This window comes from Lactococcus cremoris subsp. cremoris NBRC 100676, assembly GCF_001591705.1.
Lineage (GTDB): Bacteria > Bacillota > Bacilli > Lactobacillales > Streptococcaceae > Lactococcus > Lactococcus cremoris.
In genome coordinates this window covers 1-44,803 of record NZ_BCVK01000011.1, presented here as the reverse complement: position 1 = coordinate 44,803, position 44,803 = coordinate 1, and the positions used below count along the sequence as shown (strand labels likewise).

The window sequence follows — 44,803 nt, the reverse complement described above, 5'->3', positions numbered from 1 at the left end:
CTTATAAAAATTTTACTGACAAAGATTTTAGACTATAAAATGACAATTCTGTCAGTAAAAGCTGAAGATAAACAACATAATGTCAAAGAACTTTGTCACATTTGACGGTTTAAATTTGGCAAGAAATCCTGTAAAATAAAGAAACAAAGAAGTTTTGGCTCGCAAATTTACTGACAATAGATTTGACTAAGAATTTTTCTTTTTGGAGCCTTTTCAAAATACTTACAATCTTGAAAATTGGAGAATTGAAACATGTCAATTACAAAAACACGTCCAGAGGTTCTTGCACCAGCAGGAACGCTCGAAAAACTAAAAGTCGCTATTGATTATGGCGCAGACGCAGTATATATTGGTGGACAAGCCTACGGCTTACGTTCACGCGCAGGTAACTTTACTTTTGAAGAAATGGCTGAAGGGGTCGCTTATGCAAGTGCCCACAATGCTAAAGTTTATGTGGCAGCCAATATGGTGACACATGAAGGAAATGAAAAAGGGGCGGGCGAATGGTTCCGCACATTACGTGACTTAGGAATTTCAGCAGTCATTGTTTCTGACCCTGCTTTGATTGCCATCTGTGCTGCTGAAGCACCAGGTTTGGCTATTCACTTGTCAACGCAAGCGTCTGCTACTAACTATGAAACCTTAGAATTCTGGAAAAATCTTGGGCTTGAACGAGTCGTTTTGGCGCGTGAAGTCTCTGTAGAAGAATTAAGAGAAATCCGTCAACATACAGATGTTGAAATTGAAGCTTTTGTTCATGGAGCTATGTGTATTTCATACTCAGGACGCTGTGTCCTGTCAAATTATATGAGTATGCGTGATGCCAACCGCGGGGGATGTTCACAATCTTGCCGTTGGAAATATGATTTATATGATATGCCATTTGCTGGCGAGCGCAAATCGATTACTGGTGAAGTCACTGAAGAATTTTCAATGTCAGCCGTTGATATGTCTATGATTGAACATATCCCTGATATGATTGAAAATGGAGTTAATTCGCTCAAAATCGAAGGAAGAATGAAATCAATTCACTATGTTTCAACAGTTTCTAATGTTTATAAAGCAGCTATTGACGCCTATTTGGAATCACCAGAACGTTTTGAAGAAATAAAACCAGCCTTAGTTGATGAATTATGGAAAGTAGCTCAACGTGAATTAGACACTGGCTTTTATTATGGGACACCTGATGAAAATAAACAACTCTTTGGGGCCCGTCGTAAAATTCCTGAGTACAAATTCGTCGGAGAAGTTGTTGACTTTGATGCTGAAACAATGGTAGCTACGATTCGCCAAAGAAATGTTATCACCGAAGGAGACCAAATTGAATTTTATGGTCCAGGATTCCGCCATGTTGAAACAATGGTCAAAAATCTTCGTTTAGCAGAAACTGACGAACATATTGACCGTGCCCCAAATCCAATGACCCTTTTGCATATTGATGTTCCTTTTGCAGTTAAAGCTGGAGATATGATTCGAAAAAATGGGTCAGGGTTGATTAACCTTTATGATAAAAAAACAGGTCTTGCTAAAACAGTGAGAGCTTAATAAAAATTAAAAGAGAATTTTTGCTAAAATTCTCTTTTATATCTTTTTAAGACTGATAATTTCAGAATTGTCAAACTTCTATTTTTTATAAAATTAAGGCAAAGTGCTATAATCAAGGAAAGAAGATAAAGAAAACAAGGCTTGACTTTATTTTCTTTAAGTAGTCTTTAAAATTCATTTTATACAAAGGAGTCCCGATGATAAAAGCAATTGCCTTAGAAAATGTTTGGTTAAATTTTTCAGATGAAACAAAAGCAGCTTTCAAGAAAAATAAAGCTTACCAGTTTCAATTTAAAAAAGAAGAAGAGCTGACAGAATCAGATTTTCTAGAAACAGAAGTCTTAGTTGGTCTGCCAAAGCCTGATTTATTAGCAAAATATAAAAATTTAAAATGGCTCCAACTTTTATCAGCTGGAACCAATGGTTATACTCAAGGAGCAAATTTTCCTCAAGAGGTAGTTTTGACAAATGCAACAGGAACTTATGGACTTACGATTTCTGAGCATTTACTGACAATGGCTTTGATACTTCTAAGAAAATTTGACCTTTATGAAAAACAACAAGAAAAAGAAATCTGGGAAAATATTGGTCAGATTCAATCTATTTATGGCTCAACAGTGTTGGTTCATGGTTTAGGTGATATTGGAAGTCATTTTGCACAGAAAATTCAAGCTTTGGGAGGTCATGTCATTGCAGTCAAACGAACTGTTTATGGTGATGAAGAATTTGCTGATGAAGTCTATGCTGAGTCTGACCTAGACAAAGTTTTACCAAGAGCTGATATTATTGCTTCAAGTGTTCCTGGGACTCATGAAACTTATAAATTATTTAATCAAGAAAAATTTGATTTAATGAAAGAAAATGCTATTTTCCTAAACGTTGGTCGAGGAACAAATGTTGATTTAGAAGCCTTATGTGATGCACTTGAGGCGAAAAAAATTGCGGGTGCGGGAATTGATGTGACTGATCCAGAACCTTTACCTAAAGGTCACCGAGCTTGGCAGACCCCAAGACTATTAATCACTCCTCATGCTTCTGGTGGCTATACACTCCCTGAAACATGGCGTCGCTTTATGAAAATTTTAGAAAAAAATCTTGAAGCCTATGCAAATGGGAAAGATTTAACAAATATTGTTGATATGAAAACAGGATATAAACGAAATGCTCACAAATAATATTTCAAAATCAAAATTAAGTGGAAAAAATATTGGTATTTATTTTGGAACTTTTGCTCCCTTACATACGGGGCATCAGCAACAAATCTATAAATGTGCAAGTTTGAATGACGGAGTCTTGCTTGTCGTTTCCGGTTATGATAATGACCGTGGTGCCCAAATTGGTTTGCCCCTTGAAAAACGTTTTCGTTACTTGCGTGAAGCTTTTAATGATGAAGAAAATATTAAAGTTTCGATGCTTAATGAAAATGATTTACCAGAAATGCCTAATGGTTGGGACGAATGGGCAAATCGTTTATTTGAATTGATTCATCATAATACATTGGAAAAAGATTTATCAGTCACTTTTTATGTTGGCGAATTAGAATACGCCGCAGAATTGAAGAAACGATTTCCAGCTGACGGTAATCAATATGCTGTTGAAATTGCTGACAGACAGGATATTTCACTGTCAGCCACGCAAATCAGAGAAAATCCACAAGAACATTGGACTCACATTAATCGTGTCTTTAGACGACATTTTTCCAAAGTTGTGACTGTCATGGGTTCTGCTTCAACGGGAAAAACAACTCTTGTTAGACGGTTAGCTCGTTCCATTAATGCCCCATTTTCAGAAGAATATGCAAGAGAATACGAAGAAGCTTTCAATATTGACGATGATGAATTGAAAATGGATGATTATGCTCGAATGATTACTGGTCAATACGATGCCAATTCTCGCGAAGTCAATTCTCCTGCCAATCAAGGAATTGTCTTTTTAGATACTGACGCCATTGTGACCAGAGTTTACGCTAAATTATACTTACCTAAAGAAGATTTTGAACAACTTGAACCTTTGTTTAGAAAAACAATTGCAGATGAACGAATGGATTTAATTTTAGTTATTCCACCAATTACCGAATATATTGATGACGGTTTTCGCCATATGGAGTGGGAAGAGTCGCGTCATGAATTCCATGAAGAATTGATGAGTCAATTAGCTGAGTTTGGCCTGTTGGACAAAGTGGTAATTTTAGATGACGAAGGAGACCATCGAGACCAAGAGGGTTACTTAACACGTTATCATCATGCGATTGATGCTGTTCACGAATATACCGGTGTAAAAATTGAACGATTGAGTTATTAATTTTACTGACAGCTTTATTTAGAAAATAAAAAGTTACTGACCAATCTATCAGTAACTTTTTTAGTTTTTATAAGAGATTTTCAATATTAATTAATTCTTCGTCAGTAAATTCCAGACGTTCTAAAGCTGCAACATTTTCAATGATTTGTTGCGGACGACTTGCCCCAATCAAAGCTGATGTAACAGCTTGAACTTTGCTAGCTCTTTCCCGTAAAACCCAAGCTAATGCCATTTGAGCTAGAGATTGTCCACGACTTTGAGCTAAATCATTAAGGGCTTGAAGTTGTTCCAATCTTTCTGTGGTAAGACTGTCATCATGCAAAGTCGCATAATGAGGATCACGCATTCGCGAATTTTCAGGAATTCCATGCAAATATTTTCCTGTTAAGAGTCCTTGATACAAAGGCTTAAAGGCAATTGTTCCTATCCCCGCCTCTGTCAAAGTTTCTTGTAAATCATCTTCAATCCATCGATCTAACATTGAATAACGAGGCTGATGAATCAAGAGTTTAAAGCCTAACTTTTCAGCCGCTAAGACCGCAGCTTCGGTTTCTTTGGCAGAATAATTAGACAAACCCACATAAAGTGCTTTTCCACTATCCAGAGCAGTTTTCAAAGCGCCCATGGTTTCTTCAATAGGGGTATTTGGGTCAGGACGATGTGAATAAAAAATATCAACGTAGTCAAGTCCTAAACGTTCAAGCGATTGGTCAAGACTTGCAAGTAAACTTTTTCGACTCCCCCAATTTTCATAAGGACCAGGCCACATCACATAACCTGCCTTAGTTGAGATAATTAACTCATCACGTAATCCTTGAAAGTCCTCTTTCAAAATTCGCCCGAAATTACGCTCTGCCGAACCGGGTTCTGGACCATAGTTATTTGCTAAATCAAAATGCGTAATCCCCAAATCAAAAGCAATATGAATCATAGCACGCGCGTTTTCAAAATCATCAACTGAGCCAAAATTATGCCATAAACCAAGTGAGAGGGCTGGTAGTAGTAAACCAGAATTTCCAGCTGGCCGATAAATCATTTGGTCATAACGAGAGGGGTTAGGAATATAAGTCATTATTTTCTCCTTAAGAACTTTTAATTATGAAGCGATTTCATAGCTATTATAGCAAATGTAAGCGCCAAATGTTATAATTTTATAATAGATAACCCGAATTGCTAGTTAATTTCATTGGAAAATAAATAAGTCGTGCTATCCTAATCTTAAACCACTAAGCATTAGAAAGCGCACGACTTATATGACTTATAATAGCACACTTCCAAAAGTTTTTGTTTATTTACTGACAACCATTGAGACGCTTTATCAAACGAGGGTTCCCCTTGAGGTTCAAAACCGAAAGAACGTCCATCTCGCAACATCAGATTGCTTAGTTATCGCTTGTTACCTATGGGGCGTACTGCATTTTAGTGAAACGCTTAAAGCTAAGCATCAACTTGCTCAAAGTTTATTTCCTAATTTCCTAGAATATTCTCGCTTTGTCCGCCGTTGTAATGCCCTCTTACCGAGTATCCAAGTCATTCGCCAAGCACTCGTCTTTAAAGAGGTTGAAGGAATGAGTGTATCCATTATTGACAGCTTCCCCATTCCTTTGTGTCAGCCTATTCGTAATTTCAGAAGCAAAGTTCTTGGAGATTATGCAAATGTTGGCTACAATGCTACAAAGGGACAGTACTTCTATGGATGTAAATGTCATGCTTTAGTCAGTGAATCGGGCTATGTCATAGACTACACAATTACTCCTGCTTCAATGGCTGATAGTTCAATGACCGAGGAAGTGTTGAGTCAATTTGGGACACCAACAGTCCTTGGAGATATGGGATATTTAGGTCAGTCACTGCATGATAGGCTGGAATTAAAAGGAATTGATCTAATGACACCTGTCAGGAAGAACATGAAGCAAAAGAAAATCCTTTTCCCTAATTTTTCAAAACGTAGAAAAGTGATTGAGCGAGTTTTCTCTTTTTTGACAAATCTAGGAGCTGAGCGTTGTAAAAGTCGTTCGCCTCAAGGTTTTCAATTGAAATTAGAGATGATACTTTTAGCGTATTCTTTATTGTTAAAATCAGCTAAATCACTGGAACCAGAGACTTTAAGATATTCTATCGGGTATCAAGTCATGGCTAAATAATCAACTAGCAATTCGGGTAATAGATAACATTTTTTGATAACAAAAAAGAAATCAATGGAGTAAAAAAACATGTCCAATTTAACCAATGCAGAATCCTATACTTGGCAAATTATTCAGGAAAATTATGAAAAAATCCCTCAATTATCGATATCAGAGTTGGCGGAACTGGCTCATGTTTCTTTATCAACTGTAAATCGAACCGTCAGAAAAAAAGGCTTTGAAGGTTATGGGGAGTTTAGATATTCAATTCGTGAGAAAAAGCTCCCTGAAATTAATGGATTTTCAAAAGAAGTTTTAGGAGCGATCGCTAAAAATCAAGAAGAACTTTTAAAAACCATTGAAAATATCTCGGCTGAAGAAATTGAAAAAGCTGTTGAATTAATTCAAGAATCAGAAGAAATATTAATATTTTCTCGAGGTTTGTCTACGAACGTTGCTGACGAACTAATGAAAAAATTACAACTTTTTCGTAAAAGAGTTAGCTTACACGATGATTCAAAATACATGGCTTACTATGCTCAATTTGTTAATGAAAAAAGTTTGATTATTGTTTTATCTCTTTCGGGAGAAACGGTGGAAATTTTAAATGCTTTAAGAATTGCCAAAGCTCAGAATCCCAAAATCTTATCCTTGACTGTCAATGCCAATACTAATCTGACCAATCTTTCTGATATTAGTTTGATAGGTTATAAAAGCAGTCTTGAAGTCAATTGTTTTGATTTAGATGTTCACAGTCGACTCTCATTATCAATTTTATCGCGGGTATTAATTGATGCCTATTCTATTTATACTTTAAAACAAGGTCGCTCTGATATTAGATAATGTCAGAGTTTTTCTTTCACTAAATAAAAATAGAAAGTGTTTCCAAAAGATAAGCCAAAATTGGAAACCCTTTCTTAAACCAAAGTGTTATACTCTAAATGTGAGCGATTTCAAAATGAAATATACTACTGTTTCGCTTTTGAAAATTATCAAAAATAAAGTTTTACAATCACAGTATTTCTTCATACCAGACTACTAAATGGGTGATAGAAATGAGTGATGTAAATCACTTCGTACTCAAAAACAAGGCAGTATCTCTGCAGTTTTACTCAAAAATGAGTAGATCTAGTATAAAGGAGGATTCCCATGAAAGAGGGAAAAATGAAACAACGTTTATCGTACGCTTTTGGTGCACTAGGACATGATGTTTACTACTATTCAATTAGTACATTCTTCATTGCCTTTGTAACGGCACAAATGTTTGCCGGTTCACCTCATGAGGATGCAATGATTGCTTTAGTGACAGGCTTGGTTGTTATTATTCGTTTGGTTGAAATTATTTTTGACCCAATTATTGGTTCGATTATTGATAATACACACACAAGATGGGGTAAATTTAAACCTTGGTTGGTCGTTGGTGGGATTATGTCATCTTTGATGATTATGCTCATGTTTTCAGACTTCTTCGGATTAGCCAAAAGTGGAAATCGGACATTGTTTGCCATCGTATTCGTTATTGCATTTATTATTCTTGATGCTTTCTACTCATTCAAGGATATTGCTTTCTGGTCAATGATTCCAGCTTTATCAGAAAAAAATTCTGAACGGGAAACACTTGGAACATTCGCTCGTTTTGGTTCAGCAATTGGGGCACAAGGTGCAACAATTTTAGCAATACCAATTACAATTTTCTTCACTAAAGGTGGACATGCACAAGGTGCAAGAGGTTTCTTCGCTTTCGGTGTCATTGCCGCGTTGGTTCAAGGGATTTCTGCCCTAGTGACTGCATGGGGAACTAAAGAACAAAAATCAGTGATTCGTCAAGAAGGAACGAAAACAAATACCTTAGATGTTTTCAAAGCCCTTCTCAAAAATGACCAATTGATGTGGTTGTCACTCTCATATATTTTATTTGCCATTGCTTATGTAGCAACAACAGCAACCTTAATCCTGAACTTTACTTTCGTTATTGGTAATGCTAGTCTTTATTCAATCACAGGGATTGTCGGATTTATTGGTTCAATCATTTTAGTGCCAATGTTCCCAACCTTGGCTAAAAAATTTGGACGCCGTAAAGTTTTGACAGGGGCCATTATTTCAATGCTTGTCGGTTATGTCCTCTTTGTTTTAGGAAATTCAGTACCAATGACAGTGGGCGGATTAATCTTTTTGACAGCACCTTATCAACTCGTTTTCTTGTCAGTTTTGATGACCATCACCGACTCTGTAGAATACGGTCAATGGAAAAATGGAGTTCGTAATGAAGCAGTAACGCTTGCGATGCGTCCATTACTTGATAAGATTGCGGGTGCCTTTTCAAATGGTATTTATGGATTTGTAGCGATTGCGGCAGGAATGACCGGTTCAAAATATATCTCTGGGCACACTTATGGTGTTGCAACTTTCAAACTTTATTCCTTTGTAGTCCCAGCGGTCTTAATGATTATCGCTCTGGCTGTTTATTTACTCAAAGTTAAATTAACTGAAAAATGTCATGAAGAAATCGTTGCAGAACTTGAAGAACGTTTGAAATAATTAAAACAATTTACTGACAGTACATAGATTTATTATTAAACTTTAAAATACAATAATTTTTGTACTGATCAAGCTGTCAGTTGGGCTATAAAATACTGACAGCTTGATTATTGGAATGGATAACTTTTTATAGATATACTAAATTTTCATTAGTAAAACTTTTAAGAAAAAGTTGACCTCAGGTTAGCCCTAGTTAGGAAATCACATGGAAACTACAACAAAAGATTTTGGTTTAGGAAGTAGCCTAATTAGTCTAACGAACAAAAATGATGTTACAATTGCTTTTACAAACTTAGGAGCTCGCATTGTTGATTGGCAAAAAGACGGGAAACATTTTGTTTTAGGATTTGATTCCGCCCAAGAATACTTAGAAAAAGATGCTTATCCAGGGGCCACAGTTGGACGTACAGCTGGCAGAATCAAAGATGGTTTGGTTGATATTTCTGGAAAAACATATCATTTAAATCAAAATGAAGCTCCCCAAACCTTACATGGTGGAGAAGATAGCATTCATACCAAACTTTGGACTTATGAAATTAATGATTTAGGAGATGAAGTCCAAGTAAAATTTAGCTTAGTTTCCAATGATGGAGAAAATGGATATCCTGGTAAAATAGAGATGTCGGTGACTCATTCTTTTGATGAAGAGAACAATTGGAAAATTAAGTATGAAGCAATTTCTGACAAAGATACGGTATTTAATCCCACAGGACATGTCTATTTCAACTTAAATGGGGATGCTAGCAAGTCTGTTGAAAATCATCAACTCAAGCTTGCTGCTTCAAGATTTGTACCTTTAAAAGATCAAACAGAAATTGTCCGTGGCGATATCGTTGATATAAAAAATACTGACTTAGACTTCCGTCAGGAAAAACAATTATCAAAAGCCTTAGAGTCTAGCATGGAACAAGTTCAACTGGTTGGTGGAATTGACCACCCCTTCTTATTAGATGAACAGAGCCTTGAGAAAGAACAAGCGCGTTTATCTTTAAATGACTTGTCAGTTTCCGTTTATACTGACCAACCAAGTATTGTAATTTTTACAGCAAACTTTGGAGATTTGGGGACCGTTTATCACGGGAAAAATCAAGTTCATCATGGTGGTATTACCTTTGAATGTCAAGTTTCACCCGGGTCACAACAGATTCCAGAACTTGGAGACATTAGTTTAAAGGCGGGAGATGAATATCAAGCCACCACCATTTATAGTTTACATACAAATTAAGGAAATGAATTTAGAGGAGAGAAGAAATGTCAATAGTTGTCGAAAATAGTACTGTATTATCAGCGTTAACAGAAAAATTTGCAGAAGTTTTTGGAGATACAAAAGAAGTTGAATACTTTTTCAGTCCAGGACGGATTAATCTAATTGGTGAACATACTGATTACAATGGGGGATATGTTTTCCCAGCATCAATCACAATCGGAACGACAGGACTAGCTCGTCTGAGAGAAGATAAAAAAGTCAAACTTTACTCAGAAAATTTTCCTAAATTGGGCGTCATCGAATTTGACTTAGATGATGTTGAAAATAAGGATGGTGAACTTTGGTCTAACTATGTCAAAGGAATGATTGTCATGCTCAAAGGAGCAGGATATGAAATTGACAAAGGTTTTGAACTGTTGATTAAAGGAGAAATTCCTACAGCATCAGGCCTTTCGTCATCAGCTTCACTTGAGCTTTTAGTGGGTGTTGTTTTGGATGATTTATTTAAGCTAAGTGTTCCTCGTCTTGAACTGGTTCAATTGGGACAAAAAACAGAAAATGATTATATTGGTATCAACTCCGGAATTTTGGACCAATTCGCCATTGGTTTTGGTGAAGTCAAAAAGGCAATCTTGTTGGATTGCAACACTTTAAAATATGAAATGGTTCCTGTTGAACTTCGTGATTATGACATTGTCATCATGAACACTAACAAACCGCGGGCATTGACTGAATCAAAATACAACGAACGTTTTGCTGAAACACGTGAAGCACTCAAAAGAATGCAAACTAAATTGGACATTCAATCACTTGGAGAACTATCAAATGAAGAATTTGATGCCAATACCGATTTGATAGGTGATGAAACATTAATTAAACGTGCACGTCATGCTGTTTATGAAAATAATCGGACGAAAATTGCCCAAAAGGCATTTGTTGCTGGAAATCTAACAAAATTTGGAGAACTTCTAAATGCTTCACACGCTTCTTTGAAAAATGATTACGAAGTCACTGGACTTGAACTTGATACCTTAGCAGAAACTGCTAAAAAACAAGCCGGCGTATTAGGGGCTCGAATGACTGGAGCTGGATTTGGTGGTTGTGCAATCGCTCTTGTTGCTCATGACAATGTTTCAGCCTTTGAAAAAGCTGTCGGTGAAGTTTACGAAGAAGTTGTCGGTTATCCAGCAAGCTTCTATGTTGCTCAAATTGGTTCTGGCTCAACAAAGCTAGATGTTGAATAACACCAAATAATATTTAAAACTTTAATGAGTGATTTAAGTGAGTTAACATTAAATTAGTGATAGCAAATTCAAGCACTCAAAATTAAGTGCTTGAATTTTGTATTCATTCCCAAAACTCATTAATAAAGAAAAGCAAGAACTTTACTTACAGAAGTAAATTAGAAAGTATTTTATGTCAATTTATCAATCAATTCAAGATTTCATTAGTCTTGCTTTACAAAATGGAACGATTGAGCCACTTGATGAGCTCTATCATAGAAATCAACTTCTTCATTTTCTTGGTCTAAATGATTGGGCAGAAGTTGATAAAGAGGTTCATGAAACTAATTCATTAATTTTGATGGACCAACTTCTGGCGATTGCAAATGAAAATAATGTGATTGCGAAAGGGCAAGATGAATTTTATGAAGCCGCTCTGATGAATTTTATGACACCACGTCCAAGTAAAATTAATCATGATTTCTGGGAAAAATATCAGGCTTCTCCAGATGCTGCAACTCAATATTTTTATGAATTAGCACAGCAAGTGAATCAAGTAAAAACTCGGGATATTGCACGCAATATAGCTTTTAGTCATTTGACAAAATATGGAAAACTTGAAATAACAATTAATCTCTCAAAACCAGAAAAAGACCCCAAAGCGATTGCAGCAGCCAAATTAGTAAAGGCTTCCTCTTATCCGGCTTGTCAACTTTGCTTGGAAAATGAAGGATTTTATGGCCTAGGAAATAAGCCTGCTCGTTCCAATCATCGAATTATTCAAGTTTCAATTAACGGCGAGGACTGGGGCTTTCAATATTCTCCATACGCCTATTTTAATGAACACTCTATTTTATTAAATGCTAAACATCAACCAATGGAGATTAATAAACGAGCTTTTGATAATCTTCTAGGATTCTTGGATAAATTTCCTAACTATATGATTGGTTCAAATGCAGATTTACCAATTGTGGGTGGTTCAATTTTGACACATGATCATTATCAAGCAGGTCGTCATGATTTTCCAATGGCAAAGGCTGAACTTCGTGAAACTATTGAACTTGCTCATTTTCCAGAAGTTTCTTGTGGAATAGTCAATTGGCCAATGTCAGTTCTAAGATTAGCAAGTGAAAATCAAGTAGAACTTTCAAAAGCTGCGGATGACTTTTTAAAAAAATGGCAAGTTTATAGTGATGAAAGTCTTCAGATTAAAGCAAAAAGTACAGATGGAACACCTCATCATACCATTACGCCGATTGCTCGAATTCGAGATGGAAAATATGAATTAGATTTGGTCTTACGCGATAATAATACTAATGAAAAATATCCAGATGGTATTTTTCATCCACATCCAGCCCTACACCATATTAAAAAAGAAAATATTGGTTTAATTGAAGTGATGGGACTTGCAATTTTGCCTGCTCGTTTGGAAACGGAACTTTTGGAGGTTGAAAGGTATCTTCTTAATCAGGACAACCAAATGAACGAAATTCATAAAGCTTGGGCTGAACAGCTTAAAAATGAGGAACATTTTACTAGAGAAACGGTTCATGCCACTGTTCAAGGGGCAGTAGGAGAAGTGTTTGAAGAAGTCCTAAAAGACGCAGGTGTATTTAAGGATACTCAAGAAGGACATGAAGGTTTTCGTAAATTTATTGATTTTGTGAATCAATAAGAGATATTATGAAGCATTATTTAGTGGAGAAATTCTCTGATTATGAAATAAGAATGATTAGAAGTTGATACAAACTTAAAAAAATCTGATATAATAAATAGAAAATGGAGGATCTTATGACAGTTTTAGTACTTGGTGGAGCAGGATATGTAGGAAGCCATGCGGTAGATATGCTTGTTAATCGTGGTTACGATGTGGCAGTTGTTGATAATTTAGTAACAGGTCATCGCGAGGCTGTGTCAGAAAAAGTACGTTTTTATGAGGGAGATGTACGGGACCATGCTTTCTTAGCTAGTGTTTTTGAAAAGGAAAATATTGAAGGAATTATGCATTTTTGCGCTTATTCATTAGTGGGTGAGTCAATGCAAAAACCATTGATGTATTTCAATAACAATGTCGGCGGAGCTCAGGTGATTCTAGAAACAATGGAAGAATTTGGTGTTAAGCATATTGTTTTCTCAAGTACCGCAGCTACTTTTGGTATTCCTGAGGAAAGTCCAATTTCTGAAAAAACACCACAAAAACCAATTAATCCTTACGGCGAAAGTAAATTAATCATGGAAAAAATGATGAAATGGCAATCGCAAGCCACAGATATGACTTATGTTGCTCTGCGCTATTTCAATGTTGCTGGTGCCAAAGATGATGGGTCAATTGGTGAAGCCCATAAAAATGAAACACATTTAATTCCAATTATCCTACAAACTGCACTTGGACAAAGAGAATTTATTACCATTTATGGTGATGATTATCAGACTCCTGATGGAACATGTATCCGTGATTATATTGATATGGAAGATTTGATTGAAGCACATATCAAAGCACTTGAATATCTTAAATCTGGTGGGAAATCTGACCAATTTAATCTTGGCTCAAGTAAAGGTTATTCAAATCTTGAAGTGCTTGAAACAGCACGAAAAGTAACAGGAAAAGAAATTCCAAGTCAAATGGGTGAACGTCGTTCTGGCGATCCAGATGAACTTGTAGCGGACTCAACAAAAGCCGGCGAAATTTTAGGATGGAAAGTAAAAAATGATTTGGAACACATCATTACAAATGCTTGGAAATGGCATCAAAGTCATCCAAAAGGCTACTGATTAATTATCTAAAATTCGAAAAAAAGCTCAATTTTTTGAGCTTTTTTTGTATGAAATCGTCATGAAAATGTAAATAAAATTGTGATAATTATTAATAAAAAAATTGATATAATGAAGTGGATGAAAAAAAGACAGTTAAGAAGAAATAAAAATAATTTTAGAAGGCTTTCTCTGACTTTTATTGCTTTAGTTATCGTTCTTTCTGGAACAATTTTCTTCCTATCTTGGTCGAAAGCTCAGCATTCACATGCTAAAAGTGATAATGGAACGAGTTTGTCAACGACAGCGGGTGTTAAGGAGAGTACTTCCTCAACTTCGAATTCAAATAAGCAAGTAATCTATCCTACAATTTATATTGCAGGTTCAAGTGGAAGTGTTACACCAGTGGATTGGTTAGTTCAACGGCTACTTCCGATTGAAAATGTACCCGCTCATAAATCTTTGGCAATTACTGCAGATACCAAAAAAAATAATTTATTAAAAATTGAAGGACAAATTTCACAAGATAACCAGTATCCGATGATTGAATTTGGGACAGTAAAAGGAACAGACTCTGGCTCAATATATTCTGCTGGATTACAAAAAGTAGTCTCTTATTTGATGCAGAATTATCAGATTCCTTGGATTAATCTCGTCGGTTATTCTTCAGGAGGGACGGGTGCTGTGTACTATATGATTGATACAGCCAATAATCCAAATTTTCCCCCTGTTAATAAATATGTATCTTTGGATGGGGAATACAATAAAGCGACTAATCTCCAATACGGAGAAAGCTTGACTAATGTCTTGCAAAATGGACCTTTAATTAAAACACAAATGTATCAATACATCGAAGAAAACTATGAAAGAATATCTCCGAAAGTTCAAATGTTATTATTGGAAGGAGATTTTAATAGTGCCAAGCAGACAGACAGTGCTATTCCGTGGGCAGATAGTTTTTCAATTTACCATCTCTTCAAGAATAACGGGAATGAAATAACTTCAACTTTATATCCAACCAAAGCGAGCCATTCACAAGCGCCCAAAAATCCAACTGTAGTAAAATATGTCAAAAATTTTCTGTATGGAACACCGTAAATAAAAAAACTCGGATTTAAGATTCCGAGTTTTTTTGTAGACTTTCATAGTAATGATGCTTTTTTTGTAAAATAAAATCTAAATGAGCTTCTAGGTCAGTGATTTGTTCGCGTAAAATTCGTTCTTGCTCAACTAAAAGCGAAATTCTTTGGATAATTGTTGAATCGCCTTGTTCTCTTAAATTTGAGTATTCTTGGATTTTTGTAAGCGGCATGCCAGTTGCCTTGGCTCTTTTGATAAATTCAATCCAAGCAAGATCAGCTTCTGTGAATTCTCGGTAATTACTGGAATTACGTTGGGGTTTTAGAAGTTCAAGTTCTTCATAATAGCGTAAAGTAGGGACTGATAGACCTGTCAGTAAAGATATTTCTGAAATTTTATAAGTTTTTTTCATTTTCTACCTCTTTTTACTTGCTCTCAAGTTAACTTGAGGGTTTATACTGATTTTACCATAGAAAGGTGGAAATAAAATGAACAAAAAAGAAATTGGTTTAGAAAACTTAGCAAAAATTGACGGGGCAGCAGCAAAACCTGTTGAAGAATCACTCAAAGATATTGCCCCTGATTTGAATGATATGATGATCGAATTTGCCTTTGGAACAATTTATAACCGAGGAGTGCTTGATTTTAAGCAGCGTGAAATGATTACAATCACAAGTTTGTTGAGTCAAGGAGGTTTAGAAAATCAATTGCGCGTGCATATTCAGGCTTCAATGAATGTTGGCTTGACACAAGAGGAAATCGTTGAAACATTTATTCATTGCATTCCCTATGTCGGCTTCCCTAAAGTTTTAAATGCCATATTTATTGCCAAAGAAATATTTACTGACGAAAAGTAAAATTTACTGACAGATACAAAAAATTACTGACAAAATTTCCATCATAGGATAGTCGTTGACGCTTAAGCTTTTACGAATATGCTAGTGGTTTCATCAGTAATTTTTTATTCTTTTTCTTTCTCAATTGTCCCATCAGTAACATGGAAAATACTCAAATTTTCCGGTAAATTTTTGAGATGGTCAAGAGTGGTTGTGGTAATAAAAGTCTGGGTTTTACCTAAACTTGTTTCAATCAAATCCAGCTGACGATGATTGTCAAGTTCACTCATGACATCGTCTAAAAGTAAAATAGGATACTCACCCGTTTCCTCAAAAATCAAATCAATTTCGGCCAATTTAATCGAAAGAGCAACGGTTCGTTGTTGTCCCTGACTACCAAAATCAGCAACATTGATCTCATTGATAAAGAACTGTAAATCATCTCGATGGGGACCGACGGTGGTCTGATGTCTAAAAATATCATGATCTTGTCGACTCAATAATTCTTTTGAAAAATCAGTTTTTACATTTTGATTATAAGTGATTTTTAATGTTTCCAAACCATGAGTTAACTGTTCATGAATTTTTTTTGCATGAATTTCAAGCTTTTCAATGAAAGTTTTACGTTCAAACATGATTTTATTGCCATGTTCAGCCAATTGTTCATCAAGAACCGTCAAAAAGTTTTTATCAATCTTTGCTTGGTCAAATTTCAAATAAGCATTTCGCTCTTTTAAAGCGCGATTATAACGCATGGAATCATAAAGATAAACAGCGTGAATTTGTCCGAGTTCAATATCCATAAATCGTCTGCGAGTGGCTGGCGAACCTTTGACCAATTCTAAATTTTCAGGCGCAAACATCAAGATTTTTAGTTGTCCGATATAATCAGCCAAGCGATTTTCCTTCAGATGATTAGCCTTAGCAATTCGTCCTTTGGAACTTAATTGAACTTCAAGAGGAACGTTTACATGAGCCTTTTCAACCAATCCTGAAACTTTCATTTCTTGCCCAGACCAACAAATTAACTCTTTGTCATGACTCGTTCTGTGACTACGAGTAAGGGCTAAAAAGTGAATAGCTTCAAGAATATTTGTCTTTCCTTGAGCATTTTGACCCAAGAAGATATTGAGATTGGGATGGAAGTCGAGTTTTAAATCTTCATAATTTCGAAAATTTTTAAGTTCAATTTGCTTGAGTTTCATTATTTTCTACCAGGAAAATGAGGGGGTGCTTTTTTAGTAGGATTCGTGCTTTTGTTTTCTGCATTCATTTTTTTAACAATGGCTTTGACACGAGCTTCCTCAGCTTTTTCAGCCTCGTGTTCGGCAATCGCTTTTGCGTCAGCTTGTTCAAAAGTAACCTTTAAGTCAAAAGTTGGGAACTCAAGTAAGTCTCCATCGCGGAGTTTTTTTCCGCGACGATTTTCAACTTCACCATTGTAGAAAATATTTCCTTCATTTTCGGCAAGGAAAATTTTTGCTTGTCCTCCTGTTGAGATTAAACCAAGTTCTTTCAAAACTTGTCCGAGTGCAATGTATTCTTCAAATAAAATGTATTTTTTCATAGTCTTATTTTAACATAAATCTGAAGTTTATTTCATTGAAAATTTAGAAATAAGCTTAATAAAATAAGATGCCTTTAAGTTAACTTTTATTCCTAATTTTTGTTGGGAAATCTCACAAAATCGCCTCAGATTTTGGTATAATAAGGGTTGCATTAAGAACTAGTAAAAGCTTGATAAAATAGGAAAGTGATAGTCAATTGACAGAAATAAAAATGACAGATGGAGTTATGCTCCATGTGATTAAAGAAACGAAATTTAAAACAGTAAGGCTGATGGTTCGTTTTCGAGAAGAATTATCAGCTGATAGACTCGGGAAACGGGTCCTCCTATCTAATATGCTTGAAAGCACAAATGCTGTCTATCAAACAGGAAAAGATTTTAGCCGTAAACTCTCAGAGATGTTTGGCGCTTCATTTACGACAGGGGTTGCCAAAAAAGGAAAGCAGCATCTACTTTCACTTAACATGAGTTTTGTAAATCCAAGATTAGTAGATTTTGATACCTTAGGAGCAGCAGTTGATTTTTTGAAAATTGCTATTTTTCAACCTGATGCAAGTCAAGGGCAATTTAATCCTGAAATTTTCAAAAGAGAGCAAAGAAATTTATTGCATTACCTAGCTTCAATGAATGATGATCGGGCTTATTATGCCAGCCGTCAATTGGCTAATTTGTTTTTTGAAAATGTCAATCAGGCTCTGCCAAGTGTTGGAACAAGTGAGCTAATCGCCAAAGAAAATCCTCAAGACCTTTTTGAGTACTATCAAAAAATGTTAGCTGAGAATGCGATTGATATTTTTGTCTTGGGTGATGTGGATGAAAAACGAGTGATTGACTTATTTTCAGACTTTAATTTTACTGACAGAGCGGTCAGTAAAGAAATTTTTTATCAACAATCACTGACAGAATTGTCAGTTCTGACCGAGGAAAAAGATGTAGCGCAATCCATTTTGCAGTTAGCTTACCAAATGCCAGTGGCTTACGGAGATGAGAATTATCTTGCGCTTCAAGTGATGAATGGACTTTTGGGTGGTTTTGCTCATTCAAAATTATTTATTAATGTCCGTGAAAAGGCAAGTTTAGCTTATTCAATTTCATCAACTTTTGATTCCTTCACAGGCTTTTTAAAAATTGCAGCTGGAATTGATGCTGAAAATTTTGAAGAAGCAAGAGGTTTAATATTTGAACAACTTGAAGCAATTAAAAGAGGGGATTTTACAGAGTTAGAAGTTGAGCAAACGAAAACAATGTTAAGAAATGCTTATTTTATAGGTCAAGATTCTCCATCAAATAATATTGAATTAGAATATGTAAAAGCGCTCATTCCAGATAAATTTTTACCGATGTCTGAATTTTTAAGCGCACTTGAATCAGTTTCAAAAGCAGATTTGATAAGAGTTGCCAAATTACTAAGTCTACAGGCAGAATATTTTATGAAAGGATTTACTGTGAATCAGGAAAATATGGAGGTCAGCCTTGAAAAGTAAGTTTTATGAAAAAACAGGGGAAAGATTATATATAGATACTTTACCCAATGGTTTGACTATTTATTATCTGCCAAAGGCAGACTATAACCGAACTTATGGCTTATTTACCACAAGTTTTGGTTCCCTCGATACAAGTTTTGTCCCCTTAGGTGAGCAAGATTTCCAAACTTTCCCAGAAGGTATTGCGCATTTTTTAGAGCACAAACTTTTTGAAAAAGAAGAGGGCGACGTTATGTATAAATTTGGAGCATTAGGGGCTCAAACTAATGCTTTCACAAGTTTTTCGCGTACTTCATATCTCTTTTCTACTCGAGAAAATTCTTACGAATGTACCGAACTTTTACTTGATTTTGTTCAAAAACCTTATTTCACTAAGGAAAATGTTGAAAAAGAACAAGGAATTATCCAACAAGAAATTCAAATGTATCAAGATGACAGTGATTGGCGTCTTTTTGCAGGACTTTTGGGAAAAATGTATCCTGATTCACCACTAGCGGCTGATATCGCTGGAACGCCAGCAACGATTAATGCGATTACGGCTGATGACTTGTATAAAAATTATGAAGTTTTTTATCATCCTAAAAACATGAATTTGTTTTTGACTGGTCCCTTTGATATTGAAATGATGGCTGATTTTGTACGCAATAATCAAGCGAAAAAAGATTTTGCTGATTTAAGGGAAATTAAAAGAAAAGAAATTATTGCGAGTGAGCCAATCACTGGGGGAACTTTAGAACTTGAAGTTGCAATGCCAAAATTCTCTTTGGGTTTAAGAGGTGAAGACGCGCTTGCACAAGATTCAAAGACATTATTTAAGTACAAACTCGCCAATCAACTTTTTCTAGATTTGCTTTTTGGCAGGACCAGTCAGCGCTATGAAGAACTTTATAACGCTGGTTTAATCGATGATTCCTTTGGATTTTCCTTTGATTTGGATAAGAGATTTCACTTTGCGGTGCTGACAGCTGACACAGAAAATCCTAAAAAATTAGGTCAAACTTTGCAAGAAGCCATAAAAAGTTATAAAATAGATAGAGATTTTAGTGAAGAGCATCTCGATTTACTTAAAAGAGAAATGCTGGGTGATTATTTTAGCTCATTAAATTCGCTTGAATATATTGCCAATCAATTTTCATCTGAAATTTATGATGATATAAATTTCTTTGATTTTCCTGAAATCTTGAAAGAATTAAGCCTATCAGAAATTGAAAAATTTGCTGACCAATTTATTTCTGAAATGAAGAAAGTAGAATTTACCATTCTACCTAAATAAAGTTATTCTGTCAGTAAGACAGAAATTGAAAAATTTACTGACAGAAATTTTAGTTGATTCGGATAAAACGAGTCAGTAAATTAAAAGCCGCTCCAAGTTTTCTATAAACTTAATCAGCGCAATACCCAAGGTGAGATGATGAAAATCTCCAAACATATTAAAGAACAGTGATAATTAACAACCGATGGGCAGTACAAAAATGAAGGGAGGATATGTTGACAATCAAAACAATCGGACAAGTCTTAAAAGAAAAGCGAACTTCGCTTGGGCTTGGTCTTTCTGAAGCAGAACAATTAACTCAAGTACAAAAATTATATATCGTCGCACTGGAGACAGACGACTACAAAGCCTTGCCGGGTGACTTTTACATCAAGGCTTATCTTAAACAGTACGCAGAAAAATTAGGGTTGAATGCAGATAGAATCATTCAAGCTTATGATGAAGGAAAGGGAATCACAGTAGAGGATAAGGAGGATATATTAGAGACTTATCATTTTGTGAAACCTAATGAGCGGGTTGAACCCGAGGAAGAAGAGCCAAAAACTTGGCGTCATTATGTCCCAATTATTTCTTTATCAGCAGCGGCATTATTAATTGTAGTAGGTGTTTTTGCGGCAGTGATTATGAATAAACCTGAAACACCTGATTTAATAACCAATGATTATTCTTATTCAAAGAGTGTAGCCAGTACCTCTAAGGCTGCAACAAGTGCTACAAAACCACCAGAAAGTAGTACACAAGCAAGTAGTAGTGTGCTTGAGCCAACGATTGCTATCACAGGTTCAAGCTCAGCAATGGTTGCAACCATCAGCAATATTTCTGACCCTGTAAAAGTTGATTTCTCAGCTGCTGCAGGACGGACAATTTGGATTGGCATGACAAATTCAAATGTTGCGGCTAATGGTCAAACCTTAACTGATGGGGCCAATACTTTGTCTGGTTTAGTGACAACAGGTGCAGAAAATTCAGTGATTACACTTGGAAGTGTTCAAGGACTTACTCTTACAGTCAATGGTAAAGCCTTAGACCTATCTTCGCTGACAACAACTGGACCGGCCAAAATTACTCTACAAATTAATCGAACAACAACAAATTCAGCTGCTCAGTAAAGAAAAACTGATGGCTTGTTTTTGGTTGTAAAAGGAGAACTATGAAACAGAAATTACCTAATCAATTAACGATGGCAAGGATTTTTATGATTCCAATCTTTGTGATTTTATTTTATTTACCACAGGGAGCTCATTTTAATGGTTTTGTTTCCCAAGATCACAGCTCGGTCATGTGGATTGTTGCAGCAATTGTTTTTGCGATAGCTTCTTTTACTGACTGGCTTGATGGCTATCTTGCTCGCAAATGGCATGTGGTCAGTAACTTTGGTAAATTTGCGGACCCGTTAGCTGATAAAATGCTTAACATGGTTGCCTTTGTTGTCCTTGTTGGATTACATGTTGTTCCAATGTGGGCCGTTGCCATTATCATTTGCCGAGAACTTGCTGTCACAGGTTTACGTCTATTGCTTGTCGAACAAGGTGGAGTCGTTATGGCGGCAGCAATGCCTGGCAAAATCAAGACAGCTACACAAATGTTAAGCGTCATCTTCCTTTTCATTGGAAATCCTTTATATATTGGAACAATCCTCTTTTATGTCTGTGTTTTCTTTACTATTTACAGTGGCTATGACTACTTTGCTAAAAATATGCAAGTTTTTAGAAATGCTGACTAATTCTTTTAGAAAAAATATGAAAATCCAAGTAGAAATACTTGTATTTTTTATTTAGAGTGCCAGATATGGCACGAATAGAAGAAGACGAAGGAACAGCTGTTATAATGATTTTAGAAAGAAGAGAGTGCTAATTTGAACCACTTGTGGTTCCCAATAGAAAGGAGATTTTGCACAAATGAATTGGAAAGATTGTTACAAGAAATATTCAGTGCCTTAAGCCTAAAAAGGAGAAAAGCAAATGAAAAAATTTAAAATTGGAAGCCTCGTCGCACTACTACTGGGATTAGTTCTGTTTACAGGATTACTTGTTAATGCTGATGAATTCACAGATATTGGAAGTCTTTATGATAAGGCAGTTAGTGAAAACATCATTAACCCTAATCTTTATCCGAAAGCAAATTGGGAAAAAGATGAAATTTCTATCATGAGACCATCTTATGAAGAATACAAAAACTATGATTCGTCAATCACTTATGAATCATGGTTAAAGCTCAATAATTACGGAGTCATGGTTGATACAAAAGAACCAGTCTTGCAGACCAAAGACCCTACCGCTTCAAATATCAGACTGAGAACAGCGCAAGATAATATTGACAAGTTTTGTAGAGACACTCAGGCAGGAGATATTTTGATTGTTGGCGGTGACTTTCCTACTGGAGTAATCGGACACGCAGCCATTTTAAATGCGGACGGTTATGTTTTAGAAATGCCGGGTGGAAACGGTTGGTGGAATGGCTTATCAGACAATAATCGTCAACTTCCAAAAAGACAATGGATTACCGAACACATTAAAGAGTGGACGTCTGTTTATAGAATGAGAAACACTGGACTAGCAAGACAAGTTGCCCAATATGCAGATACACACTTCTATTGTACATATGGGGGAGCAACCAAAAATATACACCTTGATTACAGAATTACTACCAATATCAAAGAAATAAATCCTAATTATTGTTCAAAACTTGTGTGGCAAGCTTATTATTATGGTACTGGTAATTTACCAGTTGTGTATGGGATAGGAAGTGGTGTCATTGCACCAACAGGCTTACCCACTCTATTTACCCCAGCGTACGCTCCTTATCAGGTAGGAAGGTACTAGCCTATGACAATCAAGAAAACAATCCCTGCTTTATTGCTGGTCTGGCTCTGGCTATCTGCCCCATTTTTCAGTCATATTAGCTTTATGAATGATTCTCTTCGTTTTGTTTCTGATGGGCTAAGCAAGATAATTCCGATTGATTGGCTTGTGCCTGTTCTCCTGTTATTAGGGATTCCGTGTTTTTCTCTTATCTTTTACCTTTACTTGTATATCAAAGAAAAAGATACTGATTTAAACCTGCTCTATCTTCTATTAGCGACATTCTGTTTTTTAAGTCTTCTGATTTTCGGTGTCATCACGTCAATAGGGTTGGGCTATCTTTTGTAATTCAAAATAAAAATATCAGTCAATTCTTACCGGACAAAAATAAAGAAGATAATACTAGTTTCTTAGTGGGGCGAATGAAAAAATAGAAAAGAGAATTTTAACAGATAAATTGAAAGATATGAATATGAAAAAAATATTATCTTTTATCCCCTTTATCCTATGGCTTTGGGAGTTATCTGTGATTTAAAAATCTATATGCGAGGTTTGAAAATAGAAAGAAGGTTTTACGTAGGTGATTGAAAACTAGTTTTACACACTAAAAACACAAGTATATAGACCTCATGAAATAGGAAGATACTAACTAATGAAATAAAAATATTTATTTTTAACCTTACACATTCCCTTTATATTATTAATCTGGCTCTGTGTCACTTCTCCCTTTTTCATACATAACAGTATTTTAAATTCTTCTTTTAGTTTTGTATTCAGAACGATAGAAAAAATTTCTAATAGCGTCCTCTAGCCACAATTTTATTATTATTTGTTATACCAATAGTATCTTTAGGTTCTTGCCTATTTCTTGCCATTAAAGAAAAGCAAATAAATAATAAATCCATAATTTATATCATGATGACTCTGATTTCGGCGACCGTCACTCCAATCTTCTTTGTTACCATGCAAATAGGATTAGGAAATTATCTTTGATTAAATAATCAGGTCGTGAACGCTCCTTTGATTTATAAAATCTAGTAGAAAGAAGGTATAGCCTATGACAATCAAAAAAATAATTCCCGCTTTACTAATGGTTTGGCTTTGCTTATCTGAGCCCTTCTTTAGTCATATTAGCTTTATGAATAAGTCTTTTGAGCTTCTCAGTAAGATATTAAGTGAGATAAGTCCGGTTGATTGGCTGGTGCCGGTTCTGCTCTTACTGGGAATTCCCACTTTTTCCTTTATCTTCTATCTTTACTTATATATAAAAGAAAAAAATAGCGATTTAAATCTAGTCTATCTTCTATTTGCTACGTTTTGCTTTTTAAGACCCATAGTTTTCGGCGCCATTACATCAATAGGATTAGGTTATCTTTTATGATAAGGACGAGCTAATTATGGTTATCTTAAGTCTAGTATTCCTAGTCTCAATCATCTTTGTAGCAGGAATAGTTTTTCTAATTTTAAAATTGGTATCCAAGATAAAAAAGTCGGGCTGACATTGAATCAAAAGAAAAAGACCCTCTTCAGGGTCTTTTTATATCTTAAAAAATTTTATCGGGTCTTGAAAGCGCAAACAAATAGTTATATAATAAATCTATATTATTAAAATAAGGATAATTAGACGAAACAAAAGTCACAAAAATGTGATACTTGTTTTAAAGAGTTGCGTCAGCTGGCAGGCTTTAAATATAAAGATTTGGAATCAATTATGTCTAAAAATGGAATTGTTAGGCTTGAAAACGGGACTTCAAATATTTCATTTGAGAGATTAGCTGAACTTTTAAAATTTATGGGTTATACTTTGAGTGACTTTATGTATTTATCTGGAGAAAGTCGAGTTGATGGGGGTTATGGTGAAAAGTTTCATATTATTCGCTATCAGCAAGGCTATCGTGATGATTTTTTTATTCCAGTTGGAGTAAATCCTGTTCGTTTGAAGCTATTTGAAAGTGGAAAAATTTTGCTACCTTATGATGTGATTGATGCAATGCTTGGACTCATGAACATTCCGGAACAGGATTTTTCTTATATTATCAAAGGAAGTAAGGATGATTATTTTGTTCATTATATCAACTGGTTGGATATGATACAGTTAAGAGAAGAATTTGCGGAAGCAGAAATGATTCAAAATGAAGCACACAAATATGCGAATAATCAAGAAATAAAAGTTAAGATACTTGAAGAAAAATTTGAAACTTTGAACTATAACAATGATTGGCTTGAGCTGCATTCGCAGGAAAGATTGACCAGACAATACACTGATTATCGTGTCTTAGAATTAACTGCCAAAGCTTGTTATCAAATATTAAATGAGGAAGAAGTAACAGAAATTGGTGATTTTTTATTTGGAATCGAGCTTTGGCTTGAATATAGTTTAGGAATTTTGGCTTTAAATGCTTGGCAACTGCCTTATTCCTTAGTTTATGCAATAATATCAGATATTAATTTACACGAGACAGAATATAAAGGTAAATTAATTTATCGACGTCGGATTGTACAGACTGCCGGGCGATGTGCTATGACACTCATAAGTAGAGGGGAAACCCAAAAAGCAAGTGACTTATTATCGATGGTTCATAACTATGCAGAAGCACTTGATACACATGTCCAAGGACTTTATCGCTTTGCTTGGGCTTATTTAGATTATAAGAATGGAAAAATGGAAGGTCAAAAAGAAATGCTTAGAGTGATTGCCTTATTTGACTTTTTAGAAGTTCCTATTAGTCGTGATTTTGCTCAAAAATATTATAATCGTCACGTTCTTAATTTAGAAGAATCATAGAAGTTAAAATATTTTCTAAATCATACAAAACTTGCTTGCTTTGCCTCACTTTTTGCGTTACAATAATAGAAAAGAGAGTGAGTAGTGGTGAAAGCTCATAGGGTTTGTGACAGTGATTATCGGTGATAACGTTATAATCAATTTGAGGCTCTGATTTTCTAGGAGCAAATTTAGGTGGTACCGTGCAATAATGCACCCTAGAGCGAGAGGCTTTGGGGTGCTTTCTTATGTAAACGGTATCTTATTAGATAATTATCACATATAATGATTTTTTACAAAGACTCCCACTCCCAGTGAATCGAAAGGAAAAAAATGAAACTTCAAAAACCAAAAGGAACAGCAGATTTATTACCTGCTGAAACTGCAAAATGGCAGTATATCGAAGAAATTGCTCGTGGCGTTTTTAATGATTATAATTTCAAAGAGATTCGTACCCCGATGTTTGAAAGCTATGAACTCTTTAGTCGTGCCACTGGTGAAACCAGTGATATTGTTACTAAAGAAATGTATGATTTCGAGGATAAAGGTGGACGTCATATTGCCCTTCGTCCAGAGGGAACAGCATCAGCCGTTCGTGCTTACATCGAAAATAAACTCTATGCTCCAGAAGTTGTGAAACCAGTAAAACTTTGGTATGATGCTCCAATGTTTCGTTATGAACGTCCACAATCAGGACGTTTACGTCAATTCCACCAATTTGGTGTAGAATGCTTAGGCTTGAAAAATTCAGCGGTCGATGTAGAAATTATTGCGATGGCTGATACGCTTTTCCGTCAATTAGGCATTTCTGGGGTGAAGCTTTCGCTCAACACATTAGGGGATATGGAAAGCCGTAAGGCATATCGACAAGCTTTGATTGATTATTTGACTCCGTTTGAAAATCAACTTTCAGAAGATAGCCGTCGTCGTTTAAATGAAAATCCTTTACGAGTGTTGGATAGTAAAGAAGCAGAAGATATCGCAATTGTGAAAAATGCCCCTGCTATCTTGGACTATCTCAATGAAACTTCAAAAGCTTATTTTGAAGAAGTAAAAGCCTTACTCGAAGCTTTGAACATCGAATATACCATTGACTCAAATATGGTTCGTGGTTTAGATTACTATAATGATACAATTTTTGAATTCATTGTTAATTTTGATGGTAAAGAACTAACTGTTTGTGGTGGTGGACGTTATGATGGTCTAGTAGAGTATTTTGATGGTCCAGCCACTCCAGCCTTCGGTTTTGGTTTAGGTATCGAAAGACTCCTAATGATTGCCGAAAAACAAGAAATTAACTTTATTCCTGAGGAAACTTTGGATGTTTACATTGCTGTAATGGGTGAAAAAGCTAATCTTGAAGCAACAAAATTGGCTGAGAGTTTACGCGAACAGGCCTTTAAAGTCGAACGTGATTTTTCAAATCGTAAACTTGGAGCACAATTTAAAATTGCCGAAAAATTGGGAGCAGAATTGATTATTACACTTGGAGAAGATGAAGTTCGCACAGGACAAATCAAAGTGAAACATAATCAAACACGTAAACAAGTAGAAACAACACTTAAAGCGGTTCACGAATCATTTGCCCCAATTTTTGAAGAAATTTACGCTGACGAGATAAACTAAGTCAAGAAAAGGCTCAGGTGAAGAGATGAAAGATTGTCCATTTTGTGAGGTGAAAGATAAGGTCTTTGAAAATGAATTGGCACAGGCATTTTATGATGCTTATCCTGTCAGTGAAGGTCATATTTTGATTACCCCCAAACGACATGTCGCCTCGTATTTTGAGCTGACTAAATATGAAAGAGAAGCAATCGAAGAACTTTTAGAACTTTCTAAAAGTCACTTAGATGAAAATTTTCATGCAAATGCTTATAATATTGGCATCAATGTTGGTCATGCAGCCGGACAAACTGTTTTTCATTGTCATGTTCACCTGATTCCACGATATCAGGGAGATGTAAAAAATCCGACAGGTGGCGTTCGTGGCGTGATTCCTGAAAAACAAAATTATCGATAATAAGAAGAAAGAGGGCTTAAATTTTACCTGTTTGCACTAGAGAACAGTGAAATTTACATTTATATGAAACGTACAAATTACGCGGGAAATATTACAGAAGAATATTTAAATCAAACAATCACAGTTAAAGGTTGGGTGGCTAAACGCCGTAACCTTGGAGGATTGATTTTCATTGATTTACGTGACCGAGAAGGAATTGTCCAAATTGTGGTCAATCCTGAAACAGCAGCAACCGAAGTGGCTGAAGCCGCGGATAAAGCACGTAATGAATTTGTCCTTGAAGTAACGGGTAAAGTGGTTGAGCGTGCAAGTAAGAATGACAAAATCAAAACCGGTGGTATTGAAATCGAAGCGACTGCTATCGAAATTTTGTCCACTTCTAAAACAACACCTTTTGAAATCAAAGATGATGTTGAAGTACTTGATGATACACGTTTAAAATATCGCTATCTTGATTTGCGTCGTCCAGAGATGCTTAAAAATATTACAATGCGTCATGCGACGACTCGTTCCATTCGTGAATATTTAGATGGAGCAGGCTTTATCGATGTTGAAACGCCATTTTTGAACAAATCAACACCCGAAGGAGCGCGTGATTATCTTGTCCCTTCTCGAGTTAATAAAGGCGAATTTTACGCTTTACCGCAATCACCACAATTGATGAAACAACTTTTGATGACTGCTGGCCTTGATCGTTACTATCAAATTGTGAAATGTTTCCGTGATGAAGATTTACGTGGTGACCGTCAGCCAGAATTTACACAAGTAGATTTAGAAACTTCATTTTTGGGTGAAGAAGAAATTCAAGAGTTGACTGAAGAATTGATTGCTAAAGTCATGAAAGATGTCAAAGGAATTGATGTGACTTTACCATTCCCAAGAATGAACTATGATGATGCCATGAATTTTTATGGTTCTGACAAACCTGACACACGTTTTGAATTGTTACTGACAGACTTGTCAGCACTTGCTAAAACAGTTGATTTCAAAGTTTTCCAAGAAGCTGAAGTTGTTAAAGCAATTGTTGTCAAAGGCGCTGCTGACAAATATTCTCGTAAATCAATTGATAAACTGACAGAACAAGCCAAACAAAATGGAGCTAAAGGTCTTGCTTGGGTCAAATTTGAAAAAGGTGAATTCGCTGGTGGTATTTCAAAATTCTTAGCTGAATCTACTGACAGCTTTGTTAATGAATTAAAATTGACTGACAATGACTTGGTACTTTTTGTTGCTGACAGCCTTGATGTAGCGAATTCTGCTCTTGGTGCCCTTCGTTTAACAATTGGTAAACAACAAGGTTTGATTGATTTCCGTAAGTTCAATTTCCTTTGGGTCATTGATTGGCCAATGTTTGAATGGTCAGATGAAGAAGAACGTTACATGTCTGCTCACCATCCATTTACTTTACCAACGAAAGAAACACAAGCTTTCTTATCTGCTGACGGACATCGGAAAGATTCTGATTTGAAAAAAGTTCGTGCGCATGCTTATGATATTGTCCTTAATGGTTATGAGCTTGGCGGAGGTTCTTTGAGAATTAATAGTCGTGACCTTCAAGAAGAAATGCTGAGTGCTCTTGGCTTTAAACTAGAAGATGCCAATGAACAATTTGGCTTCTTACTTGAAGCACTTGACTATGGTTTCCCACCACATGGTGGATTGGCCCTTGGCCTTGACCGTTTTGTAATGTTACTTGCCGGTAAAGATAATATCCGTGAAGTAATTGCGTTCCCTAAAAACAATAAAGCCTCTGATCCAATGACTCAGGCTCCATCTATAGTAGCTGACAAACAGCTGGAAGAATTGAGTATTAAACTTGCAAACAAAGATCAATAAAATTCTCGGTGGCCTTTTAGATAAAATTGGACTTTACCAAGTATTAAAATCTATTGGCGCTGAAAAAATGGCAAATAAATTTTCGGCAGCAGTTGTATATGCGGTTTTCTCATCATTCGCGTTGAACTTTTTCTATCAGCCAGGGCATGTCTATGCTTCTGGTGCGACTGGTGCGGCCCAAGTTGTTTCAGAGTTGGTGACAAGAATTAGTGGTCATGATATTTTACCCATTTCAGCTTCGCTGATTTTGGTAAATGCTCCACTTTTCATTCTAGCGTGGCGAGGAATTGGAAAACAGTTTACTGTCTATACAGTAATTACTGTTGTCATGAGTTCTGTTTTCATTCACTTTATTCCTGTGACTCCTTTAACTCACGAGCCAGTCATTAATGCTGTCTTCGGGGGAGCAATTATGGGATTTGGTGTTGGAAATGCAATGAAATCAGGAATTTCTTCTGGTGGGACGGATATTGTTAGTCTCTATATGCGTAAAAAGACCGGAAGAAGTGTTGGAACATTATCATTTATTGTTAATGGAGTGATTATTTTCACAGCTGGAGTTCTCTTTGGTTGGGAATATATGCTTTATAGTTTAATCGCTATTTTCGTCAATTCTCGAGTACAAGACGCAATCTTTACAAGACAAAAACGTTTGCAAGTAATGATTGTTACTAAAAATCCAGAATTACTGACAGAAAAATTAGTTAATCGCTTTAAACACGGAGTTACAATTTTACATGATGCGGAAGGTGGTTATACGCACACCAGTCAAACCGTTCTTATGACTGTGATTACCATGTATGAATATCAAGAATTCAAAGATATTATCCAAAAATACGATGAACATGCTTTTGTATCAATATCGGAAAATGTTCGAGTACTTGGAAAATTTGCAGAAGTAGAAGATTAAGAACTTGATATTCTATTGAAAAAAGTAAAATAATAAAAGGGAGAAAGCCAAAAGGAGGACTTTCTCCCCTTATTATATGTGAAAAAATAAAGGGGGAAATAAAATGAAAAAATTAGCAAAAGTACATTTTCTGTACTTACTTGCCATTGCAATTGGTACAGGAATCTATGCTTTTGGCTTTGTTGCCTTTAACATGGCAAACCACTTGGCTCAGGGAGGAGTCGCGGGGCTTTCCTTAATCTCCTATGCGCTATGGCATATTGACCCCTCTTATGTTCAACTTTTAATAAATATTCCCCTTTTAATTTTAGGATATCGTTTTTTAGGAAGAAGAACATTTATTTACACCATTTGGGGGATTGTGAGTCTGGCTGTTTGGATTTGGATTATTCAAAGAATTAGTTTCACAATCAATATTGGAAATGATACCCTTATTGCTGCTTTATTAGCCGGAGTATTTTCAGGTTCAGGAATTGGATTAGTTTTTCGATTTGGAGGAACAACGGGAGGAACAGATATCCTTGCTAAACTCTTTCAAATAAAAAAAGGAATCCCAGTTGGTCGAATGCTTTTTATCTTTGACTCTTGTATCTTGGCTCTTTCTTTAAGTTATGTTGACCTTAAACATATGATGTATACTTTGATTGCCAGCTTTATATCAATGCAAATGATTAATTTGATTCAAAATGGTGGTTATACTGTTCGTGGAATGCTTATTATCACGAACCATCATGTAGAAGTTGCTAAAACAATTATCGAAGAAATTGGTCGAAGTGCAACTTATTTGCATGGTGAGGGTGCCTATTCAGGAACTGAAAAAGAAGTCCTTTACGTTGTACTCAATCCGAGTGAGATACAAGAAGTAAAGCAAATTCTATCTATTATTGACCCGAATGCCTTTGCCTCAGTTATTAATGTCCACGAAGTTGTGGGAGATTTCGCACCAAAACGTGGTAGATTTAAAGATTTGAAAAAATAAATAGCTCAATGAGCTATTTTTTTTGAGTATTCTTAAGTTAAAAAGGGAGAAGTTTTCAAAAGTTGACTAAATTCTAAATTTAAACTACAATAGATTTAAACGTCCTTGCCTTTGGCAAGGATATTTCATCGAAATTTTTGAGGGATATTATGAAAAAATTATCTAAGATGCATTTTTTGCAACTTCTTGCTGTTACAATTGGGACAGCAATCTATGCCTTTGGTTTTGTTGAGTTCAACATGGGGAACCACTTGGCTGAAGGTGGAGTCGCTGGGCTTTCATTGATTGGTTATGCTTTATTGAATATTGACCCGTCATATACTCAGCTTATCTTAAATATTCCACTTTTAATTCTTGGCTATCGCTTTCTTGGACGACGAACTTTTGTCTATACGATTTGGGGTATCGTGAGTCTCTCAATTTGGATGTGGATTTTCCAACGGATTCCAGTAACAATCAATGTCGGTCATGATTATTTAATTGCTGCTTTATTAGCCGGTGTTTTTGCCGGAACAGGGATTGGTTTAGTTTTTCGATTTGGAGGAACGACTGGTGGAGCCGACATCATTGCCAAGCTTTTACAAATAAAAGCTGGGGTTGCTGTTGGACGAACTTTCTTCATATTTGATGCTTGTGTGATGCTGTTATCATTAAGTTATATTGATTTACGTCACATGATGTACACTTTGATTGCAAGTTTTGTAGCAGCTCAAGTAATTAATGTGGTTCAATCGGGTGGTTATACTGTTCGAGGAATGTTAATTATCACGAACAATCATGCCGAAATTGCCGAAGCAATTATTGAAGAGATTGGTCGTAGCGCGACTTACTTACATGGTGAAGGAGCCTATTCTGGAAATTCAAAAGAAATTCTCTATGTGGTTTTAAATCCCGGAGAAATTCAAGAAGTCAAACAAATTTTGTCTATTCTTGACCCGAATGCTTTCACATCCATTATAAATGTTCATGAAGTCATTGGTGACTTCACTTATCCACGCAGTCGCTATAAAGTGGCTAAAAAAGGAAAAAAATAGCTCAAAAGAGCTATTTTTTATTTTTATCAGTGAAAGAAATTATCTTGAAAGACGTGCCCCTTCGATTTCACCTGTAGATTTTACTCCTTCAACAGAAAAACTATCTGCATTGATTCCAGTTTTGATATTTTCCAACTGTTTAATTGTCTTGTCTAATTGAATTAAGTTTTGAACATTGTATTCAAAAGTATAGTTACTAATTTCTCTTTTGGCTTTCTTCAGGTGAATAATAGCTTTTTCGATTTCTTCAGTGGCTTTTGTTGTACGCATATAGAAAACCCTTTCTATTTTTGGAATTGTATGACTATTTATCTATTCCTATTATAACACAGGCTGCGAGTCAAAACAACGTTTCGACTTTTGGGTCTTTCAAAGATTACGACCTGATAAAAAGTTAAATTTATTTTTAAAGACCAGATGTTAACAATTATGATTTGATGTGTTGAAGATGAATTTTTTCACTGAAAAAGTAGAAAAGACCAACTGTTTCACGGCGAAATTGGCGTCCGCATATTACCATTTTGCGGATTAGGGACTGTGAGAATGATAAGAAAAAAATCTGGAAATATCCAGATTTCTTTTTATTTATTTAATTCCACTTACAAAATTATCAAGAATCGTGATAATTTCTGCTTGCGATTCAGCTTGATTGACTGCAACTTTTACTTTTGCTGCACGAGAAGCTCCTTTAAGATAGTAAGCTGCATGCTGACGGAATTCTCGACTAGCAAGATTGTCCCCTTTTAATTCGACGAGACGGGCCAAATGTAATTTTGCAATTTCCATCTTTTCAGCAACCGTAGGTTCAGCAAGAAGTTCCCCTGTACGCAAGTAGTGTTCTGTACGATGAAGAATCCACGGATTTCCAAGAGCAGCACGTCCCATCATGACCGCAGTCACGCCTGTTTCATCAATCATACGTTTCGCATCTTCTGGAGTCTTGACATCACCATTTCCGATGACTGGAATATTGACATTGTCAGTCAATTTTTTGAGCCAGTGCCAGTTTTCTTGGGCATTTCCTGTGTAGGCTTGAGCTTTAGTGCGTGCGTGCATGGAAACTGCTGCTCCACCACCCGCTTCAATTGCTTTAGCATTTTCAACGGCAAAAAGGTGGTCATCGTCCCAACCGATTCGGATTTTTACTGTCAATGGTCTTGAAATGGCTTTACTGACTGCGCTAACCACATCGTAAACTTTATCAGGGTCAAGCAAAAGTCGAGAACCTGCTTCATTTTTTGTTACTTTAGGTACTGGGCAACCCATGTTGATATCAATAATATCAGCAACTGTATTTGATTCAACAAATTTAGCAGCTTCAACTAAAGTATCCACTTCACCACCAAAAATTTGCATAGATAGCGGATGTGGAACGCCTTCAAAATCCATCATTTCCAAAGTTTTCTTGTTGCGATGTTCGATTCCTTTATCAGAAATCATCTCGGTTACAACAAGTCCAGCTCCGAATTCTTTGGCAGTGGTCAGAAAAGCTTTATTTGTAATTCCGGCCATTGGTGCCAGTACAATTTTATTTTTTATTTCGATATCGCCAATTTTCCACGATTCGTTGTAAATTTTGTCCATAGTCATAAAGAATATTATAGCAATTTTTTGAGATTTCACAAGGTCTTAAGGATTAGAAAATTTACTGACGAGAACTCTGTCAGTAAATTTATTGAACCTATACTACTAGATTAAAACTTACATTGATTTGTCAAAGTTATTGAATGCGAGCAGATTGAAAAGTAAACTGACAAGGGCAATGAAAATTATGCCCCAAAAGTAAACTTTTTTATAGTTTTTCCATTGAGTGATTAAGAGGTAGATGGCGCTTAGGAAAAGTATAGTTGGAGAATACATGGCGAAAATTCCTGTTAATTCTGCCCAGAAGGCCAAAAAAGAATTATTCCAAACATTTTCATCATTAGCAAATGGTCCAAACAAGTAAACGGCGCCAACGAAATTGAAAACGCCAATAATCCGTAGATAAATGACAAAAAAACGGGTTAGGTTTTCATGAGAAATAAACGTGACAAGCCAACACAAAAGCGCCAAAATAATGCTGACAATTAAAAATACAGAAGTTTCGATCATTTGACCACCTGCCCAAATTTTTGTAATTTAAAAATCAATTATTCAAGGAGTGAATGAAACAACTTTATCGTTATAAAATACAATTCCATAGACTTTTTTGGAATCGCCCAACTGAAAAATAAGGTTCAAATGATGAACTCTGTCAATATATTGGAGATAAGTTGCAGATTGCTCCGCCCCACGAATAATATAATGCTTGCCAAAGACCGCACTCACCTCAGAAACGCTTTTTCCATTAAAATTTTCGCTATTTAAGGTTAGATATTGAACGAGGTATCCATTCGTTATGGAAATAGCAGCAACTTTCTTTTGATAGCTGATAGCATTGAAAGATTGGCTATCGCTATCCGACATTCCTTTGTACCACCAGGTCTTAAAGGCGCCATGTGTGGGAATGAGATCGAGTCCGATAATACCGTATTCTGTGTTGGGGACGAGTTCTTTATGTTCTTGTTTTATCGTTTCTTCTGGCGCGTTAATTTTAAGATTTGCCAAAGTCACATGACTCAAATCAGTCGATTTTTGCAAAGGGGCGTTTTCATAAGTAAACTAGAGTGCGACAAGTAAAAACGGGAGGAGGACGATAGACCCAATGATGATTTTTTTCTTCATGATTATCTCCTTAAGCTCCGCTATTGAGAACCAATAGATTAAATAGCAAGTTATCAAGTAGAATAGAGATTATTCCAAAAAAGTATATTTTTGTCATAGAATAACCTCACTTTTTATTTCTATTTCTTGATACCAAAATGATAACAATACATGCGACAAATGGAATTCCAAAGTATAAAGTTGTCCAAAGCCAAGAAAGATTGGGAAATTTATCGTTTAAGGGATTAAAAATCAAAGTGTTGAATACTCCAAGGATAGCTGCCCACAAGAAAGACCAGAAAACTATTTTTTTCATTTGTTTTCCTTCAATTACTTTTTTGAATTCTTATCTTTGATTTTGACTCGATAGCTTACATAAATCCCAAGTATTAAAGCTGTAATTAGAGTAAATAGTAGCCATAGTTTGGGAAATAATTCTTTAAAATAAAATGTGATAAACAGAGCTACAACCATAAGCACTCTAGAGATAATGGTTTCTTTTTTCAATTTTATCTCCTTAAATTGTTTTTATGCAGAAATCACAAGATTACTTGTAGGTCTTATCGAAAAACATTGTAACAATATTCACTATCAACAAGGCAAATCCTAATATGTAAAATGATGAGTTTCTAGGAAAGCTGAAAATTAAGATAAAACCAATCAAGACTACTATCAACCTTATTATTCTATCGACCGTTTTTTTACTAAACATAAAGCCCCCTACTATTATTATTCTTACTTAAGAATTTACCGAAGTTTCCTCGCTTTTTAAACTTATATTGACCTAATTTAAATATTTTTGATAACTCTTGGCATTTGTAACATCAATTGTTTTATTTCCAATTTTAAGACGTGTGTTATCTAGCCATTTTAGCTTGATATTTTCCCAAGTTGAGCTACTTTCCGTGTCAGAGATGCTGTAAACAGTTTTTGTATTAAAAAACGGAAGCAATGCTTTTTTGTTTGTTACTTTCACAGTATATGGACCACTTCCAAAACCACCTCCATCTGCAAATTGCGCTTTTGCGACATATTGCATATTGGGAGAAGTAGCCGTAGATAATGTATCTGTTGAGCTCACAGCATTTGAAAATAATGCAGCAATCCCCCAAAGAACAAAAAATGTTACGATGACCCCTGAAAAAGTTCCGCCTAAGAACCATAAGATTTTATGTTTATTTTTCATGCTCAACCCCTTCCATAGACTAGCAAAATAAAAGCAACTCCAAGAATAGCAAACGTTATAACAACAACGACAACAAGTCCCCATGCATACCAGAAAATTGCCTTATGTTCTTTTCTCAAAATCTAATTCTCCTATTGTATAGATTGAATCCATAAGCTATCATCGCACTATCTCTTGGTTGGTCAAAAAATGAAAATGGACCGTATTTCAAACCTCCGTGTGCAAAAGAATATCCTGCCTCTCCGGCTCTTAAAACAGCTTCAGGAATTCCTAACACACGTCCCATATAGCCGTAATTTACATTGGTTACACCAGCACCAATGGTTTTTCGTCCATATACGTAGTAGGTTCCAGAGTAACTTAAGCGTCCTCCTTTTTTTGTTGTCAAGTTCCATTCACCATTTCCTTTTACTAAAGCGGTAAAAGCTCCTATTTTATAAGAATTGGCAAAAGCACCAAATGTTACATCAACTTTGTTTTTAATGAAAGGAATCGGGATATAAGATTTAAATTGATTGGATTTTGCATTTAAACTTAATGCTAGTTTATAATTATTTCTAAGAATAGCAGCAACACGTGGTGTTGTATAGTTTGCAGGTTGTTTGGAGGCAGCTAGTACTGTAATAGAACCAAATAATGAATTCTTTGCTGAACTTTCTTGCTCCATGTTTGTATCTGATACACTCGTTTTTTCTGCCTCTGAAACAGAATTATCAATCAGTTGTTGTAAATAAATCTGCGATAGGCTAAGGATAGTCATCAACTGACACTGCCCCTTTTTCTTGGGTTTCCTTTTGGATGATTTGATTTGCCTCATTACTGGAAATGCTCTTCGCTGATTTATCAGAAATATTTGCTGCCATTTGTATGTTAACATCAGGTTGGGAACTTTTATCAATTTCTTGTGTTTCAATTTGAATTTTACTAATGAGCTTCGCATCTGCTACTGAGATATTTGGGTTTGAGCCATAAACAATCTGCTCCGCCTTTGCAGGCAAATGCCCAACACTAAAGATATCAGGACAAGTAAGCCAGTCGTTACAATAAGCGAGCCTTTTATCTGCGAATTAGGTTTCATTTTATCAGGTTTACTTGGTAAAAGTGTGAATATTAGATAGACAATGGCTAGCACACCTGAAATAATCATTGCCCAAATTTGCGTAAATTCGCCGAGAATGATGCTCACAGGGAAAACAAGCCATAAAAATGGACTCAAACCTATATCACGAATTCGACGCATAGCGAGCGCTGACATTGGAACAATCGAGGCAAGTCCCCAGACGAAGAGCAAAATAAGCGCAATCCAAGTAACTGCTGAAAAATGGTCCACATCAGCCGTCAAAGCCACTGAAAGTCCTGATGACAATAAAAATGTTGTTGTCAGGACAAGATATATGATGAGATTAATCAAGAAGACCCACCAATAGGCCGACCGACTCGAACGATTTTTGAAATCAAAGGACTGGCGCGAAAAGTTTTGGTAAGCAGCGAGCATAAGAAACCTCCATATTTAGTTATTTTAGTTTTATTATACTCTTCTATCGTAAGCGTTACCATAGTGTTTTTGTTTTAATACAAAGTAGTTAATTTTAAAGAATCATGCCCTATTTTATGGCTACAAATGCCGAAAAATTAACTGTTTTAGTTAAAAATTAACTTCTTTATTTTTGTCAGTAACTTTTATCAACAAAAAAATACTGACAAATCGTCAGTATTTATTTGTTTACTAAATAATGTAATTCAACAAATTGCCCGTAAGTTCTAGTATCAATCAGTTGAAGTTTCTCTTCATAATTTCCTGACGGAAAAAGTGGGATTCCATCTCCTAGTAAAACTGGGGCAATGGTAACTTGTAATTCATCAACCCAATGATTTTCAAGAAAAAGTTTGATGACCTCCCCGCCGCCAACAACCCAGAAGTTTTTGTCATTATCCGCAAAAGTTACTGACAGCTCTGTCAGTTTTTCTTTGTCAATAAAAATGATGCTGTCAGTAGCGGAGATTTCTTGATGAGTTAAAATATAAGAAGTATTGTCAGCATAAGGCCACTGACCAGCTTGCTCTTTTTCTAACCAATCATAAGTCTTTTTCCCCATAATGATTGTATCAATACCACTATAAAAAGCACCATAGCCGTTATCTCCTTACCCTCAACATCAAAAAGCCATTGAAGACTTTCTTCTTTGGTGGCAATATAGCCGTCTAATGTAGAAGCAATAAAAAGTTTTACAGTCATTTTTCTCAATCCTATTTTACTGACAGAAGTTTTGTCAGTAAAATAAATTATTATATTAGTTAATTAGTGCTTTTAATTCTTCTTCGGAATATTCATATTTGTTTTCACAGAATTGACAAATAATTTCAGCTCCATGATCTTCAGCAATCATTTCTTCAATTGGTTCTCTTCCTAAAGATTTGATGCCCTCAAGAAAACGTTCCTTACTGCAGTCGCATTTGAATGCCAAAGGAAATTCGCCAAGATTTTTGTATTCCATATCACCATAAATATTATCCAACATGGTTTTTAATGGTTCGTCACTTGTCAGCATTGTTGCAATGGAAGGCATACTTTTGATATTGTGTTCGATTTCAGTGATTTCTTCATCGGTGGCATCAGGAAGGGCTTGTAGCATAAATCCACCAGCGATTTTAACAGTATCAGAGTCTTCATTAAGCAAGACATTGACCCCAACAGAAGAAGGAGTTTGTTCAGAACTTAAGAAGTACCAAGCTAAGTCTTCGCCGATTTCACCAGTAATTAAATCTACTTGACCACTATAAGGCTGTTTGAGGCCCATATCTTTGACAACAACTAAAAAGCCATTGCCAACGAAAGGAGCAACTAAAACCTCGCCAGTAGAGGCTTTTTTATAGTCGAGTTCCCGATTTTTCACATAGCCTTTGACATGACCTTTGCTGTCAGCAACAGCAATAATTGGGCCCATTGCGCCATCACCTAAAACCTTTACGGTGATTTTAGTATCTCCTTTTTCATTAGCCCCCAGGACTTGGGCAGCAATTAGGGTACGTCCTAAAGCAACAGTAGAAGTAGGCCAAGTTTGATGCCGTTCTTGTGCTTCTCGCACAGTTAGGGTTGAATCTAAAGCAAAAGCTCTGAAATGCCCATTTTTTGAGATTGATTTGATAATTTTATCCATATCATTATTATAACATGCCCTATCTATCGACCGCAATAGAATCTAATTAATTTTAATAAGAAGTTTTTAATAGCAAACTTAAATATTTTTATATTAAACATTTATTTAGTAAAATGAATAAAAGCTTGCTCCTCATTAGCTTTAAGAGGTTAGAAGAGGTTACTATGTTTTCAATTATCATCAATTCTACGATTATCTATTGGGCAACGGCTTTAGACTTACTGATACTATTAGCTATTTTATATGTGCGATTTGATAAGAAAAGTCATTTATCGATTACTCTGGGTCAAATTATTGGTTCAACGGCCCTTGTAGTAGTTAGTTTGTTCTTTGCTGTCATTTTAAAGCTCGTTCCAGAAGAGTGGATTTTGGGCTTGCTTGGATTAATTCCCTTGGGACTGGGGATTAAGTACTTGTTTTGGGGAGATGATGACGACGATGAAGAATTAGATGAGTTACTACAAAAGAGAAAAAATAAAAGTTTACTAGGAACTGTTATTATTATTTCTTTTGCAAGTTGCGGTGCTGATAATATTGCTTTATTTACTCCATTTTTTATGACACTTTCGCCAAGTAATTTGATATTGTCAATCTTCATTTTTATTCTAAATATTTTAATACTAGGACTACTCGGAAAAACAATTTCTAAAATCCCACATCTCCATGAAATTTTAGAAAAATATAGTCGTTGGATTTTGGCTTTTGTTTATATCGTACTTGGAATCATGGTTTTGATAGAAAGTGGAACGCTCTCTAAAATTATCAGCCTTTTGTAAGAAATCTATTGATTAAACAAAAAGTTCATTATTTCCGAACGATAAATTCATTTTAATCAAAAACATCAGGATTTCCAATGCAAATCTTGGTGTTTTTTGATAAAATAAAAAATAGTGCGATAGGAGCTTTCAGAAAAATATTCAACTTTTATTCTGATAAAATAAGTCAAAAAGTCGAAGAAAATTTTTAGAAATGCCAGCCAAGCGAACTTGGAGCGTGCAAAATATTTTAAAATGAAATTGAGTTCGCCCTCCTAACTTCTACGAAAATAGATAAAAATGGGAACCTGCCTCAGGCAGAACCACCATCTTTCCTAATTTTCTAGGAAGTTAAGCAGTCGGGCTCACATCTTAAGGAGAATATTATGCCATCAGTAGTAGTTGTCGGAACGCAATGGGGAGACGAAGGAAAAGGTAAAATTACAGATTTCCTAAGCTCAAACGCAGAAGTTATTGCCCGTTATCAAGGGGGAGACAATGCAGGTCATACCATCGTCATCGACGGCAAAAAGTTCAAACTTCACCTCATTCCATCAGGGATTTTCTTTCCTGAAAAAATTTCCGTTATCGGGAATGGTGTCGTTGTTAACCCAAAATCTCTGATTGAAGAAATCGCTTATCTAGCTGAAAATGGAGTTTCTGCAAACAGTTTACGTATTTCTGACCGTGCACACGTTATCTTGCCGTATCATAAAAAATTAGACTTCCTTCAAGAAGAAGCTAAAGGTGATAAAAAGATTGGGACAACCATTAAAGGGATTGGTCCAGCCTATATGGATAAAGCGGCTCGTGTCGGAATTCGTATTGCAGACTTACTTGACAAAGAAATCTTCGAGGAACGTTTACGTACGAACCTCGAAGTTAAAAACCGTGAATTTGTAAAAATGTATGATTCAGAACCTCTTGAATTTGAAGAAATTTTTGAAGAATACTATGAGTATGGTCAACAACTTAAAAAATACGTTACAGATACTTCGGTTATCTTGAACGATGCCCTTGATGCAGGGAAACGTGTCCTTTTTGAAGGGGCACAAGGGGTCATGCTTGATATTGACCAAGGAACTTATCCATTTGTCACTTCATCAAATCCAGTAGCAGGTGGGGTAACAATCGGTTCTGGTGTTGGTCCATCAAAAATTTCAAAAGTTGTTGGTGTATGTAAAGCCTATACTTCACGTGTAGGTGACGGTCCATTCCCAACAGAACTTTTTGATGAAGTGGGACATCAAATTCGTGAAGTTGGACATGAATATGGAACAACAACTGGACGCCCACGTCGTGTTGGTTGGTTTGATTCAGTCGTAATGCGTCACGCAAAACGTGTTTCAGGTTTAACAAATCTTAGTTTGAACTCAATTGACGTTCTTTCAGGTCTTGAAACAGTAAAAATCTGTGTGGCTTACGAACGTAGAAATGGTGAACAAATTACCCACTATCCAGCCTCACTTAAGGAATTGGCAGATTGTAAGCCAATTTATGAAGAATTACCGGGTTGGTCAGAAGACATTACTTCATGCTGTACTTTGGAAGAATTACCAGAAGCTGCTCGCAACTATGTTCGTCGTGTTGGCGAATTAGTTGGTGTACGTATCTCAACTTTCTCTGTAGGACCTGGTCGTGAACAAACTAACGTTTTAGAATCAGTTTGGGGCGTATAAAGTCAAAATAAAAAAGTCAGAGCATGCTCTGACTTTTTTTGTTTACAAGAAGGGTCCAAAGACTTGTGGACTAGAATTTTTATTATTGACGTTGACATCAATTACATTGTAAAAGGCATTAGAAGTGTCAGCAACATCCCAGACGGCCAAAACGATGTGGTAACCTGAACGATCATTTGGAATATTGATTGTATGTGAGAGATTGTTCGTTGCAGGAGAACCATCGTGGTTGATTGTCACTATAAGTTCCAATTCTGAACGTTTTAAGGGTGCATTTTGATCCCAACCTGTCTTGGTCATATAGTAGTGCCACTTCGTTGTTTTATGAGGGGCAGTATATTTCCAAGTGAAAATGTTAGAACCGGTACTAATAGATGTTTTTTTCCAGCGTGAACTAGTTTGGTTGTCTAGAACAAAGTCGCCTATTTGCCCCAAACCTCCATTTGCAGAAGCAATTCGACCATCAGCGGGGCCAGACTCTGGGAAGCCTTTTGGTGCTTCTAAAGATTGTGGATTACTAATAACATTTCCATAGATATTAAAAGCATCAGTCCACCCTAAATTTTGATAATCTAATTGTCCTTGGTAGCCTCTGGCTGGTGGAGATTGAACATATCCGTGAGCAGAAACAGAATCTGTTTTAATGAAAAGTGAGACGCTGAGTAGACCAGCAGTAACTAATAAACCAGTAAGTAGTTTTTTCATAAATTTTATCCTTTTCTATTTTAGAGTTTTTTCCATGGACCAAAATCTCCTGATTGATCAGGCTGTTGACCAGTATTCCACCATTTTGCTTCATAATCTACTCCATTAAAAGTAACACGATCCCCTTGAACATAAATTTTATCTTTTTGCCAAATATTATTTTCCTCTGACGTATCATGAGTTATAAATGTGGCCTTTGCAGTATCAGAACGATTACCTGAAGGGTCAACTGCTACAACTTCGACATTGTATTCAGTTTTTGGGGATAGTCCAGTCACGTTTTGTAAGCCAGAAGTGCTTTTAAAAGATTGGGTACCAATCTTAATTTCATAGTAATCAATGCGAACCTTATCTGTAGATTTTCCTTGAATCGTGGCAGTTGAATCAGTCACATTATTAATGGAAATTGTTGGTAAGGTTGGCTTTTCAGTATCTTCAATCGGTTGATTGTTAAAGAGCATGGGGGCGTAAGTATTTACAAAAGTATTATTATATTTTTCACCATTTGAATTGCTTCCAGCGTCCCAATTTACCGACCAAGTCATCAAACCTTTTATTTCATTACCAGAAGCTTTTAAACGATTCAAAGCATTTTTAACGGCATTAGGGTCTTTCACATAACCTGTTGCGGCAGCGTCATTATTAGATGGGAGGCCAATGACGAATTTACTAGCTGGAATTTTAATAAACCCATCCGTTCCTGTTACGAGACGTTTAGTTAAACCATACAGAAAGTCTTCCTTTTTTTCGTCATTTGATTGAGAAATCCACATATTTAAATCACTATCCCAAAAACCATCCCCTCCTTGATTATAGTATTGAGGATTGATGAAATCATAGTATGAATCTAAATTGTTGATATATGGAGCATATTTTCCTGAACTTGTTAAGTAAGGAAATTCGGGAGCCATCGTAATCATAAAGTTTTTACCATCTTTTCGATAATGGTCTTTAACTGTTTTTAAAGCAGAGGGGATAACAGTTTGATTATCTGCTGCTTCAATTGCAACCTGTTCTAAATCAATATCTAATCCATCAAAGCCGTAAGTATCTACAAGACGAATGATTTCATTAACAAAATCAGTTTCTTGACTTTTCTTTAATTCAATATGAGCGTCAGCTCCTCCTAAAGCGATTAAGACGCTCTTACCTTCAGCATTTAATTTTGAAACTTCGGCTCTGAATTCAGCTTCAGTTTTGTTGTAAGGCTTAAATGTGGGAAGTGTTTGTCCTTCAGGTGTCTTCATAAAGGAAACATTAATTACATTATATCCTTCTTGTGTATTTGAAAGATCGAAGTCAGCAGAAATACCTCCTTTATAACCATCTTTTCCTGTGGATTTCCAATTGTGCCAATAACCTACAAGTACTTTATCTTTTGGATTGACCATTTCACTCGCTGCATCTGCTAAGACTCGCTGCCCTCCTAACGCAACAATTCCTATAGACGCTGTTATCAAAAAAACTTTAATGTTTTTTCGTTTTCTCACTGAAATCATAAATATCTCCTAAATTGTAGTGATTTTAAAGATTCCGGAATCTTGTTCTGTAAGCGCTGACTTCATTCTAACAATTTTTTTCCTTAACTTAAAATAAAAAGGTTCGTAAAAAGATTTATTTACGAGAAATAAAAAACACTAATATTTTGAAAATATTAGTGTTTTTTTTATTTCAAATCTTTAAGCAATGAGTCTAACCATTCTTTTTTGAAGGTTTCTCTTTTTATAGCAAAATCTAAAACAAGATAATGACCGCTCTTTTTATTTTCCTCAGACTCACCAAAAAGATTTTTTTGGCGTCTAATGAGATAGTCCAATTTTTTCTGATGAACGATGCTTTCTTCCTCGATTAATTTAAGGAGGTTTTCTTCATTTTTATCATCAAGGAAATAAAGACGGAGCATAAACTCGTCCTTTTGGATTGGGTAACGATCAACGGGATGTTTCAACCACTCATTGAAAAGTTGGATTCCCTTTGGAGTAATTTGATAAGTTTTTTTCTCTAACTTTTCACCTACGATATGGACGTCAAAAGTTACAGCCTGATCATTTAATAATACTCTCAATGAAGGATAAATTTGCCCTGTATTGGCTTGCCAAAATTCCCCCACTTCACTTTCAAACTTTTTTTTAAGGTCGTAACCGCTTAAGGGTTCTGTCTTTAAAAGTCCCAATATAATATAAGATAATTTATCTCTATGGCTCATATTTTTTCTCCTTTATTTCCATGATACACAAAAAATGGTAAATTGTAAATTTTTGACGTAGAATTTAAACTTCATTTTTAAAAAACGTTCCAATCCATTATAAATAACAAAATTTAAAGGAACCTAAAGTAGTAAACATATTTTAATATAAGACTAG

Annotated in this window: 47 protein-coding genes; 27 read left to right on the top strand and 20 right to left on the bottom strand. The window is 35.6% G+C overall.

Features of this window, described 5'->3' with window-relative positions:
- The first annotated feature begins 252 nt into the window (after positions 1–252).
- The 3 genes from LLA01S_RS03160 (at position 253) to LLA01S_RS03150 (ending at position 3,846) form a co-directional block, all read left to right on the top strand.
- On the top strand, positions 253–1,545 hold the full coding sequence (locus tag LLA01S_RS03160) for a peptidase U32 family protein (RefSeq protein ID WP_004254683.1): 1,293 nt from the start codon (positions 253–255) through the stop codon (positions 1,543–1,545).
- Between the two features lie 197 nt (positions 1,546–1,742).
- On the top strand, positions 1,743–2,720 hold the full coding sequence (locus LLA01S_RS03155) for a D-2-hydroxyacid dehydrogenase (protein ID WP_014573232.1): 978 nt from the start codon (positions 1,743–1,745) through the stop codon (positions 2,718–2,720).
- Entirely contained in the window at positions 2,707–3,846 is a 1,140-nt protein-coding gene (locus LLA01S_RS03150) for a nicotinamide-nucleotide adenylyltransferase (protein WP_011677040.1), read from the top strand. The genes LLA01S_RS03155 and LLA01S_RS03150 overlap by 14 nt, the downstream gene beginning before the upstream one ends.
- A 67-nt stretch (positions 3,847–3,913) precedes the next feature.
- Here the strand turns inward: LLA01S_RS03150 and mgrA are convergent, their stop codons facing one another.
- Entirely contained in the window at positions 3,914–4,918 is a 1,005-nt protein-coding gene (mgrA, locus tag LLA01S_RS03145) for an L-glyceraldehyde 3-phosphate reductase (protein WP_032951147.1), read from the bottom strand.
- Between the two features lie 181 nt (positions 4,919–5,099).
- Between mgrA and LLA01S_RS03140 the strand changes: the two genes are divergently transcribed.
- The 8 genes from LLA01S_RS03140 (at position 5,100) to LLA01S_RS03105 (ending at position 14,786) form a co-directional block, all read left to right on the top strand.
- On the top strand, positions 5,100–5,990 hold the full coding sequence (locus tag LLA01S_RS03140; RefSeq protein WP_015082326.1) for an IS982-like element IS982B family transposase: 891 nt from the start codon (positions 5,100–5,102) through the stop codon (positions 5,988–5,990).
- Between the two features lie 69 nt (positions 5,991–6,059).
- On the top strand, positions 6,060–6,812 hold the full coding sequence (locus LLA01S_RS03135) for a MurR/RpiR family transcriptional regulator (protein ID WP_061777828.1): 753 nt from the start codon (positions 6,060–6,062) through the stop codon (positions 6,810–6,812).
- 306 nt (positions 6,813–7,118) lie between these two features.
- The gene (locus LLA01S_RS03130) at positions 7,119–8,507 is read left to right on the top strand and encodes a glycoside-pentoside-hexuronide (GPH):cation symporter (RefSeq protein WP_061777827.1); all 1,389 of its coding nucleotides are present in this window, start codon (positions 7,119–7,121) and stop codon (positions 8,505–8,507) included.
- A 205-nt stretch (positions 8,508–8,712) separates the two neighbouring features.
- A complete protein-coding gene (locus LLA01S_RS03125; protein WP_011677036.1) occupies positions 8,713–9,732 on the top strand; it encodes an aldose epimerase family protein in 1,020 nt (339 codons plus the stop codon).
- Positions 9,733–9,758: 26 nt separating this feature from the next.
- Entirely contained in the window at positions 9,759–10,958 is a 1,200-nt protein-coding gene (locus LLA01S_RS03120) for a galactokinase (protein WP_061777826.1), read from the top strand.
- Positions 10,959–11,130: 172 nt separating this feature from the next.
- The gene (locus LLA01S_RS03115) at positions 11,131–12,612 is read left to right on the top strand and encodes a UDP-glucose--hexose-1-phosphate uridylyltransferase (protein ID WP_011677034.1); all 1,482 of its coding nucleotides are present in this window, start codon (positions 11,131–11,133) and stop codon (positions 12,610–12,612) included.
- A gap of 116 nt (positions 12,613–12,728) precedes the next feature.
- Positions 12,729–13,709: a UDP-glucose 4-epimerase GalE gene (gene galE / locus LLA01S_RS03110; RefSeq protein ID WP_061777825.1), complete on the top strand. Its 981-nt coding sequence runs from the start codon at positions 12,729–12,731 to the stop codon at positions 13,707–13,709.
- A 120-nt stretch (positions 13,710–13,829) separates the two neighbouring features.
- Entirely contained in the window at positions 13,830–14,786 is a 957-nt protein-coding gene (locus LLA01S_RS03105; protein WP_015082861.1) for an alpha/beta hydrolase, read from the top strand.
- A 16-nt stretch (positions 14,787–14,802) separates the two neighbouring features.
- On the opposite strand, the gene LLA01S_RS03100 is transcribed toward LLA01S_RS03105, so the two are convergent.
- Positions 14,803–15,180, bottom strand: a complete 378-nt coding sequence (locus LLA01S_RS03100) for a MerR family transcriptional regulator (RefSeq protein ID WP_011677031.1) — start codon at positions 15,178–15,180, stop codon at positions 14,803–14,805.
- Between the two features lie 76 nt (positions 15,181–15,256).
- Between LLA01S_RS03100 and LLA01S_RS03095 the strand changes: the two genes are divergently transcribed.
- Positions 15,257–15,625: a carboxymuconolactone decarboxylase family protein gene (locus LLA01S_RS03095; protein WP_061777824.1), complete on the top strand. Its 369-nt coding sequence runs from the start codon at positions 15,257–15,259 to the stop codon at positions 15,623–15,625.
- Between the two features lie 104 nt (positions 15,626–15,729).
- On the opposite strand, the gene recF is transcribed toward LLA01S_RS03095, so the two are convergent.
- Complete coding sequence (gene recF, locus LLA01S_RS03090; protein WP_021165069.1) at positions 15,730–16,809, bottom strand: DNA replication/repair protein RecF; 1,080 nt, start codon at positions 16,807–16,809, stop codon at positions 15,730–15,732.
- Positions 16,809–17,171: a S4 domain-containing protein YaaA gene (gene yaaA / locus LLA01S_RS03085; RefSeq protein WP_021165070.1), complete on the bottom strand. Its 363-nt coding sequence runs from the start codon at positions 17,169–17,171 to the stop codon at positions 16,809–16,811. Before yaaA ends, recF begins: the two co-directional genes overlap by 1 nt.
- 197 nt (positions 17,172–17,368) lie before the next feature.
- Here yaaA and yfmF point away from each other — a divergent pair, with 197 nt between their 5' ends.
- The 13 genes from yfmF to LLA01S_RS03015 all read left to right on the top strand — a co-directional run bounded on the left by yfmF (position 17,369) and on the right by LLA01S_RS03015 (position 32,272).
- Positions 17,369–18,655: an EF-P 5-aminopentanol modification-associated protein YfmF gene (yfmF, locus tag LLA01S_RS03080; protein WP_162267151.1), complete on the top strand. Its 1,287-nt coding sequence runs from the start codon at positions 17,369–17,371 to the stop codon at positions 18,653–18,655.
- The gene (yfmH, locus tag LLA01S_RS03075) at positions 18,645–19,928 is read left to right on the top strand and encodes an EF-P 5-aminopentanol modification-associated protein YfmH (protein ID WP_011677026.1); all 1,284 of its coding nucleotides are present in this window, start codon (positions 18,645–18,647) and stop codon (positions 19,926–19,928) included. Before yfmF ends, yfmH begins: the two co-directional genes overlap by 11 nt.
- 212 nt (positions 19,929–20,140) lie before the next feature.
- Entirely contained in the window at positions 20,141–21,037 is an 897-nt protein-coding gene (locus tag LLA01S_RS03070) for a helix-turn-helix domain-containing protein (RefSeq protein ID WP_061777823.1), read from the top strand.
- Positions 21,038–21,078: 41 nt separating this feature from the next.
- A complete protein-coding gene (gene pgsA, locus LLA01S_RS03065; protein WP_011677024.1) occupies positions 21,079–21,651 on the top strand; it encodes a CDP-diacylglycerol--glycerol-3-phosphate 3-phosphatidyltransferase in 573 nt (190 codons plus the stop codon).
- Between the two features lie 238 nt (positions 21,652–21,889).
- The gene (locus LLA01S_RS03060; protein ID WP_021165074.1) at positions 21,890–22,750 is read left to right on the top strand and encodes a hypothetical protein; all 861 of its coding nucleotides are present in this window, start codon (positions 21,890–21,892) and stop codon (positions 22,748–22,750) included.
- Between the two features lie 3 nt (positions 22,751–22,753).
- Positions 22,754–23,077, top strand: coding sequence for a hypothetical protein (locus LLA01S_RS03055; RefSeq protein WP_014573218.1), 324 nt, complete (start codon positions 22,754–22,756; stop codon positions 23,075–23,077).
- Between the two features lie 1,318 nt (positions 23,078–24,395).
- Complete coding sequence (locus LLA01S_RS03045; RefSeq protein ID WP_061777822.1) at positions 24,396–25,514, top strand: Rgg/GadR/MutR family transcriptional regulator; 1,119 nt, start codon at positions 24,396–24,398, stop codon at positions 25,512–25,514.
- 312 nt (positions 25,515–25,826) lie between these two features.
- A complete protein-coding gene (gene hisS, locus LLA01S_RS03040) occupies positions 25,827–27,119 on the top strand; it encodes a histidine--tRNA ligase (RefSeq protein ID WP_021165075.1) in 1,293 nt (430 codons plus the stop codon).
- 25 nt (positions 27,120–27,144) lie between these two features.
- Positions 27,145–27,513, top strand: coding sequence for an HIT family protein (locus LLA01S_RS03035; RefSeq protein WP_011677018.1), 369 nt, complete (start codon positions 27,145–27,147; stop codon positions 27,511–27,513).
- Positions 27,514–27,576: 63 nt separating this feature from the next.
- Positions 27,577–29,349 (top strand): aspartate--tRNA ligase, encoded by a 1,773-nt coding sequence (gene aspS, locus LLA01S_RS03030; protein ID WP_011677017.1) that lies wholly within the window; start codon positions 27,577–27,579, stop codon positions 29,347–29,349.
- Positions 29,330–30,259 (top strand): YitT family protein, encoded by a 930-nt coding sequence (locus tag LLA01S_RS03025; protein WP_011677016.1) that lies wholly within the window; start codon positions 29,330–29,332, stop codon positions 30,257–30,259. Before aspS ends, LLA01S_RS03025 begins: the two co-directional genes overlap by 20 nt.
- Positions 30,260–30,362: 103 nt before the next feature.
- Positions 30,363–31,238: a YitT family protein gene (locus LLA01S_RS03020; protein WP_011677015.1), complete on the top strand. Its 876-nt coding sequence runs from the start codon at positions 30,363–30,365 to the stop codon at positions 31,236–31,238.
- 149 nt (positions 31,239–31,387) lie between these two features.
- Positions 31,388–32,272, top strand: a complete 885-nt coding sequence (locus tag LLA01S_RS03015) for a YitT family protein (protein WP_011677014.1) — start codon at positions 31,388–31,390, stop codon at positions 32,270–32,272.
- A gap of 39 nt (positions 32,273–32,311) precedes the next feature.
- Here the strand turns inward: LLA01S_RS03015 and LLA01S_RS03010 are convergent, their stop codons facing one another.
- From LLA01S_RS03010 to hslO, 13 genes are all read right to left on the bottom strand, one after another.
- Complete coding sequence (locus LLA01S_RS03010; RefSeq protein ID WP_004254795.1) at positions 32,312–32,542, bottom strand: hypothetical protein; 231 nt, start codon at positions 32,540–32,542, stop codon at positions 32,312–32,314.
- Positions 32,543–32,857: 315 nt separating this feature from the next.
- Entirely contained in the window at positions 32,858–33,862 is a 1,005-nt protein-coding gene (gene dusB, locus LLA01S_RS03005) for a tRNA dihydrouridine synthase DusB (RefSeq protein ID WP_021165079.1), read from the bottom strand.
- A gap of 111 nt (positions 33,863–33,973) precedes the next feature.
- A complete protein-coding gene (locus LLA01S_RS03000; protein WP_032951134.1) occupies positions 33,974–34,366 on the bottom strand; it encodes a hypothetical protein in 393 nt (130 codons plus the stop codon).
- Positions 34,367–34,408: 42 nt separating this feature from the next.
- The gene (locus tag LLA01S_RS02995) at positions 34,409–34,894 is read right to left on the bottom strand and encodes a hypothetical protein (protein WP_061777821.1); all 486 of its coding nucleotides are present in this window, start codon (positions 34,892–34,894) and stop codon (positions 34,409–34,411) included.
- A 190-nt stretch (positions 34,895–35,084) separates the two neighbouring features.
- Complete coding sequence (locus LLA01S_RS02990) at positions 35,085–35,273, bottom strand: hypothetical protein (RefSeq protein WP_061777820.1); 189 nt, start codon at positions 35,271–35,273, stop codon at positions 35,085–35,087.
- A 14-nt stretch (positions 35,274–35,287) separates the two neighbouring features.
- A complete protein-coding gene (locus LLA01S_RS12360) occupies positions 35,288–35,464 on the bottom strand; it encodes a hypothetical protein (protein WP_021165083.1) in 177 nt (58 codons plus the stop codon).
- 277 nt (positions 35,465–35,741) lie between these two features.
- A complete protein-coding gene (locus tag LLA01S_RS02985; protein ID WP_011677008.1) occupies positions 35,742–36,143 on the bottom strand; it encodes a DUF5412 family protein in 402 nt (133 codons plus the stop codon).
- A 115-nt stretch (positions 36,144–36,258) separates the two neighbouring features.
- Complete coding sequence (locus tag LLA01S_RS02980) at positions 36,259–36,903, bottom strand: polymorphic toxin type 44 domain-containing protein (RefSeq protein ID WP_061777819.1); 645 nt, start codon at positions 36,901–36,903, stop codon at positions 36,259–36,261.
- Complete coding sequence (locus LLA01S_RS02975; protein WP_011677005.1) at positions 36,890–37,141, bottom strand: hypothetical protein; 252 nt, start codon at positions 37,139–37,141, stop codon at positions 36,890–36,892. The genes LLA01S_RS02980 and LLA01S_RS02975 overlap by 14 nt, the downstream gene beginning before the upstream one ends.
- Positions 37,087–37,638: a DUF805 domain-containing protein gene (locus LLA01S_RS02970; protein WP_061777818.1), complete on the bottom strand. Its 552-nt coding sequence runs from the start codon at positions 37,636–37,638 to the stop codon at positions 37,087–37,089. Before LLA01S_RS02970 ends, LLA01S_RS02975 begins: the two co-directional genes overlap by 55 nt.
- A 220-nt stretch (positions 37,639–37,858) precedes the next feature.
- Positions 37,859–38,239: a dihydrofolate reductase family protein gene (locus tag LLA01S_RS02965; RefSeq protein ID WP_231099788.1), complete on the bottom strand. Its 381-nt coding sequence runs from the start codon at positions 38,237–38,239 to the stop codon at positions 37,859–37,861.
- Positions 38,212–38,379, bottom strand: coding sequence for a dihydrofolate reductase family protein (locus tag LLA01S_RS12880; protein ID WP_014573209.1), 168 nt, complete (start codon positions 38,377–38,379; stop codon positions 38,212–38,214). Before LLA01S_RS12880 ends, LLA01S_RS02965 begins: the two co-directional genes overlap by 28 nt.
- Before the next feature lie 55 nt (positions 38,380–38,434).
- Positions 38,435–39,301: an Hsp33 family molecular chaperone HslO gene (gene hslO, locus LLA01S_RS02960; protein ID WP_011677002.1), complete on the bottom strand. Its 867-nt coding sequence runs from the start codon at positions 39,299–39,301 to the stop codon at positions 38,435–38,437.
- A gap of 164 nt (positions 39,302–39,465) precedes the next feature.
- On the opposite strand from hslO, the gene LLA01S_RS02955 reads away from it, so the two are divergent.
- Together LLA01S_RS02955 and LLA01S_RS02950 are read left to right on the top strand one after the other, a co-directional pair.
- Positions 39,466–40,077, top strand: a complete 612-nt coding sequence (locus LLA01S_RS02955; RefSeq protein ID WP_011677001.1) for a CadD family cadmium resistance transporter — start codon at positions 39,466–39,468, stop codon at positions 40,075–40,077.
- Positions 40,078–40,442: 365 nt separating this feature from the next.
- The gene (locus LLA01S_RS02950) at positions 40,443–41,735 is read left to right on the top strand and encodes an adenylosuccinate synthase (protein ID WP_061777817.1); all 1,293 of its coding nucleotides are present in this window, start codon (positions 40,443–40,445) and stop codon (positions 41,733–41,735) included.
- Between the two features lie 42 nt (positions 41,736–41,777).
- Here the strand turns inward: LLA01S_RS02950 and LLA01S_RS02945 are convergent, their stop codons facing one another.
- From LLA01S_RS02945 to LLA01S_RS02935, 3 genes are all read right to left on the bottom strand, one after another.
- Positions 41,778–42,440: a lytic polysaccharide monooxygenase auxiliary activity family 9 protein gene (locus LLA01S_RS02945; RefSeq protein WP_021214169.1), complete on the bottom strand. Its 663-nt coding sequence runs from the start codon at positions 42,438–42,440 to the stop codon at positions 41,778–41,780.
- Between the two features lie 20 nt (positions 42,441–42,460).
- Positions 42,461–43,939, bottom strand: coding sequence for a glycosyl hydrolase family 18 protein (locus LLA01S_RS02940; protein WP_032951129.1), 1,479 nt, complete (start codon positions 43,937–43,939; stop codon positions 42,461–42,463).
- Between the two features lie 167 nt (positions 43,940–44,106).
- On the bottom strand, positions 44,107–44,646 hold the full coding sequence (locus tag LLA01S_RS02935; protein WP_011676997.1) for a PadR family transcriptional regulator: 540 nt from the start codon (positions 44,644–44,646) through the stop codon (positions 44,107–44,109).
- Positions 44,647–44,803 lie beyond the last annotated feature (157 nt).

What these genes read in the sequence shown, in the direction of transcription:
- LLA01S_RS03070 (WP_061777823.1), top strand. Translation starts at nt 20,141, where the DNA reads ATGTTGACAATCAAAACAATCGGACAAGTCTTAAAAGAAAAGCGAACT.
- LLA01S_RS03125 (WP_011677036.1), top strand. Translation starts at nt 8,713, where the DNA reads ATGGAAACTACAACAAAAGATTTTGGTTTAGGAAGTAGCCTAATTAGT.
- LLA01S_RS02980 (WP_061777819.1), bottom strand. Translation starts at nt 36,903, where the DNA reads ATGACTATCCTTAGCCTATCGCAGATTTATTTACAACAACTGATTGAT.
- LLA01S_RS02990 (WP_061777820.1), bottom strand. Translation starts at nt 35,273, where the DNA reads ATGAAAAAAATAGTTTTCTGGTCTTTCTTGTGGGCAGCTATCCTTGGA.
- LLA01S_RS02940 (WP_032951129.1), bottom strand. Translation starts at nt 43,939, where the DNA reads ATGATTTCAGTGAGAAAACGAAAAAACATTAAAGTTTTTTTGATAACA.
- LLA01S_RS03055 (WP_014573218.1), top strand. Translation starts at nt 22,754, where the DNA reads ATGACAATCAAGAAAACAATCCCTGCTTTATTGCTGGTCTGGCTCTGG.
- LLA01S_RS02955 (WP_011677001.1), top strand. Translation starts at nt 39,466, where the DNA reads ATGTTTTCAATTATCATCAATTCTACGATTATCTATTGGGCAACGGCT.
- LLA01S_RS03010 (WP_004254795.1), bottom strand. Translation starts at nt 32,542, where the DNA reads ATGCGTACAACAAAAGCCACTGAAGAAATCGAAAAAGCTATTATTCAC.
- LLA01S_RS03095 (WP_061777824.1), top strand. Translation starts at nt 15,257, where the DNA reads ATGAACAAAAAAGAAATTGGTTTAGAAAACTTAGCAAAAATTGACGGG.
- LLA01S_RS03105 (WP_015082861.1), top strand. Translation starts at nt 13,830, where the DNA reads ATGAAAAAAAGACAGTTAAGAAGAAATAAAAATAATTTTAGAAGGCTT.
- LLA01S_RS02965 (WP_231099788.1), bottom strand. Translation starts at nt 38,239, where the DNA reads ATGGGGAAAAAGACTTATGATTGGTTAGAAAAAGAGCAAGCTGGTCAG.
- hslO (WP_011677002.1), bottom strand. Translation starts at nt 39,301, where the DNA reads ATGGATAAAATTATCAAATCAATCTCAAAAAATGGGCATTTCAGAGCT.
- LLA01S_RS02970 (WP_061777818.1), bottom strand. Translation starts at nt 37,638, where the DNA reads ATGCTCGCTGCTTACCAAAACTTTTCGCGCCAGTCCTTTGATTTCAAA.
- LLA01S_RS03100 (WP_011677031.1), bottom strand. Translation starts at nt 15,180, where the DNA reads ATGAAAAAAACTTATAAAATTTCAGAAATATCTTTACTGACAGGTCTA.
- mgrA (WP_032951147.1), bottom strand. Translation starts at nt 4,918, where the DNA reads ATGACTTATATTCCTAACCCCTCTCGTTATGACCAAATGATTTATCGG.
- LLA01S_RS03015 (WP_011677014.1), top strand. Translation starts at nt 31,388, where the DNA reads ATGAAAAAATTATCTAAGATGCATTTTTTGCAACTTCTTGCTGTTACA.
- LLA01S_RS03115 (WP_011677034.1), top strand. Translation starts at nt 11,131, where the DNA reads ATGTCAATTTATCAATCAATTCAAGATTTCATTAGTCTTGCTTTACAA.
- LLA01S_RS03140 (WP_015082326.1), top strand. Translation starts at nt 5,100, where the DNA reads ATGACTTATAATAGCACACTTCCAAAAGTTTTTGTTTATTTACTGACA.
- LLA01S_RS02945 (WP_021214169.1), bottom strand. Translation starts at nt 42,440, where the DNA reads ATGAAAAAACTACTTACTGGTTTATTAGTTACTGCTGGTCTACTCAGC.
- LLA01S_RS02985 (WP_011677008.1), bottom strand. Translation starts at nt 36,143, where the DNA reads ATGAAAAATAAACATAAAATCTTATGGTTCTTAGGCGGAACTTTTTCA.
- LLA01S_RS03035 (WP_011677018.1), top strand. Translation starts at nt 27,145, where the DNA reads ATGAAAGATTGTCCATTTTGTGAGGTGAAAGATAAGGTCTTTGAAAAT.
- pgsA (WP_011677024.1), top strand. Translation starts at nt 21,079, where the DNA reads ATGAAACAGAAATTACCTAATCAATTAACGATGGCAAGGATTTTTATG.
- LLA01S_RS03000 (WP_032951134.1), bottom strand. Translation starts at nt 34,366, where the DNA reads ATGATCGAAACTTCTGTATTTTTAATTGTCAGCATTATTTTGGCGCTT.
- recF (WP_021165069.1), bottom strand. Translation starts at nt 16,809, where the DNA reads ATGAAACTCAAGCAAATTGAACTTAAAAATTTTCGAAATTATGAAGAT.
- LLA01S_RS03130 (WP_061777827.1), top strand. Translation starts at nt 7,119, where the DNA reads ATGAAAGAGGGAAAAATGAAACAACGTTTATCGTACGCTTTTGGTGCA.
- LLA01S_RS02935 (WP_011676997.1), bottom strand. Translation starts at nt 44,646, where the DNA reads ATGAGCCATAGAGATAAATTATCTTATATTATATTGGGACTTTTAAAG.
- LLA01S_RS03020 (WP_011677015.1), top strand. Translation starts at nt 30,363, where the DNA reads ATGAAAAAATTAGCAAAAGTACATTTTCTGTACTTACTTGCCATTGCA.
- LLA01S_RS12880 (WP_014573209.1), bottom strand. Translation starts at nt 38,379, where the DNA reads ATGACTGTAAAACTTTTTATTGCTTCTACATTAGACGGCTATATTGCC.
- aspS (WP_011677017.1), top strand. Translation starts at nt 27,577, where the DNA reads ATGAAACGTACAAATTACGCGGGAAATATTACAGAAGAATATTTAAAT.
- LLA01S_RS03120 (WP_061777826.1), top strand. Translation starts at nt 9,759, where the DNA reads ATGTCAATAGTTGTCGAAAATAGTACTGTATTATCAGCGTTAACAGAA.
- LLA01S_RS03150 (WP_011677040.1), top strand. Translation starts at nt 2,707, where the DNA reads ATGCTCACAAATAATATTTCAAAATCAAAATTAAGTGGAAAAAATATT.
- hisS (WP_021165075.1), top strand. Translation starts at nt 25,827, where the DNA reads ATGAAACTTCAAAAACCAAAAGGAACAGCAGATTTATTACCTGCTGAA.
- dusB (WP_021165079.1), bottom strand. Translation starts at nt 33,862, where the DNA reads ATGACTATGGACAAAATTTACAACGAATCGTGGAAAATTGGCGATATC.
- LLA01S_RS03135 (WP_061777828.1), top strand. Translation starts at nt 6,060, where the DNA reads ATGTCCAATTTAACCAATGCAGAATCCTATACTTGGCAAATTATTCAG.
- LLA01S_RS02950 (WP_061777817.1), top strand. Translation starts at nt 40,443, where the DNA reads ATGCCATCAGTAGTAGTTGTCGGAACGCAATGGGGAGACGAAGGAAAA.
- LLA01S_RS03155 (WP_014573232.1), top strand. Translation starts at nt 1,743, where the DNA reads ATGATAAAAGCAATTGCCTTAGAAAATGTTTGGTTAAATTTTTCAGAT.
- yaaA (WP_021165070.1), bottom strand. Translation starts at nt 17,171, where the DNA reads ATGAAAAAATACATTTTATTTGAAGAATACATTGCACTCGGACAAGTT.
- galE (WP_061777825.1), top strand. Translation starts at nt 12,729, where the DNA reads ATGACAGTTTTAGTACTTGGTGGAGCAGGATATGTAGGAAGCCATGCG.
- LLA01S_RS03160 (WP_004254683.1), top strand. Translation starts at nt 253, where the DNA reads ATGTCAATTACAAAAACACGTCCAGAGGTTCTTGCACCAGCAGGAACG.
- LLA01S_RS03060 (WP_021165074.1), top strand. Translation starts at nt 21,890, where the DNA reads ATGAAAAAATTTAAAATTGGAAGCCTCGTCGCACTACTACTGGGATTA.